We start from the raw sequence: 56,461 nt of genomic DNA on the forward strand, positions 1-56,461 counted from the left end.
GCCCGGGCGGAAGAGGCTGCACAGGCACAGCCGTGGCAGCAGCCACAAGGGCGCGCGCGTGCACGCGGCAGCCGCGCCTGGCGTGTAGCCAGCGCCGGCCTTGCTGCGGCGGCGCTGGTGCTCGGCATCTACGCTGCGCAGCTGCAGAGCCGGATTGATTCGCTGACGCAGCAAGCGGCTGGCTCATCAGCTGCACAGGAGCAGCTCGCGCAGGCACAGGCGCAGAATGAAGAGCTGCAGCAGCAGCTTGCGGCTGTACAGGAGCCATCGCGCTCCGTGCGCATGGGCGAAGCCGTGAAGCTTAGCCCTGCAGCACAGGACATCGTGGCGAATGGACTGGCGACCATCGTCATTGACGATAAGGGTACACATCTGGTTGTGCAGGCAGAGAACCTGCCTGATCTGGAAGGGAACGAAGCGTTTCAGGTATGGCTGATCAAAGGAGATACGCCTCAGAATGCCGGAACGTTCCTCAGCCATGATGGCACGGGTGCCGTGTACTACACGTTGGATTCGGCCAATGACTATGACACAGTTGCCATTACTTTGGAACCGGATGCGATGGGTGACCAACCTCGGGGGACGATGATTCTGGCTGCCAAGATTGAAGGTTAACTACAACAAGTGATGATATAAGGCTGTTTCCTGCGGGAAACAGTCTTTTTTGCCTTGGAGCATGACTACAAATGGAGATATGCACATAGTGTAATATGCCGGAGATGAATGATTGTGAAGATCATTAATTTTTTGACGCGGATTGACCGATAAAAAATAAAGGCAATACCCTGAATCTCCCCTTACATTGATCGGGAGAACTGGTTGCACATAGAGAGTGAGGGTTTTGGGTGGAGATATACCGTTCATTTATCTTTCGTCTGGTGCTCAATTATCTGGTAGGCTCACTCGCAGCCGTGTTTGTTGTTGGTACTGTGGTGATGGTCTCTACCCTGCAAATACCAAATATTGAATTTGCACGTTTGATTCTGGTTGTGTTCATTTCCCTTTTGTTTATGCTTGTTGCTGAAGGTATTGCCTTACGGATTCAGCTTAGACCGATCAGGCAATTTTTCGCTGGGGAGCATCACGAGCGGGCTGAATTGAGCAGGATGTATGAGGTTATCCATCATTTTCCCGTACGAACCATTTACCGTATCATGGGACCGCATTTACTTGGATTTTCATTGCCGGCTGCAGGGTTAACTCTATGGATGCTTACAGTGGGATGGTTGGACTTCCCGACAAACTATGTTGTCGTGGCAGCGGCTTGTGCTATTTTGATTGCCATCATGCATGCGTTAATTGAATATTTCCTGACGATTCGGGCGATTAGACCGCTTCTGATGGAGGCTCGCCGCCGCGGTAAACAGCAATATGGCACCGAGCCATCATTGGGAGGACGAGTACTCGTATCCATTCAGCGGAAATTTCAGCTGAGTACGGCCCTTATTGGACTATTTCCGCTATTTCTGTTTTTCCTGGCTACTTTTATCAGGCTTCAGTATATGGATCAGGAGTTTGCGAAAGAGTATATCCTGTGGGGAATCATCGTTGTTGTGTTGGGAGCTGGCTTTGCCTTGGTAGGCAGCTGGCTGCTGATCCGGGATGTCCGTGATCCTGTCGCAGAATTAACAAAAGAAATGAACCGAATTCAGGAAGGGGATCTGGGCAGAAGAGCGCCTGACCTGTATGCAGATGAATTTTCGGCTCTTATTTCCGGGTTTAATATGATGATTAATCGGCTGGAGATGAGGCAGGAGCGTAATCGGCAGCTGCTGCAGAGCTATTTTTCCACGCTGGCTGCTGCACTGGATGCGAGGGATAAGTATACGGCCGGACATTCCTTGCGGGTGGCCGAGTATTCACTCATGATCGGCAAACTGAGTGGTATGAGTGAGGAGCAAGCAGATTTGCTGTACAAATCCGCGCTTCTTCATGATATTGGAAAAATCGGAGTGCCTGATGAGGTTTTGCTCAAGGATGGGAAGCTGAGTGAGGAAGAATTCGCAATCATTCAGACCCACCCGGTACTGGGCGAGAGTATTTTATTACAGATTGAACCGATGGATGCAATGGCTGATTTTTTGCCGGGTGTGCGGTCTCATCATGAACGTTACGATGGAAAAGGGTATCCAGATGGCAAAGCAGGCCTCGAAATTCCGCTCTTCGGGCGGATTATTGCCGTTGCGGATGCCTTTGATGCCATGACCTCGGATCGTCCGTATCGAAACGGCATGAGTCATGAGAAAGCGCTATCTATTCTGGAAGAAGGAAAAGGGACCCAATGGGACCCTTATTTTGCAGGCTTGTTTATAGAAGAGTGGAGAAGGAAAGAGCATCTCCACGGTTCTTCGGAGCGAGGGGTCAGTTGATCCCCTCGGTCCACTTCGAATCTTTCCGGCGCCTCCGGTGTAAGGACAGTCCGGTGATAATGGTGAAGATGCACTCACCAAGGACGATTGCACCCAAAGCATCATAGATCACATGCTGCTTAATCAGCAGGGTGGACAGCACAATCAGCGCTGCGCCAGCGGCTACCAGCAGTTTGACATAACGGCGAATGCTCTGTACCGAGAGAACCGCCCGCATAACGAGATAGGAATGAAGTGCATGAATGCTTGGGAAACAATTATAAGGGCGATCCTGGCTATAGAGCCATCCCAGGACGGATGCGCCTAGGCCTGTACCTGTAATTTCTGGTCTAGGAACACTGGTCTGAAAGTTGAAATAAATCAGATAACAGATCCAGACACAGATGTTCATGGACAGCAGTACGCGATAATAGGTAAGTCTGTCTTTGGCACAGAGGTATGCCAATACACCGAACACAAACGGGTACCAGCCCAGATAAGGAAGGGACATTCCGGGTACGAAAGGAATGAGCCGATCGATCGGTGAGTTGAGCACGGCGAATCCGCGCTCAGGGCTGTTAAGAACATCATATAACAGTCCCATGACAGCCAGAGAAAGCATCAAGCTTAATGACAGCCAGTAGGATTTGCTTTTTAACGTTTGCACTACAACGTTTCTCCTTTCAATCCAAAACCGTCAAGGAAGTGGATCACAGCAATAAATTAAACAACACTATATTCTACTATGTTTCGAGCACAAATTGAATCCGGATTTGTGTATTTTTGTGTATTTTTTTGACGTGCCAGGAATGTCGAAGGCTGTATGGGCATGATATGATAGAAGTACATGCGGACAAATGGTGAGTCTACGAACGAAGTCGGGACAACAGGAGTGAGTGAATGCAATTTTCTAAGATGTTCGTATTAAATATGGGGATGCTCATCACCATAGCCTATCTGGCTAGTGTGTTCTATAAATACATTGTGATTGGTGCATCCTCCAGATTTAAACAATGGAGCTCTGTACTGGTTCTTATTTTCGCAGGTTGGATTAGTACGGTATTTGGCTTTCAGTTAACCGATGAAGTGATTTTTGACCTCCGGTTTGTTCCATTAATCATTGCTGTTCTGACTTTCAGGCAGTCCTATAGTTTAATTATTATTGGTGTCGGAATCGGCTTGACCCGTTTGACCTTTGGTATTAATGAAGCTACGCTCGCGGCTCTGGGGATCATGACCATCCTTGGTGTGGTATGTGCTGGGCTAAATATATGGATGAGACGCAGTGACTACAGACTCATTATCAAGGGAGTGCTAGTTATTGTCATCGTCAATGTCGTCAACAGCATCAGTATTGCCCTGCTTGGCGTCGTTCCTCCAACGTATTTTTTCTCCCATATTATGCCCTACACGCTTCCTACCGGTATTTTACTTAGTCTTATTTTTGCTTTTATCCTGCGGGATTTCCAGAATGAACAGAATCGGATTCTGCTTATCCAAAGTACCAACCGCTTATTGTCTGTGCAGAAGGAAGAGCTGCAGAGAGCCAAAATTGTACTGGAAGAGCGAGCCAAGCAGTTGATGCTGGCTTCACAGTACAAGTCCGAATTTCTTGCCAACATGTCGCATGAGCTGCGAACACCGCTGAACAGTGTGATTAACTTTGCGCAGATGATTAGTGAAAACAGCGATACGATGGACCAGGAGGATATCGCTCGGTTTGCAGCGATGATTGACCAATCGGGCCAGGAATTGCTTACGTTGATTAACGATATTCTAGATTTGTCAAAAGTGGAGGCTGGGCGGCTTGATATCGTTTATGAAGATATTAGTGTGGCGCAGCTCGTTGAAGATGTAATGAGTCACTTCAAGTTGGTTGCTGAGAAAAAAGGAATACAGCTGCTGATGGAGAAATCGCCTGACGCACCGGAGACCATGTGGTCTGACCCACAGCGTGTGCAGCAAATTTTGCGTAATCTAATGTCCAATGCCATCAAGTTTACGGATAAGGGAGTTGTACAATTGACGGTAAGCACTGAACAAGTGGACGAGCCTGAACGTTCGGGGAAATGGCTGGTTTTCTCGGTCAAAGACACGGGAATCGGCATTCCTGCAGATAAGCACCACTCCATTTTCGAAGCTTTCCAACAAGCGGATGGATCGATCAGCCGCAAATTTGGCGGCACAGGACTTGGCCTGTCCATCAGCCGGGATTTGGCGCGTTTGCTGGACGGTTCAATTCAGCTTGAAAGTATTGAAGGCGAGGGAAGTACCTTCCGGCTTTATCTTCCCTTAAACCATGAAAAAATGAGTTGACAACCATCTTGCTGTGAGTAGAATTTGTGGTGATAACTAGCATCGACCGGTAGTCACAGCCCGGTCTAAGGAGTGTATCCCCATACAGAAGATGGTCAAGGTTAACCCTCCCTCGTTTGCAGGCAAACGTCGCAAGGGTTCGACACAACGTATCAACTTATCGATCGCAACATGGGAGGGTGTACCGGCAATTATACTGCAAACCTTGCTGGGTGGACCATTCTTAACGGGATTTCTGCTGTACCTTGGGGCCGGGTCAAGACACATCGGTTTTGTACTCGCCATAACCACGTTTGTGAATATCGCCCAGATTGGAGCAGCCTTCTGGATGCAGCGTATTCGCAGCCGGAAACGCATGCTGCTGTTATTCGTTGGTCTACACCGCATACTGTGGAGCGCCACCGGATTAATACCCTTCCTCTTTCCCAAAGAGTGGTGGGTCGGCGTTTACATTGGAATGTATACGGTTGCGTTCATATCCAATACCATCGGGGGCATGATCTGGACCTCTCTGATTGGGGATATCGTACATGCCAAAGTGAGGGGACGTTATTTCGGCATACGGAATACAATCCTGAATGCACTTGGAAGCGTATGCTTGTTTGTGGGAGGTATCGTGTTGGACCGTTTTCCGGGCGAGACGGGCTTCCTGATTCTGTTTATTCCGGTATGGATCTGTGCGATAGCGAATATCGTTATCTATTTCTTTTATCCGGATGTTCCCTTTGAACGTTCGACCGAGACGGTTTTCTGGCGGATGCTGAAGAAGCCGTTTCAGGATCGGTCTTTTCTGAAGGCTGCCCTATTTCTGGCGGTTTGGTTATGGATTCAGACTCTGATCGTTCCGCTGTATTCGTATGTAATGCTTGACTTGCTTAACATTAATTATCAGATGGTTTCTCTCATTACGGTGGTACAGACCATCGTAATGATGGCCGGATTCTATATTTGGGGTAATCTGAACGCACGATTCAGCAACAAAACCTTATTATTTTGGACATTGCCAATCATCGCACTCTCTTGTCTGTCCTGGGGTTTGATGTCGTTTATGCCTGTTGTGATCGCGCTCTTTTTGTCTCATATCTTTCTTGGTATCGGTGTCGGAGGATTTAACCAGCTGGCCTTCAACTTTACGATCGGAGATACACCCAAAAGTGAAAGACCGATGTTCGTCGCCGTCTACTCAGCCTTAACGGGTGTAACGTCGTTCCTCGGACCGCTGATTGGCGGTTGGTTGTATGAGAAAATGGAAGAATGGCCGGAGACGCTGAATTGGATGGCTACCTATGGGTTTCAGGTCGGTATTGGTGTTACCATGCTGATTCTTGCTTTTACGCTCGGACGCCGGGTACTTCTGAGATCGTAATCACAGATGAAATGGAGGGATGAGTATGGAAATTAGCGGGCGAAAGGCCCTTGTGATCGGGGCTACAGGTCTGGTGGGCAGCCTGCTCGTCCATAACTTGCTTCGGCAACCGGAATATGGATTAGTTCGTATTCTGGTCAGAAAGCGACTGGACCTTGATCATCCCAAGCTTGAACAGTATGTGGTGGATTGGGATCAACTGGGAGACGCCAACAATTTGTTTTACCCTATGGATGACTTATACTGCTGTCTGGGCACGACGATCAAAAAAGCAGGCAGTCAGGAAAATTTCCGCAAGGTCGATCTTCACTATCCGATAGAGGCGGCCAAGCTTGCGAATGAGCAAGGGGTGTCCCAGATGCTGGTGATTTCCTCCATGGGGGCGAATGCGGCCTCGCGAGTATTTTATAGTCGAACCAAAGGGGAGATGGAGGAAGCTCTATCCTCGGTTGGTTTCCGCTCTTTGCATATCTTTAGACCCTCACTGATTTTGGGTGACCGCGGAGAAAAACGTGTTGGAGAACAGCTTGCCGCCTACCTGATGACGTTCATGGATCGCTGGATGAAGGGGAAAGCTGCCAAATACCGTGCGATACATGCTTCAACCATCGCCAGGGCTATGATTAATATTGCGCTTGTCAGGGCTAAAGGCAACCATGTCTACTCCAATGAAGTGATTCATGCACTTGGAACAGAGAATTCCTGAGATGTTTCTTGCCAAGAGGAGATCATGATATAATAAGCTTCAAAACTTGAGAACATGAAGGAGAACCAGCCCATGAAAAAACCAATTTCTACAGATCAGGCTCCAGGTGCTATCGGTCCATACAGCCAGGCTGTTGCTGCAGGCGATTTTGTCTACACATCGGGTCAGCTTGGCCTGAATCCCCAAACGGGAGAGTTCGGCGCAGATGTTCAGGAACAGACCCGCTTGTCCTTAAGTAACGTAAAAGCAATATTGGAAGCGGCAGGCACAAGCATGGATAAAGTCGTTAAAACGACCGTATTCCTGAAAGACATGAACGATTTTGTTCCTGTGAATGAGGTATACAGCACATTTTTCGAACAGCCTTACCCGGCACGCAGTGCGGTTGAAGTAGCTCGTTTGCCGAAGGATGCGCTTGTGGAGATCGAAGTTATCGCCCTGAAATAGAACGGGAACACCCTTTTCTGAGTGTTAGAATACATAAAAAGCCGATTCCGAATGAGTTGACCGGAATCGGCTTTTTTCAACGACGTTTACAATGGACTCTTTCCTCTTAATCACGGTCTTGGTTACGGGCGAAGAAGAGATATACGGCATAGATCGCAAGCACGATTGCAAGGATAATCGCCGTGTAATAGACGGAGGAAACATCCTTTTGCTTAAGTGCGATGGCAATATATGCCCAGGTAAAGACAAGTGGGTAGATGCTGTCACGATAAGGGAAGCTCACTAATACAGCCAGCACAAGACCTACAATCAGCATGATGATCGTCCAGGCAGGTTCGCTGATACCGAAACCATCCCAGCCAATTTTGTATAATAGAACAGCTGCATTAATAATGGTCGCGACACTAACCCATCCGAGATAGATGCTGAATGGCAGTTTAACCAGCCAAATCTCCGCTGTTGTTGGGAGGGTGATGGCACGCGTTTTGAGATACAGCATGATCAGGCACAGCAGAAGCAATACAATAATAAGCAGGGCGAGGCCTGTCTGAAGATTTTGAAAAGCGAAGATCCAGGCTACGTTAAAGACGCAGCTTGCCAGAAACCAGTAACCGAGCCGGGTGATGGAATCCCTTTTCCACGATGACGGAAGAAACTGATAGATCACGAAGCCTGCAAGCAGCAGATAGATCAATCCCCAGATGGAGAAGGCGTACCCTGAAGGTGTAAGCAGCACGGGATACATATCGGATACTTCCTTGTTGGTCCTCCCGCCGATGGGTAAAGAATTCGACAGGTAGTTTACAACGATAACTGCGATAAAGCCAATCGCATTTAACCATTTGTACGGATTGTTACGAGACATTGTACATCCTCCTTGGTTTACAAAAGAATAAATGAACCGCGGGTCAGTCTACAATGAATATACCCAATTCTTCCACATTCTAATAAGAGGCCGCAAAAAATTCACAGGATGCATGATGGATGAGCCGTATTTACTGCTCCCTGATCCATGCTCTGTCCAATGTACGCGTAATGAAAGAAGAATATGCCCCAAATAAGGAGGATGAAGTGTGCTTACAAGAGAGAGCATGGAGAAGCAGCAAACCTGGTTCTATATCATTGCACTGCTTATTGGTGCAGCCATTGGCCTGGGAAACGTTGGATGGGGATCGGCTTTGCATGACACTGTTTCACCCGTACTGGCCATTTTGCTATACAGTATGTTTACACAGATTCCTTTTTTGCAGTTGAAACAACCGTTATCCAACCTCAGGTTTATCGGCGCTGTTCTAACGGGCAATTTTGTCATTGTACCTATGATCGTATCGCTGCTAACGTGGATATTCCCGCAATCGCCTGCGGTTCTGATCGGCGTGTACCTGGTGCTGCTAACCCCGTGCATCGATTATGTCATTGTTTTTACCCAGCTTGGACGCGGGAATGAGAAGCTTATGCTGGCTGTAACGCCAATCTTGTTCGTGGTGCAAATGGTATTACTGCCTTTGTATTTGTGGTTACTGACCGGGGAAGAGGCAGCCCAGCTGATGAAAGTGGGGCCGTTCGTAGAAGCATTCCTGGTTCTCATTGTTATACCATTAATTCTGGCAATCCTTACTCAAGTGTTGTCGAGGGGGAGAGCGGTTGGTGAAAAGCTGATGGATGCAGCAGCCTGGCTGCCAGTTCCGATGATGGCACTAGCGTTAGTTGTGGTGGTCGCCTCGCAGATTGGCAAGGTGTACTCAGACTTTGCTATTGTCGTGAATGCCATACCTGTTTATGTATCTTTTTTGATATTGATGCCATTTCTATCCCGCTTGGTGGCGCTTTTGTTCCGATTGGACATCGGTGCCGGACGTGCGCTGATCTTCAGCTCGGCAACCCGCAATTCACTCGTCGTGCTGCCGCTGGCACTTGCACTCCCGGAAGAATGGGCTACAATAGCTGCTGCAGCCATCGTAACCCAAACCATTGTCGAATTAGCGGGAGAGTTAATCTACATTCGTTTGGTGCCTTCATTTTTCATTAAAGATAAATGAGATAATCATTTAGGTTGTGCTTCGCTACAAGGTGAGGTGGCTATATCGATCAAGCTCGTGGGTCACTAGGTATTCGCCTCCGTTAACGTTTTACGGTATTCTCCGGGGGTTAAGCCTTCCATCTTTTTAAACACTTTGCTGAAGTACTTCTCGTCCTGGTATCCAACCATTTCCGAAATTTTAACGATTCGAAGTGAAGGATTCTGGAGGAGCAGTTTGGCATTGTTAATTCGCAGTTTCCCCAGATATTCGGACCAGTTCAAACCGAACTGCTGTTTGAATTTGCGAGATATATACTCTCGGCTGAGATAGAACCGTGCCGCGATCTGCTGCAGGGACAGATCCTCTTGATAATGGGCATCTGTGTAGCGCGCAATATCGGTCATTGGATCAGAATGGGTATTAGGGTGAAAAGTAAGAGCTTTCCCCGCTGCCAGCAGTCGCTGTTCCAGCAGAGACCGAAGCAGGGGCAAGGACAGAAGCCCTTCGGAGTCCAGTGGTAATTCCGCAAAGGGGATGGACTGTTCCTCCACTGCATCCTCATCGCTTGCTGGCGGAGAGTCTACTGCATCATCAAGCCACCGCCCGAGGATCCATTCCATTTCTTCCATCCACTGAAGAACCTGTTCGGCGGAGATGATCTGAAGCTGCGTTATGGGCTCGATCCACTCTGCCACAGCCGTGGCTACACTGGAAGCACGCCCACTCATCGAGGCAAGCCGCATGGATTCTTCATAAGCATTTAAACGTAACCCTTTATTATTCCCTGAGGAAGTCTCTAGAGAATCGTGGTATCTTTGGGCGTTATGGAGCGTATTGCGCCTCCATAACCGGAGGCTGGCTTCCTGATAGGCAGCCGCGATTCCGGAAGGATAGGATTCGCACGCGGAGACACCAAAGTGAAGCCGGCGCTGGATGGTTTGCTGCAATCCATCGTTTATCTTCTCAAGCAAGGGGCGAAGAGCGGTACAACTTCCCCAGTGCAATAATACAATCTCATCAGGCTGATCCAAGTGGCGGAATGCTACGCCTTCCTCAGGTGTGGATAACATCTCGGCGCAAATATTCAGAACGGAGAATACAAGCAGATCGGGATGGCTGCGGTATTTGGCCAGACATTCTGCGTCCAGATGGGACAGGCTGGTGACAGCAATATTGCAATTTCCAGCCTTAACCGGAAGATTCAGTTCATCCCGAAGCCGCTGAATCTGAGCTTGACCATTGCCGCGTCCAGCGACAAGCTCTGTCAGCAGCCTGTCATGATAATGGGGTCGCATGCGGTTGACCACAATGGACTGGCGTGCTGCCTGCAAACGGGCGGATTCTTCTTCCTGCCAGGCGCTCACGGCTTTGGATAGGGAAGCATTCAGCTCATCCGCTTCCACGGGCTTGAGCAGATAATCCATGCCCCCGTACCGAATCGCATGCCGGACAAGCTCAAAATCGTCATACCCACTGATAACCAGTACCTTGCTCTGCGGAGCGTGAATCGCTATCCATTCCAGCAGGGCCATGCCATCCTGACCGGGCATGCGCATGTCACTAAGAACAATCTCCGGTTGGTGGGCAGAGATCGCTGCTGCCGCTTCATGGCCGTCTGCGGCTTCTAGGAGGGTATCTATCCCCAGGTTATCCCAATGCCCAAGCAGCCGGATCGCGTCGCGGACGTGCTTTTCATCATCAACAATAAGTGCTTTCATGCTGTTCACTCCCCCGCGTAAATGTTGAGCTTAATCATGACACCGTGTGGTTCCAGGTTGCTGATCTCCAGCGTAGCCGTATGCTCCGGCGGCGAGTTCAGTTGTAGCCTGCGCATTACATTCCGTAGGCCGATGGATTCCGATAGGTCGGAATCCTGAGCGGCAAGTCCGGAAGAGGTGTGAATCAGACTTAGCCATCCCTGAATCTCGGTCAACTTCTCCTCTGGTATGGGTGGTCCGTTATTCTCCAGTTGAATTTCAATCCAGTGGTCAGATGTCCTGCGACTGCTTATACGAATGAATCCTTTACCTGGCTGAACATCCGCCCCATGCTTGAAATAATTCTCAATCAACGGCTGCAAGGTCATTCTCGGCAGTTCGGTGCGTAACGTATCTTCGGCAAAATCAAGCTGTACCTCAAGGCGGTCGCCAAACCGCTCCTGTTGAAGTTCCAGATACAACCTTGCATGCTCGGCTTCCTCCCGCAAGGTGACACGAGTTTGGTCCCGCATGCTGTAGCGCAGCATTTTGGAGAGGGAAGAGAGGAGCACGTACACCCGCTGCCCTTGATGCTGGAGGGCGAGTGTGCCTATGGATTGCAATGTATTGTATAGAAAATGTGGATGGATCTGCGCCTGCAATGCTTTGAGCTGGTTGGTTTTGTTGGCAATCTCCAGTCGGTATTCTCGCAAAATCAGATTGTTCACCGTATCCATCATATCCCGGAAATGACGCGCAAGTACTCCAATCTCATCCTGGCTCTTAAGCCGAATGTCCACATGCAGACGTCCCGCCTGAATCTGATTCATATACCGCATTAATTGCTTGAGTGGTCCTGTAATGCGGATCGAGATGAACAGGGTAGCCACGATAACGAGTAGAAGCGCAGCAATGGCAATCATGGCATTATTCCATGTCAGTGTGGTAGCCCTGGCATATAGCGTCTCATTCGGAATTTGTTTGATGATTGTCCAGTCGGCAAAGGTGCTGCCCATTTGTTGATAGACATACATGGAATGCTCTTGTTCAAAATGTCCTGCAGCGGTGCTGCTTGTTCCCGTTCCGGTCCGTGCTGCATCAAGCTCCCTGGATGCCTCCTGCCTTAATTGATCTGTTCCACTGACTTCAGAGCGACCTTGGTATATGATCTGATTCTGACCATCCACGACATAGATTTGTTCCTTCTCCGGATCGTACAGCCTGCTGCAGATGGCCGCAATGGTATCCATGTTCAGGTCTATGGCGAGCACGCCCAGGCGCTCGGTTGACGGAACATCCTTGATTACACGATGTAATGTAATTACTGTCCGTGCAGGATCATCGGCGGAAGCTGCCTTGAAGCCGTAAGTATGACTCATATGTGCCGATTCTACCCATATATCGGGGCTCTCACCACCTGTTTTTCCATGGAGCGCGTCGGAATAGGCCTGTTTGCGTTCCTCCCGCTTTGGAAAAGGGCTCATAATTAAGGTGGATTGATTGGCGGCAAACGAGTGCAAATAGAGCTGGAACACATCCGGTACAGCTGAGCGAATGGTCTGCAGCGTTGTATACACCTCGGCAACAGCGCGATAATCCCCAGGGATTTTTGCCAGATTACGCAGGAAATTAGGGTCGCTGTATACGGCTAGTGATGCTCGGGCCACATTATCCACATAGTTGTTGAGGTTGGTGGATGCCTGATAGATAAGACGTTTGTTCTCGGCAACGGCCTGCTCGCGCAGGGCTGTTTTGGTCTGGATGAATGTCATGCTGATGGAAGCCAGCAGGGGAAGTGTGGTGGCTATGAGCATGAAAGCGATTAACTTGGTGCGAATGCTGTAGTATTTTGACATTGGGACACCCCTTCTGGTTGCAGGATAAGAGAGGACAATATTTTACACCCAACTGTTCACGAGGGTCAGTGTTTCCAACCGGAATATTGGGGTTTAATAGAAAAAGAGACCAATTCCATCCATCTATAGAAGGGGAGAACGATATGAAGCATCGCAAATCTTCGCAGCTGTTACAGCAGCTGGTGTTCGTGGGTCCCTCCATCGTGTTCTTTATTCTCATCATCGTGGTCCCTTTCCTGCTGGGAATGTATTACTCCTTTACAGATTGGAACGGGGTGTCAGAGAATATCAATTGGGTAGGGTTCGACAACTTTATTCATATTTTTGCGAATGATCCCAAGTTCCAAACAGCGTTCTGGTTCACGGTACGTTTTACGGTGGTCGGTGTAGTATTAACCAATATCATCGGTTTTTTCCTGGCGTACTTCCTGACCAAACCGCTTAAGACGAGAAACATTCTGCGCACGATCTTTTTTATGCCTAACGTGATTGGTGGACTGTTGCTCGGCTTTATCTGGCAGTTCATATTTGTGAAAGGGTTTTCAGCAGTTGGCGACGTGACCGGCTGGTCCTTCTTCAACCTCCCTTGGCTGGGAGACGAGCCGACCGCCTTCTGGGGAATCGTCATTGTATTTGTCTGGCAGACCGCAGGCTATCTGATGGTCATCTACATCTCGTCCCTGACCAATGTGTCGCCGGATCTGCTGGAAGCTGCTGAAATTGATGGAGCAAGCCGCTGGCAGGTACTGCGGAGCATCATTCTACCGCTCATTATGCCTGGGGTAACGATCTGTCTGTTCCTGGCGATCTCCTGGTCATTCAAAATGTTTGATCTCAATCTGTCACTGACCAAAGGTGGACCGTTTGGATCAACGGAGTCCGTTGCACTCAACATTTACAACGAGGCATTCGTGAACAACCGTTACGGCATTGGTACGGCAAAAGCACTCATTTTCTTCGTAATCGTTGCGATCATTACAATGATTCAAGTCCGTCTGACGAAGAGCAAGGAGGTAGAGGCATAGATGGAAACTACGAAAAACTACCGCTTTAGTACGATCATAACCGAGATCATCATGGTACTGATTGGACTGCTGTTCCTGGTTCCGTTCTACTTCCTGTTTGTCAATTCGGTCAAAACATTTGGTGACCTGCTTACCAATTCGGCAGCATGGCCTGAAGTCTTTCAATGGGGCAACTATGCAAACGCCTGGGAGAAAATCAAATTCCCTTCGGCACTGATGAACTCGCTTATCGTTACAGTGGTCAGCAACCTGCTGCTTGTACTGATCAGCTCCATGGCTGCATACCGGATGGTCCGCAGTGATACCCGCTTCAACCGAATTCTGTTCGGCATGTTCATTGCCGCCATGGTGATTCCGTTTCAGTCTATCATGATTCCGCTCGTTACGGTAACCAGTAATCTTGGGCTGATCGACAGTCTGGGCGGATTAATCATCTGTTATCTCGGATTTGGTGCACCCATGTCGGTGTTCCTGTTCCACGGGTTCGTTAAATCGGTCCCGGTTGAGATTGAAGAAGCCGCCCGGGTGGATGGCAGCTCCGTATACGGGGTGTTCTTCCGGATTGTGTTCCCGCTGATGAAGCCGATGTATGTCACGGTCATTATCCTGAACACACTCTGGATCTGGAATGATTATCTGCTTCCGTCCCTCATCTTGCAAAGCTCCAACCTGCGTACGATCCCGATTGCGACCTTTGCGCTGTTCGGTCAATATACGAAGCAATGGGATCTGGCACTGCCTGCCCTGGTGCTGGGCATCATGCCAATCATTATCTTCTTCCTGCTGATGCAGAAGTACATTATTCAGGGCATTACCGCTGGATCAGTTAAGGGGTAGGTGCGAGAGTAGGTCGCTCCGGGATCATGTTGCGCCTTCGATCGCTGTTGCTCCCCGGTGGCCAGGATGAATTGAGACAAGGAAGCCACCGGGTATCAAAGGCGAACGCTCCGCTTCTCCGTAGCATCATGCTCCCTCCGCTCCACCTCGCATGGAGGTAGGAGGAGAAGGCGCCCGCATGGCTTGGGCACCTTCTCGGAGGCAAGCGTAAGTAAGAAAAGCTAGAAAGACAAGGGTCGAGAAGAGAAGATTATGAAATGAAGAGTAAGGAAGCTGCCAAACAGAAACTACTTTAGGGAGAGTGTATGTATGAAAAGAATGACAAAGTTGACGTTGCTCATGCTAATTGCTTTTTCGGTAATGCTCGCAGGTTGTGGCAACGGGGACAAAAGCGGCAGTCCGGTCAATACGGATGCTCAAACGGGCGGAGGAGACGCTGCTGCAGGGGACAAAACCATCAAAATCTTTCAATTCAAAGTCGAAATTGCGGAAGCGCTTAACCGCCTTAAGGCAGAGTATGAATCCTCGCATCCAGGCATCAAGCTGGACATTCAGACGGTTGGTGGCGGCAGTGACTACGGTGCAGCACTGAAAGCCAAGTTTGCTGCAGGCGAACAACCGGACATTTTCAACGTGGGCGGATACCGCGAATTGGACACTTGGCTTGAGTATCTGGAAGACCTGTCAGGTGAAGCTTGGACAAAGGACGTGCTTGAAGTAGCCAAAGAGCCAATGACCAAAGACGGTAAACTCTATGGACAGCCGCTGGCACTGGAAGGATACGGATTCATTTATAACAAAGACCTTTTTGAAAAGGCAGGCATTACTGGAATTCCAACAACATTGGAACAGTTGGATCAGGCAGCTCAGAAACTTCAGGCAGCCGGCATTACACCGTTTTCGAACGGATATCAGGAGTGGTGGGTGCTCGGTAACCATAACGTAAACGTTGCATTTGCGAATCAGGCAGATCCGGTAAAATTCATTCAAGGCCTTAACGAAGGTACAGAGAAAATCCCGGGTAACCAAGTGTTCACAGACTGGATGAACCTGCTCGATTTAACGCTGAAATACAGCAACAAAAACCCGCTTACTACCGACTACAATACACAGGTAACCCTGTTTGCAAGCGGGGAAGCAGCGATGATGCAGCAAGGGAACTGGACTCAAGTGCAGATTGATGGAATCAATCCCGACCTGAATCTCGGTATTCTGCCAATGCCAATTACGAATGAACCGAATGACAAATTGTTTGTAGGCGTACCTAACTATTGGGTTGTAAACAAAAACTCGCAAGTGAAGCCGGAAGCGAAGGAATTCCTGGAATGGCTCGTAACATCCGATATTGGGAAACAGTACATGACCAAAGAGTTCAAATTTATCCCGGCGTTTAGCTCCATTCAGGCCTCGGAAGAGGATCTGGGCGATCTGGCGACAGAGATCATGAAGTACAGTCAGGAAAACAAAACGTTAAGCTGGAACTTCAACCGCTTCCCGGAAGGCGTTCCACAGGAATACGGCAGCACCATCCAGGCATATGTTGCAGGCAAATCGGATAAAGCGGGATTACTTGATGCCCTGCAGCAAAACTGGGACAGTCTGAAAAAGTAAAAATCCCGAAATGACGTTTATACGTAAGGTGAAGCAAGGATATGGGCCAGTATCACCAAATGTTATCCACAGAAAACTCTATCCACAGGCCCTCTAATCCTATTCGGCAATCTTAATTACAATGATTCATTCAATAGGTCAGCCAGAATATCGTTCTGGTTGGCCTATTTTTTATTTTGAGAACCATCCCGAAAGGATAACATGGCTATCTGTATTTCGATTGTGGATAACAACAATGATTATGATGCGTTAAACTAAAACTCTAACCCAGCACTGAATACTATATGTGGATATCATTTGTGCATAAGTGTCTACATATGGATGAGAGCTGTGTATAAGTCATGGCTCGTGTCCTATTCTGCAAAAAGAAAACTTGCAACGAAGTGTTTAGTACTATATAGTTCTAAATATGATAAATCAAACATCAAGCTCAGGTTCTGCCAAACCGAGAAGTGCCAATCCGGTCAACCGGACCAAGGCGGTCGAAGTGGCAGCGCAGTTATTTTTGCGTCAGGGATACAGCTATGTCAGCATGGATGAAGTTGTGCGGGCGAGCGGGGTGTCCAAGTCCAATATTTATTATCATTTTAAAAATAAGGAGGAACTGCTTCAGGCAGTGGTACAACACTGGATTGCCCAGTATGAGTCACAAGTCTATATATTGCTCAGTCAGCGGGAAAGAAGCGTCGAAGAGCGCGTTAACTCATTTATAGCCACGTTATCGGCAGGCATTGAAGGACGCAATTTCGAAGGCAGTTGTCCTTTTATAACGCTCTATATGCAGACACCCGCAAGTGCCCCCGACGTGAAGGCCAGTATCTCCCGATTCTTCCGGGAATTGCAGCCTATGATCGAGAAGCTGTTTCAGCAGGGAGTGGACAGTGGAGAATTCCGTAAAGGCATGGATGCAGGGGCGGTTTCTTCGCTGTTTGTCGCAGCATTAGAAGGATCTCTGGTTCTGGCTGAGACTGCACGGGATACCGGGATTATAGAACAATCCGCACGTACATTTTGTCAGATGCTTCGTTAAGCGAAGCTCTTTTTTTGGATTTAATTAGTACTAATTAGTTCTAATTAGGAGGAGAGAATAATGAACGTGAATTCTACATACTTAAAAGCAACTGACCAGGTACATACCCATAAGGTGGGCTCAATGGCTGCATCCATTATTTTTATGACAGGTAGCACCGGATTTATTGGCAAGGAAGCAGTAAAGCAGCTGGTGGATGAAAATCTGCAATTGCTACTGCTTGTCCGTTCAGAATCCAAAGCCAGGCAGGGCCTGACTTCATATGGAGTATCGGATTTCAGCAGAATCACGTTTGTACAAGGAGACTTATCGGTGGAGGGACTTGGTCTTACTGCAGCAGATCGTAGGCGCGTGCTGGAAGCAAACGTCATTATTCATGCTGGAGGAACGATGGACGTCACCTTGGAGCGTAAAGTGGCGGAACAGATATTCATGAATGGAGCACGAGAGGTTGCCGGGCTGGCTGAAGAGATTCAGCAGATAAAAGGTCTGAGGCATTTCATTCACGTCGTTGGATTCATGAGTCCCTATGGCCTGCGTAATGAGAAAGGTGAAGACATACCCACTGGCAAGGTGGCCCCGAATGAAAGTGCATATGAAGAAATGAAGTTCCACGCCGATCTGTACCTTCGTGAGCATGCTGTAAAGAATCAGTATCCATTGTCCGTTGTAAACCCAAGCACAGTCGTTGGACCGCGCCCCACAGGTGAGACTGAGCAAACAGGCGGTATCGGGCTGCTCATCCAGGCGATGCAAAAAAGACTTATGCCGATTGTACCTGGAGGTTCGTCTTATTGGTTACCGTTAGTGGAGAATGATGTGGTTGGGCGGACTCTGGTCTTCCTGACCAAAGAGGCGTTCCCAAAAGGCGGGACCTATCCGCTTCTGGCACTCAAGGAAACCAGTCCCAATATGAAGGAACTTCTTCATCTTCTTGCGAAGCAGCTGGACGTGCCGAAGCCCAAATGGACTGTACCCTTATCCTGGATGCAATTCGCAATGAGATCAGGAGGGGCGCGGATCAGCGGTGTCCCTGCGGAATCGATTTCCTTTATTACAGACAGAATATGGCATGTGGAAGAGACGGAAGATTTATTTAAACGTATGGGTCAAACATGGCCCGATATCCGGGAGCAGCTTCCGTCCGTTACGGCGGATCTGGATTATCGCCTGAGCCTTCAACCTTACGAAAATCTGTCTTCTGGTTGGATCCGAACCCGGATAGGGAATTTGGCAGCGCTTGGCTGGAAGGGCGAAGGTGAACCGTGGCTAATTGTGCATGGAATGCTGAATTGTGCGGATGAAATGCTTCCTTTGGGAGAGCAGCTCCATCAGCTGACTGGAAACCCGGTTTGGCTTGTCGACCTGGCAGGGTTCGGACGTTCGGCTGTGCACCAAGGAGAGGAGGCTTTTGACGGCCAGGTGGATGAACTGCTTACAGTCATTGGCGAGTTTGAAGGCCCGATGAAGCTGGTAGGCCATTCCATAGGTGCTGCGATTGCATCCGCGGCGTTGCAGCGCAGCGGACGAACGGATATCCGCCTTGGCTTGCTTCAGCCCGTTGCTCACAATACGAATCCAAACATGCTGCGGTGGATTTCCCGCTTGCCCAGAGGAATAATGCGTACCCTCCTCAGCCGAAGGTCGGAAAAAAGCTGGCGGCACATGTTAAATCCACACAGCACTCAAGCGGAAGGAAGCATTACGGCATCTGCACTGGCTGGAAGAATCAGGTCCAGTCTGCAGTCCCCCCGAATAGCGGGAGCACATGCCGACTTGCTACGATGGGTTTACTCCGGCAAAATAAAAGGCAGCACCTCCACTTCTGGGGGGAGCACGTGGAATCGGGCAGACATCGCCAATAGTACATTGGTGGTATGGGCTTGCGGAGATACGGAATATCACTACCCTGAGGAGTTGAATCCACAGTGTAAACGAATTGACGTCCCTTATGGACACTACTTTCCGGTCTTCCAATACCAGGAAACGGCAGCAACTCTCGCCAAATGGGCGGAACCGAAATATTGATTTCAAATTTCAGTCCGAGGTGGGAATGTGCATGATTCCCCTACAGATTGTCTAAAGACCTCATCAAGCCTTTAGAATTACAAAGGGTTTTACCAATGACAGGAGAGATTAGTGAAATGAATCAGCAGCGTGTGGAAATCAGTAAAAATGTATTAACCGAATGTCTGGGGCTACGTGAGGGAGAGAATCTCGTGGTTGTGGCAGACGATGCCAAAAGGGAACTCGCAGAATCCATTTATGAAGCGGGGAAAGCACTTGGGGCGGAATCCGTGCTGTTAATTATGGCAGAACGCAGCAGATCCGGGGAAGAACCGCCTGCACCAATTGCACAAGCCATGATTCAAGCTGATGTAGCCGTATGTGTGACAAGATACTCCTTAACCCATACACAGGCCCGGAAACAGGCCGCTGCATCAGGTACACGTGTCGCAACCATGCCTGGCATGACAGAGGATATGTTCATGAATGGTGCCATTACAGCGGAATATCCGCAAGTGAAGGCACTGACCGAGAAGGTTACCGCTTTATTAACTGAGGGCAGCCAGGTCCGGATTGAAAAGGAAGGGCACAGTCTGTCCTTTTCCATCAAGGGTCGAAGCGGAGTACCCAGCACTGGAATGTATCTGAACCCTGGTGAATCCGGGAATTTGCCTTCAGGAGAGGCCTACATTGCGCCGGTTGAAGGGATAGGTGCGGGCAGTATTGTCGTAGACGGATCTGTTGCAGGAATTGGAGCACTCCGTGAACCAATGACTTTGAAGGTAGAAGAAGGGCGGCTAGTTTCGGCTGAGGGTCCGGATGGACAGCAGCTGCTGTCGATGCTTGGCGAAGGGGGTGGCCGTTATCTCGGTGAATTTGGTATTGGCACCAATAATAAGGCGCGAATTACGGGAGTCGTTCTGGAAGATGAGAAGGTGTATGGAACGATCCACGTTGCCTTTGGCAGTAACAACACCTTCGGAGGGACGATTGCGGCAGGAGTGCATATCGATGCAGTAGTACAGAAACCTGATGTCTATATTGATGACAAGTTGATTATGAGACAAGGGGAACTGGTTAATTAATTGGATAAAGACTGCTGCAATCCACAGTGTGTCCACAATGAGGGATAAATGAAGTAGGTGTTTAAGGTTTTACGTGAGATTTACAAACAAGTACACAACATGTCCACATCAAATTGTTGTATATCCACATACTTATGCCCATTTATCCACAAACTGTGTGCAATATGTGCACAACTTATCCACAAACAGGGTATAACTTAGACTTTTTCGTGTGAATTTCACTCTCTTTAACCAATCTGGATAGTTATCCACAGTGTCACGTGCAAAAAAGACCAGAGATTTGGCATATAGCCAATCTCTGGTCTTTTTAATGTAGTTTACATTCGTTAGTTTACTTTTAGCGATCTTATTTATCTTCCGTATTGAAACGACTGACTGGGCATTATTTTTCATGGCAAGCAGGGCTTGATTGTTTTAAGAGCAAAGAAATAGGCGAGAGCCGCCAAAATCAGTGAAGCTCTAAATATTTCGTGGAAAATAGCCGATACACCAAGTAACCTTTAAAAGTGAGAGGGTATGGGGACAACTATGAATGAGGAAGCTCAAGTTCAATACATTAATTTTACGGTTGGAGATCAGTTTTTCGCGCTTCGCATTGAGGAAGTACATGAAATTATCAGAATGATTCCCGTGACAACTGTTCCGTTCGGCAGTCCGGAGATCAGAGGCTTTGGGTCTTTGTACGGCAAGGTGGTTTCCGTCGTTAGTCTGCGGGTTCTGCTGGGCATGCCGGATAAAGATGACGATGCTTCTACGCGTATTATTGTCGTGCCGTATAAAGGAGGATATGTGCCTCTGATTGTGGACACGGTGGATTCTGTGGTGACCTACGATCGGTTTGAAGAACCTGCGGAAGAGCATAAGCGTTTCATGACTGGGGTATTCAAAGAGATTGGACATGCCCCGGATCATACGGCGGGAATTTTAAACCTGGAAGTATTGTTGGGCATGCTGACAAGTTTAGGTGAATAAATCGTTTGGTGTCATTTTAGCAGCAGGTGAGTACCTGCACAAAATCCTAATGTTCCTAATCCCATTCAGGGGAGAAGGAACATTTTTTTTATGCGGATTGAAGTGATCAGGAGCGTATCAGGAGCGTACCGGGAGATGAATAAAGCAATTTTTGTGCGTAAAGGTTTTTAAATCCGGACATTTTCGTATATGATGGAGAGTAACAATGCGAAGGGATGACGGGAGACTGTAATGATGCAATCGCTGTATGGAGTATGGCTTGGTGACGTATTTTTTTGTTTTTCCGGTGAAACATCGGAGCCGCGTGTGGATGCGTGGACCCACGTGGTAAGGAGGCTGAATTTTGGCGACGGAGGTCGTCTGTTTCAGCCTGCCGCTCTTCGCCTAGCGGAGCTGCGCTGGCCCAATCCGATGCGTAATGCTGCGGAAGCCAAGGGTACGAAGCGGCGCCAATTGCTTGGACGGACGCTGGAAGGGCTTGCGATCTCGCCCAAAGATACATTTAAACTGCTGCTCCATTGGGATGACAGCATATTGAAGGCCGCAGGGATTCAGGCAGGTGAGGAGATTCGCTACTGGATAAAAGCAGCACAGTTCACACAGGAGCTGCTGCTGCGCGGAGAGATTGCTCCTTCTGCCGAATTTGCTGCCAAGACTGGGGCGCGGCGACGGACGGGACAAGAAACGCTGACAGGGGTATGGCGACCTCGTCTGACTCAGGAAGCAGATGTGGAACGTTTCCGCGAACTGGCGGAAGCCATGCCGCCAATCGGTTTGTCTGCACCAGGTGCATACGCTTCCTCCGAGCCGGAATCGCGGGAGGAGGCAGGTGCTGCTGTCCTGTTTTCATTCATGAGCGGCATGATTCATGCTGTCGTGACAGGAGAACTGGAAGGGATGGACAGTGACTTGTCAAGATACCGCACCCCGTTTCGGCGCGGATCTTCTCCTGCAGCCGAACTGTGGTGGAACAGCCTGATCTCGATGTTCCGTCCCGTGACTGTACAGGGGCCGACGGAGGAAATGGCAGAGCTGATCGAGACATTGCGAGAAGCAGGGGGCACAGGGATGCCCGTAATCGGCAGTGAGGAAACTGCCCCTGCCGAAGGCGAACTGAAGCTGGTGCTTCGGCTTGAACCGCCTCTTGGCGAGCATGAAACGTTGTGGGGCATCACCTTTTGGGCAGATAGTGCACAGGAGGCTGGTCTGAGATTGCCTGCACGAACCATTTGGGCTCATCCGGATCGGGACCTGGATCGGGGGAAGGTGCGCTACGTATCCGCAGCAGAGCAGCTGCTCATGGCCCTCGGTCAGGCCAGTGAATTGGCACCTGAACTGGAGATAGCACTGCTTCAACCCCGCCCGGAAGGGATAAAATTGGAGCAGCAGTCCTTTTTTGAGTTTTTGACTCACGCGGTGCCGCGTTTGCAGAAGGCAGGAATAACCGTACTTATGCCATCCCGCTGGAGTCGTGCGGGCAGGCGTAGAGCGGGGCTGCGTTTGCAGATGCTCAATCGTGGCACGGAACGGGCGCCTGGCGCTCCGAATGCACTGGGGATGGAACAACTGGTTGCCTTCAAGGCAGAACCGATGCTGGACGGCAAACCTGTTACAGCGGAGGAGCTCGCTGCGTTAGCCGAAGCTTCGGTGCCTTATGTGATGTTCCGGGGCGAATGGATCGAAGTTGATACGAAGGAGATTCGCCAGGTTCTGCGTTATATGAAAAAAGAAGAAGAACAATATATGCCGTTATCCGAATGGCTTCATCTGGCTGCGGAGGAAGGCGAGGATGCAGCCTGGAAGGGATTATCCGTCTTTGGTGCGGAATCCGAAGGTCTGCTCTCCTTCCTGCTGGACGGTCAGGTGCTTCGCAGTATCGAACCGCGGCAAGTGCCCGCAGAGCTGCACGGGGAACTCCGGCCATATCAGGAGCGCGGCTATCAATGGTTGTCTGCGATGCGTGAGCTTGGCTTCGGAGTTTGCCTCGCGGATGATATGGGTCTCGGGAAGACGATTCAGGTGATCACGTGCCTGCTGGACCTGAAACATGAGGAACAGCAGGCAGCGGCGGAAGAATCACGTGAAAATGAAATGTATGGTTCAGGTAATCCATTGGAGCCTGGCGAGATTGTACCTGCAGAGGCCGTCAACTTGCCGGCACTCATCGTCTGTCCCACTTCTCTTCTTGGCAACTGGCAGCGTGAGCTCAAACGATTCGCACCAAATCTGTCTCTGTACATCCATCATGGGGGACAGCGGCTTCATGGCAGTGCATTTCAGGCTGAGGCACAGGCGCATGATATCGTGCTGACGACCTATCATCTGGCTGGCCGGGACGGACCTGACCTTGCCTCATTGCACTGGTCAACCGTGGTCCTTGATGAAGCGCAGTATATCAAAAACTATCGCACCAAGCAGGCTCAGAGCGTGATGCGATTATCGGCACCTCACCGGATTGCGATGACCGGTACACCGGTCGAAAACCGTTTGAGCGAGCTGTGGTCCATTTTCCAATTCCTCAATCCTGGTTACCTCGGAACGGCTTCATCGTTCCGCCAGCGATACACCGGAATGGGGACATCCGAAGAAAACAGCACATCCCTGCGGGAGCTTCACCGGCTTGTTTCGCCGTTCATGCTGCGCAGGCTCAAAAGTGATCCGGACATCCGTAAGGATCTGCCGGAGAAGCTGGAGCTGAAATCATACTGCTCGCTGACACCGGAACAGACGATTCTGTATCAACGTGTGGTGGATGACCTAATGGGTGGACTTGACGGCAGAAACGGCATTGCCCGCAAAGGGATTGTATTATCATCGCTCACCAAACTGAAGCAAATCTGCGACCATCCGGTACTTGCAGACAGCAGCCGCAAGGATCATGCGAAAGTCGAGGCATCTGGCAAAATGGAACGTTTGCTGGAATTGGTTGATGCGATCCGTGATAACGGAGAATCGGCACTCATTTTCACTCAATATGTGGCAATGGGCGAGCTGTTGGTATCGCGCCTTACGCAGCGTTATGAGGAAGAACCATATTTCCTGCATGGCGGCGTGTCCAAGGCACAGAGAGACGAGATGGTGGAGACATTCCAAAAGGGCGAGGGCCCATCACTATTCGTTCTATCCCTCCGGGCAGGTGGGGTAGGTCTGAATCTGACGCGTGCCAGCCATGTCATACACTATGATCGCTGGTGGAATCCCGCGGTGGAGAATCAGGCAACGGACCGGGTGTTCCGAATTGGGCAGAATCGCAACGTGCAGGTTCACAAATTGATCTGCCAGGGTACGCTGGAGGAACGCATAGATGAGCTAATCGAGAGCAAGAAGGCACTTTCCGAACAGGTGGTTGGTTCCGGTGAGAACTGGCTGACCGAAATGTCGGATGATGAATTGCGCGGACTGATCTCGCTTCAGGGTGAGACGTGGTTATAAGCTTGACAAGTATATTGGTGGGCGATCATATGAGAAGGGGGAAGGTTATGAGCGAAAAGTGGAATGTGGAGCTGCATATGTCCCCCGGTGGATGGACAGCAGGGGTAAGTGAGGCTGCTGAAGCGCTTCAGAACGCATCAGCAGCCGCGGAGCAGGCAGGAACAGCCGCCAGCCTGTTCACGGTAACAGGTAAGCTGCCGCAGCTCAGCGAAGAAGCTCGCGAGGCCGTGCTGGTCCAGCTGCGCAAACGGCCGCTGGCCCTGTACGCGCTGCTGCGCGGCGGCCCAGCCCCGGCCGAGCTCGCGGGGCTGCTGCCCGAAGCGCTGGCCGCTGCGGCATGCACCTGCGGCCGCGCAGACTGCGCGCATGCTGCGGCTGCGGAGCACGCCATCGCTGCGCGTTTCGCGGCCGAGCCGCTGCTGGAGCTCGCGCACGCCGGCCTGCCGCGCGAAGCGCTGCTTGCCGGCGTGCTTGGATCATGGGCAGAGGAACTGGCCCATGATCCAAGCAGCGCGGGCCGCGCCGCGGAAACGGCGGGCCGCCCGCAGGCGCGGGGCGGCGAAGGCGGCGCTGCCGTCGGCGAGTGGATCGCCGAGGCTGCCGCAGACGGCGCCATGCACCAGCCAGGCCCCGGCTTCGGCGCGGTGCAGGTGCAGCTGGCGCAGCCGGGCAAGCCCCCGGCAACGCCGGAACTAGCCGCGCTGCTGCCGGGAGTACCCGTGGCAGCAGGTCTAACCATGATCCGCGAGCGTGTAGCTGCGCGGATCTGGCAGGCTGTCCAGAAGAAGAAGGACAGCCCGGCAACCAAATCATAACAGGCATGAGGCGGGGGAGATCTTGATCACCCTCGCTTATTTGTCTGTGTGAGATGGCCTTATGGCGAGCAGGATTGGAAAGGATATCAACCCTGACTTTAATCTGGATCTGCTGATTAAACGTTGGGATGATGCCCGAAATGTCCGAAAAACAGCCGTATAAGCCGTGCACCCTTCTTCACATGAAGGTTATACCCTGCCAGTGAGCCTTGGAGCGGTGGAGCTTCACTGTAATTTGATGTATACTGTCGCAGGGGATGAAATGCCCCGGAGCATATTTTATTTTTATCATGATTATATTGCGATAGGAGTTTTTTTAGATGAAATCACGAACAGGAAGACAGCGCCATATCGTGGTATTGCTGTCCTCGCTTATGATATGCGGAGCATTGCTGTCCGCCTGCCAGGATGGCTCGGGATCAGAGGAAAGTCAGGATCTGAACGCAGCAGGCAATACGCAGCAGGAAACGGACGGAACGACCGTTCATTTAACCGAGGAAACAGGGGATGACGGCGACAAGACAAACGGCAGCGAGACAGATCAGCCATCATCTGGTGAGAACGGGGATTCCGGCAATGCTTCTGCGGATGAAGAGCAGGACTCTTCAGATGCTGGCAATGGGACAGCTGCGGGTGACCCTCTGATGGAGAAGCGAAGCATCAGTGCGATGCAAAATACGATTGACAGTCAATCCGTTGTTACCAATGCAGAGTCCATGACGGTTATCGTGAACAAGCAGCGCAGCCTGCCGGAAGGCTATGAGCCAGACGATTTGGTAGAGCCGAATGTGCCATTTTCCTTCGATGGTCCTCACGAGAAGCGCCACATGCGGAAGGAAGCTGCAGAAGCGCTGGAGAAGCTGTTTGCAGGAGCTGAGGCGGACGGCATCGAGCTGCGCGCGGTGTCTGGATACCGTTCATATGAACGCCAGGTTTCCATCTATAACAACAATGTGCAGACCAAAGGACAAGAATATACAGATCGTGTGAGCTCTAAGCCGGGCAGAAGTGAACATCAGACGGGTCTTGCGATCGACGTATCCAGCCCGAGTGTAGGTAATGCCCTGGAAGAAGTGTTTGGCACCTCGAAAGAAGGCGAGTGGCTGGCAGAACATGCTGCAGACTATGGCTTCGTTATCCGCTATCTTAAGGGTGAGGAAGACATTACGGGTTACGTCTACGAGCCTTGGCACATCCGATACGTCGGAACCGACCTGGCACCCGATATTGCGAAAAGCGGATTGACCCTTGAAGAATACTTTGATGAGGCCGATATTAAACTGTAAGTCGGACGTACAGCATACTTAGATTTGTACATGAATGCCTTAATAAAACAAAAGTCCTGTAAACGTGGCTGGTCGCATAGCGGCTGGTTACGTACACGGGACTTTTTTCGTGCATTTATAACTTCAGATTACCTAATTTTTGGTATTCAGATTAAGCCCGGCCTGTTATAATGCAGAGATTATCGAGGAAAATGACAAGCAGAGTGAGGGAGGACACAATGAGTAAACAGCAGGTATTTACCGGTTCACCATGGGAACCGCTTGTGGGTTATTGCCGGGCCATCCGGGTAGGAAACCGGATAGAGGTGGCAGGAACGACAGCCATGCAGGACGGCGTTGTAGTGGGAGCGGGTGATCCATATGCTCAGACCAGATTTGTTTTGCAGACGATTGAGAAGGCGCTCAATGAACTGGGTGCAGACTTGTCGGACGTGATTAGAACCCGCATGTTCGTGACGGATATCTCCCGCTGGGAGGAAGTAGGCAAGGCCCATGGTGAATTCTTTGGCCAGATCCAGCCTGTAGCCACCATGGTTGAGGTAAGTGCACTCATTGATCCGCTGTTAATGGTTGAGATTGAAGCGGAAGCCATAATTGAAAGTGATCCAGAGGCCGAATAAACAAAGGCTACATAGCGAGAACGGAAAAATAACCTTATCCCATGTCTGTAAAAGAACAGACCGGGTAAGGTTATTTTTCAATTGGAACGTTATAGGTTTAATCGGTCTAATTTAATAAACCTGTGACAACTCCTGCTTATTGAAACGGTACAATCTCTGCACCCGAAGTATCCACGACCACTTTCCAGGCATTCCCGATCGGAGGCAGACTGCGAGTTAGCATCGGACTATAGAATCCAATGACTTTTGCGTCTTTCGTCAGTTCCTCTGCTTTGATGGCCTCACCTTTTTGATTGACCAGCTTGGTATCTTCCGAAATGTTGAGGATGACATGGTCAGGCGATGTTTCGGTCAGGCGGGAGCCAGAGATCTCGATCTGGGTCCCTTGATCCTTGGTAGTTGTTACATTTTCAATGGTACCCGAAGTACCCAGAACATCTTCCGATTTCGTAACGGATTCCTTAGTAACGGTATCCACAACAGTCACTTCGTAGGTCGGTGTTTGCGGTGGAAGGCTCATGGTCATGATTGGTGCGTGTACAGCTTCTACAGTCATGCCAATGGTCAGATCGGTAAGTGAAATCTCCTTGCCGTCAGCAGATTTGATAACGGTATCCTCACCCAGATTAAGCACCAGACCTTCAGTGCCTGTGCCACCAATATGAATGGAAGGATATTTGGTATCCGGGTTAATTCCTGTAATGACGCCGCGCTCAGTAACGTTTTTCACGTCCTCTTCACTGGAAATCGTAACTTGATTGCCAGTTGTTGTTACCTGGGTATGTAGCACCTGTTCTGCAAATGAAGCTGGTACGAACAACTTGCCATCGGTGATTTGAGGTGCTGTTCCCAAGGTAATCAGCATTTTATTAAACGAATATTGGTCTTTGTCTGCCATAACTAGTGTCCAGAAGTTTCCTTTGGTTAGCTCGGCCGACTTATTCTCCTTATTCCATTTCAGCTCAATGCCGAGTGCATCCGTAAGATCGCGCAGTGCGATCATGGCTTCCTTGCTGTCTTTGTTCCAATAGCCATCCGTGATCGCTGTGCCGTTGACAGTTACGTTTACGGATTTAGACAATGCACTATCTACAGCTACGGAGGTTGGACTGCTGGACTGGGTAGTATCCAGTGTCGCAGCGTATGCCGCTCCTCCACTTAGGGCCATGGACAGGACCATTAGGGCACTTACTTTTTTCATGTTGTTGTTCATTGTTGATCTTCCCTTCTAATCTTAGATAGTTCGCGGTAAACTCCTAATTAGGGCCGCGTTCATTCTTATAGACGGAACAAACCGTCCAAGTGTTGCAGCTGAACGATGAGTCATGTAAATGGCGTGTCAGATTATTATTTGTCCAATGTGAGAATTTCCGGGTTACAGGCAGCGGGATACGGTTAATTTCAGATGAGTGGTACACCTTTGCTCTGTTCTGTTCGCTTGGAAGTTTGAAAAAAACGCCATAACATTCAATGAGGAGAGGAATGGATCAGATGAGTGATATGTTGGTAACGCTCTATAATTTGCCGGAGCAGGAGAGTGGATTGAAAAGACTGGAGCAGTCCTCAATCGTAATCCGAAGAGCCATTGCCCCGGAGAAACAGCTTGTGCTGGATTGGGTTAGATCGCATTTTAGCCAGCCTTGGGTGGATGAGTGTGATGTCTCCTTTGCACGCCAGCCCATATCCTGTTATATTGCCCTCGAACACGGAAAAATAATAGGCTTCGCCTGTTATGAAGCGACATGCCGCAACTTCTTCGGTCCAACAGGAGTGAGCCAGGAGGCGCGGGGCAAAGGTGTAGGTACAGCTCTATTGCTGGCTTGCATGCACGCCATGAAGGCAGATGGATATGGCTATGCGATCATTGGATCGGCAGGACCAGTAGATTTTTATGCCCGGACGCTGGGTGCCGTGAAGATCGAAAATTCTACACCGGGTATTTACAGAGGCATGCTGCGGGCAGACTAGAGAGATCATGAAGCTTCCGGAAAAAGGAAGGGAGGACGAAGATGAGTACAAGTAAAATGCTGCACATCGGAATGATCGGCACCGGATCCATCTCGGATCTGCATATGAGGTGTTATGCCAAAAACGAGAACGCTGTCATTTATGCCATCTGTGATCTGAATGAACAGCGCGCAACAGCCGCAGCACAGAAATATGATGCACAGTCGGTCTATACCGATTACAGGGAAATGCTAAAGGACCCTCATGTGGATGCAGTCAGCATCTGTACATGGAACAATACACATGCCGAATTTGCCATTGCAGCCCTGGAGGCGGGCAAGCATGTGCTGCTGGAGAAGCCTGTGGCAACGAATGTGGAAGATGCATTACGAATTGAGGAGGCCGTGAAAAAAAGCGGCTGTACCTTCATCGTTGGATTTGTGCGGCGCTACGACAACAATATGCAGATGCTGCGGAAATTTATCGATGCAGGGGAGTTTGGTCAATTGTATTATGCCAAGGCATCCATACTTCGCCGTCTGGGCAATCCCGGAGGCTGGTTCGCGGACAAGAACCGCTCTGGTGGAGGTCCTCTGATTGATCTGGGCGTACATATCATCGACCAATGCTGGTATCTCATGGGCCGGCCGAAACCTGTTACGGTAAGTGGGAACACCTATCGGAAGCTGGGTAATCGTGCTCATATCGAAGACCTTTCTTTCTACAAGGCAGCGGATTACAGTTCTGCCGTGAATAACGTAGAAGATATGGCTAACGCACTGATTCGCTTCGAGAATGGAGCTTCGCTTGCTGTGGATGTAAGCTTTACTTTGCATGCTCGCGGGGAGGAGTCCTATGTCAAATTGTACGGTGAACGCGGCGGCTTCGAGCTCGAACCTGAGACATTGATTGTTACGGAAAAACACAACACCATCATGAATATCGAGCCGCAGACAGATCATACGGGGCTGCATATTCATAGTGCATTCCAGAATCAGATTGATCACTTTGTGGACTGCTGCTTAAATGGGACCGGACCAATCAGCCCGATTGCAGACGGGGTAGCTTCTACCAAGATGTTATGCGCAATCTATGAATCTGCTGAGAAAGGGCAGGAGATTCGTCTGGATTAATTTGATCGCAGCGTTTCATGGAGGGTTCCGACCACACAAAAGCATGCGGGTCCGCATTGTGCGGCATCGCATGCTTTTGACTGTGTCATTTGTTCATTGGAGAGTTCTCATACCCGGGGTCATCGTAATCTGTATCCTGCAGCCTTGGCAGCACATTCATGCTCTCAATCGCTTGCCGGGTATCAGGAGTTCCGTGGTCGTACAGGAAGCTGTACAGCAAGGTCATGCCATCCGAAAACTGTTCGGTTGCTTCGTCGTGATCTGCTGATTTGTAGGGTACAGGCGCGCGCTGCAGCGTATAGGCATCGTCGTCCTCCAGCACTTTCATCAAGTCTTTCAGCCGATTTAACTGTTCATCATCCACCACGACTTCAAATGGTGCTGATTCATTCTGAGTCTGTTCAATGAGGTTATGGGTTACGGATACAAAATAATGCTTTTTACTGTCCTGCATAATCCAACCTCCATTCTAAAATGGAAAAAAGACGCTTCTACTGTTAATAAACAGCAGTAAGCGCCCTGAAACGAGGATAGCCGTTCAACCGTGTCTATTCATAAGACTGCTCAATCACGATTCCCCATCCATTCCCTTTGCCCTCCAACCGCCCCTGTTCGAAAAAATCAATCCCCTCTACAGTAATGCAAACGGCAACCTGTTCAGGTTCATGGGTTACGGGGGTGGCAGCAATGAACCCTTTGTCCAACAGATAAGTGATGGCCCTGTGTTTCTCGATGTGATCTTGCTGATAGAATCTTTCTTTAGGTGCAATATAAGCAGGGTTTTCTGTGAACCAGATATCATAAAGCTCATGTAAAATATCATAGCGCTCTTGGATACGCTCTCTAATTGCCATCTCCAATTCCATAAGACACCTCTTTCGTTTCGATTAATCAGTATCATTTAACTTAAGTGTATATAGTAACAACACGGATTGAATCAAGATTGTTTCCATCCAGAAATTTATCTTGTCATCATGACATAAAAAAGCCTATCCACCAATAAACCATGGTGGATAGGCTTTGCTGCCAATCTGGCATTTTATCTAGATTTCATGCCGCTTAAGTAGCAGCTTATCGCCCTGTCCGTCCAGTTACAGGCACCTCGCGTGTTCCAGCTTCCATGGAACCTGAACACAGGGGGCATGGCGGCGGTCCGGCTGCAGCCCGTTTAGCTGTTTTTGCAGTAGGTACGGCGGGTTTCTGACGTAGCCATGCCTTACAGGTAGATGAACTGCATTTCCAGATCGCCACCGTCTCTGTGCGTTCAGAACGTCCTGAGGGCGATGATCCTGAACCGGGAGAAGATGAGGCAACCTGGCTTCCCTGACGAACACCTGTCGTGCTGAAGGCCTTATGGTTGCGAATTTGTCCGCTGCCACGACGTTCACTGAGGCGATCCTCGTCACGTTCGTTGTGAACGTCATGGTCACGATCGCTGTAGCTGATTGCACGACGATGTACCACATCCCGGCCCTCGGCACGAGTACCAGAGCGGGGAGATTGTCCACTTCCTTTGCCATACGAAGCTGAATGACCTGTTCGGCTATCGTCGCGCTCTTTACGTTTGTCTGGAACCTCAAGCCCGAAGGCTTCGAGCAAAAAGCGGGATACGTCTGCCGGTTTCCCGTGATGACTGGCCGGTGAAGTGACGTATAAGTACTTTTTCGCCCTTGTAATCGCAACATAAGCGAGCCGTCGTTCTTCTTCCAGAGCCATATCCAGCTCCGTATCGGTCTGTTGAACTGCAAGAGCTGCCTTTTGATCTTCAGGGATATCCTGCCGCAGGGCTGTACTGTGAGGCACAATGCCCTCGCTGGCACCGATCCAGTATACACATGGGAATTCAAGTCCCTTGGCCCGGTGGATGGTCATCAGCTGCACTGCATCGCTGTCCTGGGAGCGGCGCAGGGATTCCATTTCACGGTGTCTGCGGGAGAGCTCATCGGCAAACTCTATAAACGCTTCTACCGTTTCGAACTTTTTGGCTGCGGCTTCGAATTCGTCCAGTGTCTCCAGCATCGTTTCCTTGTAGTGGGTGAAGATGCTCGGATCGCCGCTTTCCATATATTTGTCGTAAAACTGGCGGCGCATCTCCTGGATGGCGATGACCGGTTTCATTTTGTGCAGCGACTTGATCAGCTTGATGCGTTCCTTGACCTGTTCCTGCTGGAAGGTCTTGAGCTTGTCCCATTTGGCCAGATGGATCAGTGGATACTTTTTGGCTTGCTGCTGTTCGCTGCGCTGAATCCACTCGAGCCCGGCATCACGGGATACGTAGAGCGGTCCAAGTGCACTTGGGAGAGCATCCACAGCGCGTGGATTCAGGGAGAGGCGCATATGATCCATCAGGGGCCTGATGAGGGACTGGTCGTAGAATACCGGGGAAGCCCCATGCTGAACAAACGGCACATCTTTTAATACCAGCTGCTCAAATACGGCCCGGCTGCTGCTGGCTGTTCGGTGCAGGATCGCAATATCGCGATAAGTGTGCAATCCTTCCTCAACCTGCTGACAGATCTGGTTCACGACCCAGGCTGCTTCCTCCTCTGCGTTCGAAGGCGTGGCGAAGCGTGGTGCGTCTCCGCGATGACCGGCTGCACGCAGCCGCTTATCCCGTCTCCGCTTGTTGCGGGCGACAAGTTCACTGCCAAGTCCAAGGATGCGTGCATCACTGCGGTAATTGATATCCAGCGTCACGATGCGTGCCCCGGGGTAAACTTTATCGAATTCAAGAATAGATTCCTGGCGTGCTCCATTGAACGTATAGATCGTCTGGTCATCGTCACCCACAACCATCAGGTTGCGATGGGCTGAAGCGAGCTTTTGCACAATTTCATACTGCAGTTTATTTGTATCCTGGAACTCATCGACCATAATGTACTGAAAACGCTGCTGAAGCGGCTTCAGCACGGCGGGGTCACGAAGCAGGGCTGCAGCCCGCAGCAAGATATCGTCGAAATCCATCTTGTTACGCTCTCGTTTCCAGTTCTCGTAACCGAGGAGGACCCGTTTGGCATCACGTTCCTCCTGCGATTTCTCGGGAAGGTCGGTCGTTTCGGAGCCCTGCATCTTCCAGGCAGACAGCATGGACAGCAGACTTTCGGGTTGGAAGGCCTCACTCATGCCGTATTGCCGCAGAAGCATTTTGATCACGGTATGCTGGGCACGTGGTTCCCCAAAGATTTCTTCCTGGACGCCGTAATGACGCAGCAGTGTCAGGGCGAAGGAATGGAATGTGCGAGCCTGTACCGCTCGTGCAGCTGCAGGACGAATACCTGGCAGTGATGCGATCCGGTCTTTCATCTCGGCAGCAGCCTTGTTGGTAAATGTCACGAGCAGGATACTGCCCGCATGAACGCCGCTGACTTCCATGAGATAACCGGCTCTGGCCGCCAGTACGGTCGTTTTCCCGCACCCGGCTCCGGCGAGTGTAAGCAGGGGACCTTTGCCGTGACGGACGGCTGATATTTGTGGCCCGTTCAGACGGATGCCTGCCTCTTCCAGTGAGCGGAAATAAGGCGCATCCTGATGGTCATCGCCCACGAGCTGCCGGCTGGTCTCCAGCGGAGCAGACGGGGACTGGGGCAGGGATGCCGCCGGAGTGACACCGAGCGGACGGGCGTAGAACGTTGAGTTCGGACTTAACATGTTTCATCCACCTCTGTATGCATTCAGGGATAGGACTATCCCGCTTAAAAGTAAACCATTTGCCCTTTTCACAATCACAATGTAAATTGGTATGATAGAGTTAGTCGCCTACATCGGCGGTTATGTCGGGCCAAAGCTTCATTATACCCGAACGTATGGTCCTGACGAAAGCCCCCGAATTCATCCAGCATCGGCAGAAAACGGGCACTCACGGGCGTATGCGCAACTTTTTGGCATGATATCGTATAAGTTATATACTATGAAAATTGAAAATTAAAGAACAAATTGCAGTTGAACCCGAAGAGTTCAACGTCTGACGGGACAGAGGAGGAGATGTCATGAAATTGCTTCAACGAATCAAGAACGGAGCGAACAAAGCAACGGAGCGTGCACAGCATGCTGTTGAGATTGGGAAATTAAACAATCAAATCGTGGGCTTGCAGCAGGAGCAGGAAGTCCATTTTACAGATATGGGTCGCATCTTCTATGAGGGCTACCGTGCACAGGATATGACGCGCGCCGAAAAAGAAATGGTTGATCTGTCACATCTGTGCGATGAACTGCAGGATGAGATTGATGGTTTGCGCAGCAAAATTGCCGAACTCAAAAATGAGCGGTTATGCGAATGCGGCCACGTTGCTTCACTGGATGCCAACTTCTGTCCGAAATGTGGACGTAAACTGGGTGAATTCAGATCCACTCCAACAACTTCAGGTCCGGCATCTGTGCGGCAAGAAGCGGCTGTGGCTCAAAGTGCGGAACGCCCTTTCTATGAGGAAACGACAACAATGCAAGACGAAGTGGATGAAACTGAACCCTATCATACGGTAATCCCGTCCATCGCAGATCTGGAGACCGAATCCGAATTCAACAGTGCCGAATTCACGCAGGAGGAGAAGGAGGCGTTTGATGCAGAATGGGAACGCCGCCGGGAAGAAGAGATGCTGCGCGAACGGGAAAGGCAGCAGGAACTCGATGAACGTATCCGTTACTGGAAAGAGAATAATCCGATCGTCAACACAGTTGACGTACAGACTGAAGTACCACGGGAGATGGTGAAATGCCAGATTTGTGCATCCGAGCTGCCTAAAGGCTCCAAATGGTGCCCACGCTGTGGTGCGGAACAGATCTGATGCAGTAGGACCACTGCCGCAGTAAGATAGGGCAGTGTGGTTGCTGACAGCATGGGGGGACGGGAATATGGACCAACTGCTGCATCATCTGAATCATCTTGGGTTTACCGAGATGGAATCCAAAATTATGGTGGAACTCGCGCGCCAAGGGTCAGCCTCCGGCTATGAGGTTGCGAAGCGCCTGGGCGTGTCCCGTTCCAATGTGTATTCCACCTTGCAGCGGCTCTCTCAGCGCGGATTTCTGCGCTGCAGTGCCGGAGAACCTGCGAAGTACAGTGTGCTGAAGCCTGAGGAGATGACTCAAATGATCTCCGGGCAGATGCGTGCTTCTCTTGAGTATGTACAGAGCAGCATGCCACAGCATGAACCTGAGAAGCCGGTCTTTTACAATATCGAAGGTGACAAAAACGTATTCGATAACCTTAGCCGTGAACTGGCTGATGCCAAGCATGAAATTGTCGTGGACATTTGGCGTGAGGAAGCCGAATTGCTGCATGATCTCCTGAAAAAGGCAGAGGATCGGGGAGTTAGGCTGTTATGGTCATGTGATGGTGGCGAGGGAATATTGGATCAGCCTGCACCATGGCCTGGGAATCCTCTGTATGGTAAAGGAAACGGGAGAAAGTTCTCCATTGTCGTTGATCGGCGTTGGTGCATGCTGGGGATGCGCGGGGAATCCTGTGCAACTCAGGCGGTTGTAACAGAACATCCCGTCATGACAGGATTGCTGCTCAATCATTTTGCACAGGAATTGGTACTGTACGAGCTGGAGCAGGATATGGGTGAGGAGCTGGAGTCCCGCTATGGACGCCGCTTTGAACAGCTGTCCGCACGTTATTGGTCTGTTCCTGCGGCAGGAGATCAGGGCTGAGCAAAGGATGCTGGGGATCTCACCTGGTTCGCTGGAACAGAGTAAACATCCGGACACTCGAAGACTAAAACAGAGCAGGCGCTGCCATGAAGGCAGACGTCTGTTTTGTGTTTTGAAGTAAGTCAGTGATGTTCATCACGGCACCGCTGTCCTGTTGAGTTAGAGTTAAGGTATGAAGTCATATCAATTTTGAGAAACTGGAGTTATAAGTACAGGACTCAATTTTGAGTAAAGAATGAATCAGGCTTTGGGCACGTGATATAGAGCTTCGAGTACGCCGGTGTAATACTCTGTCCCATGGGGCACGAACTCCGAAGCATGGATTGTGCGAGTATGACGTTCCGGAGTGGGAGATGAAGTATTCAGGGTAGAAGTCTGTTCCGCATTTACTCCAGTGGCCTGAATCGTATCCGTTTCACCACGAAACAAGGCAAGCAGATCTTGCAGAGGTGCTTCATATAGGCTGTGCACTTCACTGGCCTGCAGGGTGTAAGCCTCGAGCGGCTGGTTGAGACATAGGCCGTATACCGAGCTGAATTCCCGGTCCATAAATGGTACACCTCGAACCTCGCCTTGCAGCTGCTGCTTGGCAGTGAGCAGGTAAGACAGGGATTCAAATGGAGCATGGACGCCCAGTTCTTCCTCCAGTTCACGACTTGCCTCCTCAAGCTGCTCACCCGCAGTGAGATGTCCCGCTGCTGTAATGTCGTAACAACCCGGGAAGGTATCCTTGATATCACGGCGACGCTGAAAAAGAACCATCCGCTGATGACCGTCGTCACGCACGATCCAGCAGTGGAATGATCGGTGCCAATAGCCTTTGGCATGCACCACGCTACGGAGCTCTGTGCCGATCCAATTTTGCTGATCATCATAAATGTCGAAACGTTCTGGGGTCATGATACGTATCTCCTTATATAGCAAGTTTTAAAGTTCAAAATTTCACAAAGTATGTTTTTAAATGAAAGGGGAACGAACGTATGGAATGCATTGTACACTTTCAGGTTATTTATCCGCAACCACAGGAACGTAAAAGTCTAAGAGGACTTATTTTTGTCGGGCAAGGTCAGGAACCGGCTAACAACCAGCTGACGACCATGTTTAAGGATATGGGATTCAATGTACGCCTTGAAGATGAAGCGCAATTGCTGTTCAAACCCGTAGATGCTTCGGCCAACTTTGAATATATTCGGGTAACCGAACTCGATACCGGGGAAGAAGTATACAAGGAAGATAAGGATCTGAAGTCGATTCTGGAGCATTTGCTGCCACGCCGATTCTAGTCTAGTCCGTAAGGAATGTAATACGAGAGGATAAGTTTCTGCAGCCTTCATTTGCTCTTGGTCATAATAAAAAAAGGCCCCACCTCTAAGGTGAGACCTTTCATGTCGGAGCGGTTTCCTTACATAAAAAGGGTCTAAACAGGAGTAAACCTGTTGATTATGCGGGAGCGCCGCTGCCTTCTGCCTCCAGCTCTGAAGTACAGTGTGAACAGCGGGTCGCTGCAGCCGGTATTTCGGATAGACAGTACTTGCAAGCCTTGGTTGTTTTTTTCGGCTCGGGCTTTTTGTGCTCTTTGCTTTTAATATAATTGACGCCCTTGACGAGCATGAAAATGCAAAATGCAACAATGAGGAAATCAATGAGGATGTTGATAAATTGCCCGTAGGCGATGACTGTAGCGCCTGCCTCATTGGCTTGAGCCAATGTTGTAATTTCCTGACCGCTTGCAGTAGTCATATCCCGATCGAGATTAATGATTTTCTGACTGAAATCAATGCCTCCAAGCAGCTTTCCGACAGGGGGCATGATGATATCATTCACGAGGGATGTGACGATTTTACCAAAAGCAGCCCCGATGATGACACCGACTGCCAGGTCAATCACGTTGCCGCGTACGGCGAATTCCTTAAATTCCTTAAGTATGCCTTTCATCTCTGCAATCTCCTTTAATCAATAAATTCATAGTTTAGGCCGCGCATCCGTTATCATATTGTACAAAAAAAACACGCTCCAATCACCCCCTGTCTACAGATTAAGACATGTTTTCACAATTTCCATGAAAATACTTCTTTATTTCACGCCGCCAATTCGGTATACTTCTAACATTGTCAGTTACGTTTACACTTTTATATTCAGGTTCGCGATCATATATTGTAACGAATCTTGGAGCCAAAAATGAATTAAATATGCCGTTACTCGTATATGTGCAGGAATAGGCCTGCATGTCTCTACCCGATCACCGGAATGATCGGACTACGGGAAAGATCTGCATGATCGCTATGATTGGGCAACCTTATACAGGCAATGACTGAAGTTTTAAGCCTAGGGGTTACCATATTCGGATGTCCATTATATCCATGCGTACATGCAGCATTCAATACGGCTTGTCCTGATAAGTACAAGTCCGTCTTTTCCCGTCTCCGGTTTTTCCGCAGCGTGTGAAAAGGCGGGCTTTTTGCTTTTTTACCATCGGAGATGGACATGCTGGCTGGCTGTATAGAGGGCACACAGGGGGAAGAATCACGATGCAATTGTTAAAAGACAAAGTGAGACAGGAAGGAATCGTCCTGTCCGAGCAAGTACTCAAAGTGGATTCATTCCTGAATCACCAGATGGACCCGGTTCTCATGAAGGAAGTAGGCAAGGAATTCATCCGCCGGTTCGACGGAGAGAACATTACGCGGGTGCTTACCATTGAATCGTCCGGGATTGCGCCGGGCATCATGACTGCACTGGAACTGAATGTGCCGCTGATTTTTGCACGGAAGCAGAAGTCGCTCACACTCACAGAAGACATTCTGGTTGAGAAGGTGTACTCATTCACCAAGCAGGAAACGAATGAAATTACGGTAGCCAAGAAGTTCATGCAACCTGGCGATCGTGTGCTGATCATTGATGATTTTCTGGCGAATGGTGAGGCGGCCTTTGGTCTGGCGCGCATCGTTGAGCAGGTCGGAGCTGAAGTGGTCGGTATCGGAATTGTCATAGAGAAGGCATTCCAGCCGGGAGGCCGCTTGCTGCAAGAAGCTGGATACCGCGTGGAATCGCTGGTTCGCATTGGGGCCCTGTCGGATGGACAGGTCACATTTGCGGATGAGGAGGGCTCGAACTAATATGGCACGCGAGCGAATTTTCCAGCGGCACCGGCATCCTATCAAAACGTTCTCGCTTGGTCTGCAGCATGTCCTTGCGATGTATGCGGGCGCGGTAGTTGTACCACTTATCGTTAGTAATGCATTGGGCTTCACTCAGGAACAGCTGACGTATCTGATTGCCATTGACCTGCTGGCTTGCGGTGTGGCAACGCTGCTGCAGGTATGGGGTAATCGTTATTTTGGGGTGGGACTGCCGGTTATGCTCGGCTGTGCATTCCAGGCGGTATCTCCAATGATCTTGATTGGTCTGAACAGCGGGGTGTCTGCCATTTACGGGGCGGTCATCGCGTCAGGGATTTTTGTAGTGTTGTTCTCGGGGCTATTCGGTAAACTGATCCGCCTGTTTCCGCCGGTTGTGACAGGTTCAGTCGTGACCATTATTGGTCTGACACTGATTCCTGTAGCATTCAGAGACCTGGGAGGCGGTCAGGGAGCGGAAGACTTCGGAAGCGGGACGAATCTATTACTCGGCTTCGGCGTATTGGTGTTTATTATTCTTATGACTCGTTTCACGACAGGATTTATCCGTTCAATCGCCGTTCTGGTCGGTCTTCTTGCCGGTACGGTAGCAGCCGGATTTATGGGGGAGGTTAATTTTGCCCCGATTCGTGAAGCAAGCTGGTTCCATGTGGTGAAGCCATTTTACTTTGGTACGCCAACGTTTGAGATTGTTCCCATTCTGACGATGATCCTGGTGGCCATTGTGAGCGTAGCTGAATCGACAGGTGTATTTATGGCTCTAGGCAAAATTTTGGACAAGGATTTGTCTTCCAAGGATTTGGCCCGGGGGTATCGAGCGGAAGGGCTCGCAATCGTACTTGGAGGGATTTTTAACTCGTTCCCATATACCACCTATTCACAAAATGTAGGGCTTGTACAGATGACCCGTGTTAAAACTCGGGATGTTATCGTGGTAGCAGGCGGACTGCTGGTCGTGATCGGATTCGTACCGAAAATTGCTGCACTCGCACAGCTTGTACCTGGTTCTGTGCTGGGCGGAGCGATGGTGGCGCTGTTCGGGATGGTTGTTTCATCCGGTATTCGCATTATTGGCAGCCAGGTCGATCTGAATCGGCATGAGAACCTGTTTATCATTGCTTGTTCCGTAGGCATGGGCTTGGGTGTCACGGTTGTGCCTGAGCTGTTCGCGGGTGCACCGGACTGGGCACAGATTATGCTGGGTAACGGAATCATTGCCGGCAGCTTTACCGCCATCTTTATGAATTTGCTGTTTAATGGCCTCGGTACGAAGGCGACAGCTGCAAAAATGGCTGAGAAGCAGGCAGATGCGATTCTTGGAGAGACGGAGAAATCAGCATAATTATGTAGATGTGGTGAGGTGGTATCCGGAATGGATGCTATGTTAACTCACAAAATGAATAAGTTACGTGATGAATGAATGAAGTTAATGGCATGATTAATTCACGGAATAAATGTTATATCACCTTAACATCCGGATCGCTGCACGAGAGCAGTGATTCGGATGTTTTTGTTTTAGTTTAGGAGTAAATGCTACAGATGTCTCATCTGTTTCTCTGCAAAATCCCCTACCCAAGGCAGTTTCAGCCATTTTCCCTGCAAGCTGGTGACGACCATGATAATCCAAACGACTACGCCCAGCAGTGATAACAAGGATGCGACGAGAGGGCCGAATAGAGGCAGAAATGCCGACAAAACATGGCCGATCATAATAATGCCAAAGACCGTAACGGATTGAAGAGCGTGAAACAGTACAAACCGGCTGCGTTTCTCCACTGCCAGGAAGACGATTCCACCTACAAAGGTAAACAGATAACAGAGCATGCCGGCGATATTCTCATCCAGACCGCTTGAGGATTTCATGGGGGACATCCGGTCCAGCCTCCTTTGTCCTTTTTTTATACGTTATGAAGAAGGTGGACAGAACTGAACCGGGTTTAATAACGAATATTTCGAGATATAGTATAAGACACGGGAAACTTATGAGCTCCATAGGAGGAAAAGCACGTTAGACCTTGCAATCGACATATATGGAAAACAAGGGCGCACCAGCCATAAGGTAATGGCGTGATGTGCCCCGGTCATGTTTGCGAAATATTCAACAGGCTTAAACGAATCTAAAGATCTTTTCGTTGAAAGTTTCTGCGTGGAGAAGTAACTTTGCCAATTTTATCGGTATCGTTCTCTTTGGGTACCAGACGTTCGTCCGTGCGGCCTTCGTGATGATTCTCAAACATGAACTCTGTCAGCTTCCATTCCGATTTGCCCAGAACCGGATCAGCCGGGAAATGTTGACCACGGTGCAGATGTTCCTCGCGACCCGCTTCATTGATGTAAACTCCGTCGACTTCCACCTTTTCATGCGAAAGGGGCAGCATATCCTGTTCTTTGCGGTCCATGAAACAGCGCCTCCTTTGATACCAGTAATTTAACTGTATGAGTTGTCCGTGATAATATCCCCCGAATAGTTCCGTGTTATGCTGGATAGAATTAATTCCGTACAGAAGGGACATATTCATAAAATATGATTCGGGATTAAACTTTTTGGGCGTAAAAACCGTTATAAATAATAAGCAAAATCGTCAAGTCGTAACATACTCCCGAATATGCTACAATAAGATTATGATTCAATCTGAATCATATCGGGTATTTATAGTGTCAGGTACTTGCTTTCAGCGAGGTTCCCGACCTAAAGCTTGCTTTAAGCCGCGCACACAACTTCATGGATGGCATTTAAGACTTATTCGGCGTTCTCTAAACGGAGCATTCACTTTCAACGTTTTGGGAGGGAATTACAATGGCAACGAAAGGTCACAATGAGGTCAAAGAAAGTTTGAGGGAAATGACTCGGATTTTCCGTCCTAAGGATCCAAAAAAATTCGTGAAGGAGTACGTGAGAAAATACCGGATTACGGGTGGATATGAGGAAGAATTGACTTCTGTGGTCGAGCACGAGCTTGTCAAGATGGATTCTTCCGTGTCCTGAAACACATCATTGAATTATACTGTTCCGATATGAATAGAACCGTCTCCCGGGCGATATGCTCCGGCAGACGGTTTTTTTTGCTGTCCTGAGATTTACTTGTGAAATGAAAGGACATGAAGCATTGCGTCACTTTTGGGCTGTGTGGCATTTCTTCTGCATATACATGGAAGTACACATAGGCAGGAAGGATGAATGCATGTGGACCCTATTTTGAAAACGAGAGAAGAGATTGGCTACATGCGGGAAGCAGGCCGGATTCTGCGAAGCTGCCACGAGCATATTGAACAATGGCTTACCCCTGGCATAACCACAGGTGAGATCGACAGACGGGTAGAGGCATTTCTGGCCGAACGAGGGGCTACTCCGGAGCAAAAGGGATATAAGGGCTATCCGTATGCGACTTGTGCTTCAGTGAATGAAGTGGTCTGTCACGGCTTCCCGGATGAACGGGAATTGGCTGCAGGGGATGTTGTGACCATTGATATGGTGGTAAACAAGGATGGCTGGCTTGCTGACTCGGCATGGACTTACGGAATTGGCGAACAACGCAGATCCATTCGCAAGCTGATGAAACGCACAGAAAGGGCCCTCCACCGGGCTATAGCACAGGCTGTACCAGGAAATACGCTGGGGGATATCGGCAACGCGATTGAACGGACTGCGAGATTGTACCGCTATGGCATTGTTAAGCCGCTCATTGGTCATGGGATTGGGCAGTATATTCATGAACCACCCAATGTACTGCCTTATGGTAAACGCAGGACCGGCATGATGCTTACGGAAGGCATGGTTATTACAATTGAGCCCATATTTACGAGAGGCAGTTCTGGAGCCGTGTTCTGGGATGAAGATGGATGGACTGTCCGGACGGTCGACGGAACATGGGGAGTTCAGTATGAACATACAATTGCGATAACCCGAGATGGACCGCTTATACTAACCGATGGAACGTAAGTCCTTTGATAGGCTGGTAAGGTTTGTTCAAATGATCGTTTAGGAGTGAAGCCAACATGCAGGGTCAGACGCCAAAGCCAGTTCATCGATGTGAATAGAACAGAGTGTAGGATTTGGCCCTGTAGAAGCTGGGAAAAAAGAAAGCTGAGAAAAGCTCTTATTCTTTTGCATAATACTGCATGTTTTTCACGTGAGAAAAGTCACTGAAAATTCACGATAAATCGCCGAAATATGGCAAATATTTTCAAATTAAGAGGTTTACATTTATAACTGAAATCGTTTGCAAACTAAGTTGTAGTGCGGTTTTTATACATAAGTGAACAATTTGTGAACATGTGTCCAAAGATTGACAAAATCATACCCTCAACTTATATTTAATAAGTGATTGAACCATATAGAATGAATTGGAAGAATGCGCAGACATGCCCTTTGGAGGAAATGAAGGGGGTTCTGGAAGCGTTATTTTTGGAAGCGTTCTGTATGACGGACAGGATTATGCGGATCGGGCTGAAGTGACCTTATCAGGCTAAACTTCGAACGATAACGGTAATCTACGAAAATGTTAAAAAAGTGGGGTAGATCAATGATGAAACAGTGGCAGGTTGCAAAGCGAATTCTCCCCTTGCTGGCGGTGTTCTCTTTGCTGCTATCCGCATGCGGGCGGGAAGACTTGTCGGTAATGAAACCTCAGGGTCCTGTGGCACAAGGCCAATATGATCTGATGAAGCTGTCCATTGCGATTATGATCGTAGTGCTCATCATTGTATTTGCCATTGCTGCGTATGTGCTGATCCGGTTTCGCAGACGTGCCGGGCAGAATGAAGTTCCCGAACAGGTTGAAGGCAATTTCAAGCTGGAAGTGATTTGGACAGCCATTCCGCTATTGCTGGTTATTGTACTGGCTGTACCGACAGTTCAGACGATCTTTGCCCAAGGCGAAGATTTGTCCAAGGACAAAAATGCAATTCAGGTCAAAGTTACCTCACATCAGTATTGGTGGGAATTCACTTATCCTCAATATGATGTTACCACCTCTCAAGATCTTATCATCCCGACCGGCAAAAAAATCGCATTCGAATTGAAAACCGCGGACGTGCTTCACTCCTTCTGGGTGCCGTCACTTGCGGGCAAAATGGACACAAACCCGGATGGAACAGTGAACAGATTTAGTTTCTCAGCACCTAATGAAGGCGTTTACCGCGGGAAATGTGCGGAGCTATGCGGAAGGTCGCATGCCTTTATGGAATTCAAAGTAAAAGCAGTCAGCCAGGAATCCTTTGACAGATGGGTCAATGAGATGAAGGCACCGGCAGTGCTGCCGGAAGATACACAGCTTGCTGAAAAGTTCAAAACGAACTGCCTGTCTTGCCACGCCGTTGGCGATCAGGGCGGACCTGTTGCCCCGAATCTCACAGGAATCGGCGGCAAGGAAGCTGTCGCAGGTATTTTGCTGAACCAGCGTGAGGGACAGGAAGAAGGTAATCCGGTGCTGGATAACATGAAAGAATGGCTCCATGATCCACAATCCGTGAAGCCAGGCAATACGATGCCGAATCCAAAAGATCTTGGACTTACGGATGAAGAAATCGACGGAATTGCCGAATATCTAGCCAACTACAAATTGGACTATGAATAGAACAGCAAGGACGAAGAAGGGGGTACACTACCTTGGCTCATGCTCATAGCGTCAAGCGGTACAGGGGCTTGATGGATTGGATCACCACCGTCGATCACAAAAAGATTGCCATTTTGTATTTAATAGCAGGTGGATTGTTCTTCGGAATCGGCGGGATTGAAGCCATTTTAATCCGGATTCAGCTGATGAAACCGATGAATGATTTTGTATCGGCTCAGGTCTTCAACGAATTGATTACGATGCACGGAACAACGATGATCTTCCTTGGTGTCATGCCAATCATATTTGCCATCATGAATGCTGTTGTCCCTTTGCAGATTGGTGCACGGGACGTCGCCTTTCCATTTATTAATGCACTAGGGTTCTGGACGTTCCTGTTTGGCGGACTGCTGCTCAACCTGAGCTGGATCATGGGCGGGGCGCCTGATGCAGGCTGGACGTCGTACACGCCGCTCTCCAGTAGTGAGTACAGCGGGACCCATGGTGTGGATTTCTATACGATCGGTCTACAGATAGCTGGTCTCGGAACACTTATCGGCGGCATTAACTTTCTCGCCACGATCATTACGATGCGTGCACCCGGCATGTCCTACATGCGGATGCCGATGTTTACATGGACAACATTTATTACTTCAGCCATTATCCTTTTTGCATTCCCTGCCATTACGGTGGGATTAGTACTGTTGACGTTTGACCGTATTCTGGGAGCCAACTTCTTCGATGTCGCAAATGGTGGTAACCCGGTACTCTGGCAGCACATTTTCTGGATCTTCGGACATCCGGAAGTATACATACTCATCTTGCCGGCGTTTGGGATTATCTCGGAAGTTATTCCGACCTTTGCACGTAAAAGATTGTTTGGTTACAGTTCCATGGTGTTTGCAACCATCCTGATTGCCTTCCTGGGATTCATGGTATGGGCACACCACATGTTTACAACGGGTCTCGGCAATGTGGCCAACGCACTCTTTTCAATCTCCACTATGCTAATTGCCGTACCGACAGGGATCAAAATCTTTAACTGGCTCTTCACGATGTGGGGTGGACAGATCCGCTTTACGGCTGCGAACCTGTTTGCTGTAGGATTCGTTCCAACCTTCGTCATGGGCGGTGTCACAGGTGTCATGCTCGCATCTGCACCAGCTGATTTCCAGTTCCATGATACGTACTTTGTCGTAGCCCATTTCCACTACGTAATCGTTGGTGGCTTGGTTCTTGGACTGTTCTCGGGCCTGCATTACTGGTGGCCGAAGATGTTCGGTCGCATTTTGAGCGAAACACTTGGGAAATGGACATTCTGGACATTCATGATCGGATTCCAATTAACGTTCTTCGTGCAGCATTTCTTGGGCCTCATGGGGATGCAGCGCCGGATCGTTACATACTTGCCGAATCAGGACTTTGACCTGCTTAACCTGGTCAGCTCCGTTGGAGCATTCCTGATGGGTGTTGGGGTGATCATGTTCCTCGTGAACATCGTCATTACAACGAAAAAACCGGTGAATGCACCAAATGATCCGTGGGAAGATGGCCGTACGTTGGAATGGTCCATCCCGTCTCCACCGCCGGAATATAACTTCAAGCAGACTCCGCTTGTTCGCGGAATCGATGCATATTGGAAGGAAAAGATGGCAGGACATACGGAGATGACTCCTGCTGAACCGGTAGGTTCGATTCATATGCCATCTGCAACACCGCTGCCGTTTATCATGTCTGTCGGTATTTTCATTGCCGGACTGGGCCTGATGTTCAGCAAAGACGATTTTGGCAATGCCTTTATGAACGGACTTTTCAATAATTATATTGTGGTTATTATCGGCCTTCTGATTACATTCGGAGCGATGGCAATGCGTTCACTTTATGATGACCATGGCTGGCATATCGAGCCCGAGGATCAGGATGAGAAGGGGGTTAGAACATGACAACTTCACATGCCGAACCGGTAAGTGGCCAATTGCCGCATGAACCGGAGAAAGCAACGCTGGAGGGACGCAACAAGCTCATTGGCTTCTGGTTGTTCCTTGGCGGCGAGACGGTATTGTTCGGTACACTCTTCGCAACCTTCCTGGCTCTTCGTGGCCAGACGAATGAAGGGCCATCAGCGAATGAACTGTTCCATCTGCCGCTTGTGGCAGCAGCGACCTTCATACTCCTCGTCAGCAGTCTGACTAGTGTATTTGCGATCCAGGCCATGCATCGGGGTAACCGCAGTGCATTGGCACTTTGGCTCGGAATTACGGTAGTGCTGGGCCTAGGATTCCTTGGTATTGAAATTTATGAGTTCTATGAATATGTGGTGCACAAAGAGTTCGGGATGACCACCAGTGCATTCAGCTCCGCTTTTTACACGCTGGTTGGATTCCATGGAGCCCACGTTGCATTCGGTATTCTGTGGATCGGACTTATTATCGGGCAGCTGTTCAGAAAAGGATTAACGGTCGTAACTGCACCAAAGGTATACGTCTCCGCAATGTACTGGCACTTTATTGACGTGGTCTGGGTGTTTATCTTTACGGTCGTCTACCTGCTCGGAAAGGTGGGTTAACACATGTCGGTACAGGATAAGAGTGATCAACAACCTGTGAAACATCGTCACCGGACAGAAGGACCGCAGAAGCATGTCGTTGTGTTTATATTCTCCATCATCCTGACACTCATTGCGTTTGCAGCCGTTAAGGCAGGGGGCGTCAATACATCCTTTACCATCATTCTTTTGGTGGTTATGGCCATTCTTCAGGTGTTTGTCCAGCTGGGATACTGGATGCACATGAAGGATAAAGGCCATCTGATGCCCATCCTGTTTATGGCTTTCGGATTTTTTGTAGCATTCACGTGCATCATCATGGCACTCTATTGGGTTTGGTGGTAAATGAGATGGCGGCGGCGCAGTGCCGCCGTCTTTTCCCCTTTTAGGCGATGGAATGAAAAAGATGTTTTAAGGCTACAACCAAATCAGGTCACCGGGAGGTTTCCCGTATGCTCGGGTTGCAATACTTCAGTTTCAACGATTTATGGAGTCCCTTCATTCTTGCGTTATTTTTACTCATTGTAGCTGTGTATCTGTTTGTCGTAGGTCCGTTAAGTGAAAGGGTTACTGATGCAGAACCTGCTAACGCTGCACAGAAAATCATGTTTATTACAGGTCTGGCTGTGTTCTATCTTGCCCAGGCTGGACCATTTAATTTGCTGGGGCACGTCATGTTCAGCTTTCACATGGTAAGCATGGCTCTGTCTTATCTGGTTGCTCCACCTTTATTGATGAAAGGGCTGCCTCTCTGGGTGTGGCGAAAGATCATTCAGTGGCTGCCAGCGCGGCAGTTATCCTTTTTAGCTCATCCGATTGTCGCGGCATTACTCTTTAACGGTTTATTTTCGCTGTATCATCTGCCCGTTGTCCATGACTATGTCATGCTGAATTTTACGGTTCACCGACTGTATTACTTGGTTCTATTTATTACCTCTATGCTCATGTGGTGGACACTTCTTAATCCGCTGCCGGAGGCAAGACAGGCTTCAGGACTGTCGAAGATTGGATTTATTTTTCTTAATATGGTGCTGTTAACACCAGCTTGCGGCTTGATCATTTTTGCGTCCGAGCCATTATATGCAACGTATAGCAATCCTGCGGTATGGGCGGAAGCGATGAGATATTGCGTTTCAGGAGACTCCTCGGCATTATTGCGTACATTCGGAGGTCCAGGTTTCTTTAACTTCCTGTCTTCTGCCAAAGAGGATCAGCAGGTGGGGGGGATTGTAATGAAGTTTATTCAGGAGGGCATCTTCGTATCCATGCTGGCATATGTTTTCTTTCAATGGTACCGCAAGGAAAAACGCGAAGATGATGATGATCCGTATCCTGTAGAACGTTCAGGTGGACCGCTTAATCCTGCGAAATAAGCCTTAGTTATGTTCAGACAAGAGGGGGAACACACGATGGATATGCATTTTTTGCTACCTACGATCAGTACTTCTTTCATTGTGATTAGCGCTTTACTGGTTGGGATCGGTTGGGTGTTAATCGTTCGCGGCAAAAAGGAGGCTCATCAATCCATGATGATAGCGGGAGCTGTCGCGGCTCTGCTATTCTTTATCATCTACATGTCCCGAACGATATTTGTAGGAAATACCGCTTGGGGCGGTGATCCGGAGATGGAGATCTTCTATCGAATCTTTCTGATCTTTCATATTATTCTCGCCACAGCAGCTGCTGTATTCGGTATATCTACTCTGGTGCTGGGATTCAAGAAGAAATTTGCTACACATCGTCGCTGGGGACGGTTTACATCCATGATCTGGTTCAGCAGCGCACTGACAGGCGTCATCGTATATGTACTGTTATATCTCCTTTATCCTGGCGGGCATACACGCCCTGTATGGGAAGTCATCCTCGGGGTGTAGAACAGTAAACAGATTCTTTGAAAATATGAAAATGGATGAATGGATTCGTCCAATCGTCCATACCTTCTCTCTCATCCTTACATAGAATGAGATCGAGAGGGGGAAACAACAAGTGAAAAAAACAGTCCAAGTCAGTCAAACGTATCCACGTCTCACGGTGTATTCAGAAGAGAACTACAGAGGGAGAAGTCGGATTTACCGTGGTAACACGGGTCTGCGCAATCTGGATAACATTCTGGATGGGGTAGAGAGCCTGCGCTTTTTCTCGACAAGTTCCAATGCAACGCTGGTTGTGTTTACGAGACCAAACTTTCAGGGTGGATTCCGCGTTTATCGTGGCAATACCAATCTGAGAGATCTGGATGATCTGATTCGCGGAAATGATGTAGAATCCCTGATCTCCACCAATCAACGGCTTACACTAGCTGAAATTCGTGCCATCCGCAGTAATCGCAGTTTACCGAGCGGCTACAATTTGGTGTAAAAGGTTGACCTCTTCTGCATACAGGTGCCGGAAAATTGAAAGAGTTGATTCCGTTTTGTGTTCGCACAATATCGGAGTCAGCTCTCTTTTTTTTGCCTGTACGCCTTTAGTTCGAAGTAGTTGTTAAACGAACATCGTGGTAACTGCCCTAAGCCTGCCTTTCATACTGCATCACTTCAGTGTCCAAGGGAATGAATTCCTGCTAAATTCCTGATTCAGGAAAAAAAGGGTTGACGGTATGAAGTGGGGGTCTGTATACTGTGTATATTGATATATACAGTAAACACAGTGAACACAGCTTGCATAGTAAATGTGTGAGATGGAAAGGCAGGCAATGTTATGAATGATTGGAAGCAGGCTTGGTGGCTAACCCGCAGCGAATGGAGCAAGGATCGGTTTCAATGGTTATGGTCTGCAATGTTTATGATCTATGTTGGAGCTATGGGTGGGGTCATGTTATATGGACAGAGGGAGGAAAGTGCGCTTAACACGATTTCCGATTCCTACTTCTTGCTTATGATTCCATTTCAGGGATTTATCTTCTCGAGACGCTCTTTCCGCTACATACAGGAAGATTCGTATACACAGATGCTGACCTACTATCGCAGACTTCCGATCTCGGCGGAGACCGTCATGTGGGGACGCATTCAGCAGGCTTTGCTGGCCTTCATCTTTAATGGCATATTCTACTATGGCGCGTTGTATGTCTCGGTGATGCATCTGGAAGGGTTTCGATGGGATCAGTATCTAGCCTTTGCCCTAACGTGTACAGGGTACGGGATACTGATTACAGGATTCTATATCTTTGGGGAATTTCTACACACAGGCAAGAAGTATTTGTTAATCAGCATGCTGTTTATACCCGTAATTGTCCTCATTGCACTCTTCATTCGAATCATGGGTGGCAACGGATTGCGATATGCCGTAGAAATCAGCAAAACCTGGGGGTTGTTATCACCATTTATGTGGGGCTCGCTAATATTGGGATTTGCGGTGTTATGGTTGCTTAGTCGCTTAACACTAAGGAAGTTATCGAAGCGGGATTTAAGTTAATGGAAAGTCAAATATAGAACGACATCGAGGATGACCGGCACTATCGTGCAAGTGAACTGAAGTGTACGCGAGGGTGAGGTGCAGGACTTGAATATACCGATTCAAATTAATGAAAACAGTGCTGAACCTTTATATCACCAAATTGAAAACCAGCTAAGATCTTTAATTATAACGGGTCAATTGGGGGAGGGAACGCATTTGCCATCCATTCGCGAATTTGCAGGTTCGTTGAATTGCAGCGTGATTACTGTTCGCCGGGTTTACCAGGACTTGGAGAATGAAGGCTTGCTTCGAACGAAGCAGGGTACGGGGACGTTTGTAGCCAAGGTTGACGCAGGAGATCGAGAGAACTACAAATTGACAGCAGCAAGAGAAGCGTTGCAGGCAGCCGTGCAGTCCGGTAAATCCGTTGGATGCAGCGAAGAGGAAATGGCAGGATTGTTTCAAGAGATTTTGCAGTCGATCTACTATCCGAAATAAGGGGTGACCAAACATGGAACCAATTGCGGTTCAGCTAAACGGTGTATCCAAAATGCGCAAGCGTAGAATCATTGGCCCTATTGATCTCGTCATTCCCGAGGGATACGTGGTCGCCATATTGGGCCATAACGGTTCGGGAAAAAGCACGCTGCTGAATATGCTTCAGCGGGTTGTACTACCGGATTCCGGTCAGATCATGTGGTTCGGACAGCACCACGAAGGTGAGCTTCCTACAGAGCTGAGAGAGCATATTGGTTTTGTTGCAGACGGTGGAGGTTCGGAAGAAGACCATATAACCGCTGTTGAAGCAGCCAGATTCCGGGCACATTGGTACACCCGTTGGGATGCGAAGCTTTTCAACCAGCTAATGGATGATATGGATGTTCCCTATGATGTGAAACTGAAGAAGTTGTCCAAAGGAGAACGGCGCAAATTCGAAATAGCGGCAGCACTTGCTGCACGGCCGAGATTGCTCCTGCTGGATGAACCTTCATCTGGGCTTGATCCATTTGCCTGGAAGGTCATGGTTGAGCAGTTCCGCAATTTCATGGCGGAAGGGGATACCACCATTTTAATAGCAACACATATAGCAGATGAAGTGAAGCGTCTGGCGGATTACATCGTACTGATGCACCGGGGCCAATCTCTTGGAATGGCGGAAAAAGATGTCGTGCTCGATCAATGGAGAGAAATCTGGTACGAAGGCGATCTAAGACCTGAGAGTATACCGGGGGCTGTTGAGTCGAAGCAGGAGGCTGGAGCCATACGGGTGATTACGACCCGGGTAGTTGAAGCACAGGAGAGGCTGGAGCTTGCGGGTAACCGCATCATGAAAATCCGAAACCTGGAGCTGGACGAAGTGCTGCAATATTGGATTGCAGGGTACGCTCCGACAATGTGGAGATAAACGAAGGAGGATGATAGATGATGAACAGATTGGAACTGAAGCAGGTAGTCAAGCAATATGCAGATAAGACGGCTGTTAACGGTGTTACGCTTAATGTGGAAGAAGGGGAAATCTATGGATTGCTGGGTGCCAATGGTGCGGGTAAAACAACAACGATGCGCATGGTACTTGGTCTGATTCATCCCGATGGTGGAGAGATTCGATATAACGGCAAGCCTTATAGTACCGAGCTGCAGCAGATTATGGGGTATCTTCCGGAAGAACGTGGACTGTATCCCAAGGTGAAGGTCAGTGACCAGATCAATTATTTGGCCCGCCTTCGCGGCATGAATGGCAAGGATGCAGACAAAAGCCTAAGATACTGGCTTGATCGATTCGAGGTCCCTGAGTATTACGACAAAAAGATCGAGGAGTTATCGAAGGGTAACCAGCAAAAGATGGGCTTTATCGCTGCGGTGGTGCACCGTCCTCAGATACTTATTCTTGACGAGGCGTTCAGCGGCTTAGATCCAGTAAACGTAGAATTGCTCAAATCCACTGTTAAGGAATTGCGTGATGAAGGAACGGCTATTCTGTTCTCGACACATCGCATGGAGCATGTTGAAGAGCTTTGTCGTCAGATAACAATTCTACATCGCTCCAACACCGTAGTTCAGGGAGAGATCAAGGAGATCAAGAACCGCTATCCGCGTGAACAGGTTTTCCTGAATACCACTGGCAATGTGGATGGTTTGGATCAATTGGCCGGTGTAAATAAGGTGGAGCGGAACGAGCGTGGATATCTTATTCATATTGCACAGGTTGAGGCTGCCCAGGAGATATTGAAGCATGCAATGAATCAGACGACTGTAGAGCATTTTGAGATCAAAGAACCAACGCTTAACCAAATCTTTATTCGTGAGGTGGGTGAGTCGAATGAATAAAATGGGAACGATCATCGGATTTACATTCAAAAACAAAGTCAAAACGAAATCATTTGTAGTTACGACCATTGTACTTGCACTTTTAATTTCAATTGGACTTAATGTACCCTATTTCATTACCTTGTTTAACGGTGGATCAATCGGCGGTGGAGCTGCAGGGAGCAACCCTGTAAACATTGGGCTTCTGAGTGCGGGACAGCCAGAAGTATCGGAGAAGCTGGAGAAGTTCTCGTCTGCACAAGGAGATCAAGCGTATCGATTCATTGCTGATGGTACTAAAGATGAAGCTGCGCTGAAAGCAGATGCAGAATCCGGACTTACTGACGGGTATCTGAAGTTTGAAGCGGCCCAAGGACAGGAGTTCCCACAGCCGATCCTGTATTCAACAGAAGAGGTGTCCCCTCAGATTATTGCTTCTATAGAAGCTGCGCTGCAAAGTGTGAAGCTGGATGTCGTCGTGAAGGACGTACTCACGGCTGAGCAAAAGGAATTGATTAATACTCCTGTTAAGGTGAGTGAGCAAAGCTTGAGTGCTGAAGAAGCAGGAGCTGATGCAGGGTCAGAGAATGGCATGAGCCCGATTAACTACATTGTGGTATACCTGCTGATCATCCTCCTGTTCACATCTACTATGATGACAGGTAATATGATCGCATCCGAAATCACAGCGGAGAAGAGTTCCCGCATTATGGAGATTTTGATTACCAGCGTGTCTCCACTGAGTCAGATGTTTGGTAAAATCATCGGAATATTTATGGTAGGTATGCTTCAGATCGGTATCTTCGGTGCGGTGATCGCAGGGAATGTGCTGCTTCCTCACAACCGTGATGTCCTGAGTGATTTTAGTTTGAACCTGAGTGATGTAAATATTGCCGTTATTGTATACGGATTAATCTTCTACATCCTTGGTTACTTCCTGTATGCGGTGATGTTTGCTGCGATTGGTTCGATGGTTAGCCGTACAGAAGAACTGGGTCAAGCGGTGCTGCCGATTACGATGCTTTCGTTGGTTTCCTTCTATATTGCAATCTTTAGTATCGCAACACCGAACATTCTGCTATTAAAAGTTGCTAGTTTCATACCGTTTACCTCACCTACAGCCATCTTGGTACGAATCGGGGCAGGGGTTGCTCCAACATGGGAGATACTAGTGTCTTTGGCCATTCTGGTCGTATCGATCTTTGTCTTCGGCTGGCTGGCTGCCAAAATCTATCGCACGGGTGTGTTGATGTATGGTAAGCGTCCAACCTTCAAGGAATTGTTCAAGGCAATGAAAGCTTACAAAATTTAAATTAATACGATGAATAAATAAAAATAAATTCTATTCTTCAATCAATTCTTTCTTTCTTCTGTTCACTAGGCTGCTACTGCTTTAGAAGAGAAATGTTCCAACTTCACAATAAATCATTGGAGGCGTTGAGTATGATCAAAAGCATTAATTCAAAATCATTCATGATGTTAAGTGTTGGTGCAGCCGTAATTTTGCTAGGATCGCTAGTAAGTGCAGAAGGGTCTTCCATAAAGGATGCTGTGCAGGGATTTCTGATGGGTGCTGGAGCTGTTATTGCTGTTGCAGGGCTGTGGATGGCTGGAAGTAAGAAGTAATTATCAAAAGGGAGAAGGGGACTATCTCAGGAAAAAGGTGGAACCCTTCTCAGTCTATTATCGTAATAATGATGGATGTTCATTCTTTGAACGAATAGATTTGCCCTACTATATATCTAAAGGAGAATACATAATATGAAAAACTGGAAACGCATGCTCTTGTCACTCACCGTCTCGGTTGGTTTGCTCGCTTCAGCGGCACCGGCCATGGCTGCACCTCAAGTAACTTCCGTTAAAGTCAATGACCAGGCAGTAAAGTACACTGTAGGGGCACCAATGAATAACAAGGGAACAACATTGGTTCCGCTTCGCTCCACACTTGATGCAATGGATGTGAAGCTGACGACTGCGACAGATGATACAATTACGGCTGTGGTGGACGGCAAAACGATTACACTCAAAAGCAAGCTTACACGTATTAATGGCGTAACCTATGCACCGATTCGTATTGTTGGGGACGCTACAGGTTATGAAGTAAACTGGGATGCGAAGACACGTACCGTTTTGCTTGTCTCCAAGGAAGCGGAAACAGCTGCACAAACAGGTGGCCGCGGCTTCATGTGGGAAGTGGAGAGCAACGGGAACACAGTATATCTGGTAGGCTCCATGCATATTGCTGACGATAGCTTCTACCCATTGCGCGAGGAATTTGAAGAAGCTTTTGCTGAAGCGGATTACCTGGGCGTCGAGATCGACATCAGCAAAGCGGCTGATGAGGCACAACAGAAGTTGATTCTGGATCTGGGATCTTACCAGGATGGAACAACGCTGAAGGATCATGTTTCAAGCGAGACTTATACCAAACTGGGGGATATCCTGAAGAAAAACGGATTGGAGCCTAATGCGCTGGACGCATTCAAGCCTTGGGTCGCTGAAAGTACACTTGCTAGCCTGAAGTCGGCTACGGCTGGATATGAAGCTTCGGCGGGTGTGGATTTGTATTTCATTCAAAAGGCCATTGAGAGTAAACTGCCCATTATCGAGCTAGAATCGTACGAGTCTCAACTGGGTATGTTTAACGGCTTCTCCAAAGAGCTGCAAGAAGAAACATTGAAAGCAACATTAGACAACTTCGATGTTCTTGATGATAGTGTGAACCAAATGGCTGAGATGTGGAAAACGGGTAATGATAAGCAGTTGCTTGATCTGACCAATAACTTCTCTGATAACGAGGAGTACAACAAAGCAATGCTGATCGACCGTAACATTGGCATGGCTGACAAGATTGATGGATACCTGAAGAGTGATAAGAAAGAGGAGTACTTTATCGTTGTAGGTGCTGCCCACTACCTGGGTGAGCACGGCATCGTGAAGCTGCTTGAAGATAAAGGTTATACTGTAGAACGTAAGTAACATTAATATCATTACTAGATACAACCCTCTCACTTCTGAGTAGAAGCGGGAGGGTTGTTATCTTATATATAGAAGAAAGACAAGATATATGGATGGCTGATATATACTCGTGTCCAAGTTGTTAGAAAATGTAGAACGTTGAATAATGACATCGTGATATCTAATATAGAAATTATTTTTATAAAACACTTTACAAGATATTGTGATATATGATATATTATTTTTCCGGCCAAGAAAACACAAGAAACACGGTGCGGTAAGCGAACTGAAAAACTTCGAAAGAAACTTAAAAAAGTGCTTGCTAAATTGGTTGGAACATGATAATATATAAGAGTT

The 56,461-nt window shown here is 48.9% G+C and carries 53 protein-coding genes and 1 riboswitch; of the genes, 41 read left to right on the forward strand and 12 right to left on the reverse strand.

Annotation, left to right across the window (positions count from 1 at the left end; all coding sequences use genetic code 11):
- Both CHI14_RS23520 and CHI14_RS23525 read left to right on the forward strand, forming a co-directional pair.
- On the forward strand, positions 1-615 hold a 615-nt coding region (locus tag CHI14_RS23520), incomplete at its 5' end, for an anti-sigma factor (protein ID WP_141236725.1).
- Between the two features lie 230 nt (positions 616-845).
- Entirely contained in the window at positions 846-2,369 is a 1,524-nt protein-coding gene (locus CHI14_RS23525) for an HD domain-containing phosphohydrolase (protein ID WP_095291820.1), read from the forward strand.
- On the opposite strand, the gene CHI14_RS23530 is transcribed toward CHI14_RS23525, so the two are convergent.
- Positions 2,362-3,015 carry a phosphatase PAP2 family protein gene (locus tag CHI14_RS23530; protein WP_095291822.1) on the reverse strand — a complete coding sequence of 218 codons (654 nt, stop codon included), beginning with the start codon at positions 3,013-3,015 and terminating at the stop codon, positions 2,362-2,364. The genes CHI14_RS23525 and CHI14_RS23530 overlap by 8 nt on opposite strands.
- A gap of 233 nt (positions 3,016-3,248) precedes the next feature.
- Here CHI14_RS23530 and CHI14_RS23535 point away from each other — a divergent pair, with 233 nt between their 5' ends.
- The 4 genes from CHI14_RS23535 to CHI14_RS23550 all read left to right on the forward strand — a co-directional run bounded on the left by CHI14_RS23535 (position 3,249) and on the right by CHI14_RS23550 (position 7,183).
- A complete protein-coding gene (locus tag CHI14_RS23535; protein ID WP_095291825.1) occupies positions 3,249-4,664 on the forward strand; it encodes an ATP-binding protein in 1,416 nt (471 codons plus the stop codon).
- A 91-nt stretch (positions 4,665-4,755) separates the two neighbouring features.
- Entirely contained in the window at positions 4,756-6,030 is a 1,275-nt protein-coding gene (locus tag CHI14_RS23540) for an MFS transporter (protein ID WP_095291827.1), read from the forward strand.
- Positions 6,031-6,049: 19 nt separating this feature from the next.
- Positions 6,050-6,736, forward strand: a complete 687-nt coding sequence (locus tag CHI14_RS23545; RefSeq protein WP_249281220.1) for an oxidoreductase — start codon at positions 6,050-6,052, stop codon at positions 6,734-6,736.
- Between the two features lie 72 nt (positions 6,737-6,808).
- On the forward strand, positions 6,809-7,183 hold the full coding sequence (locus tag CHI14_RS23550) for a RidA family protein (RefSeq protein ID WP_095291831.1): 375 nt from the start codon (positions 6,809-6,811) through the stop codon (positions 7,181-7,183).
- A 106-nt stretch (positions 7,184-7,289) separates the two neighbouring features.
- On the opposite strand, the gene CHI14_RS23555 is transcribed toward CHI14_RS23550, so the two are convergent.
- A complete protein-coding gene (locus CHI14_RS23555) occupies positions 7,290-8,048 on the reverse strand; it encodes a tryptophan-rich sensory protein (RefSeq protein ID WP_095291833.1) in 759 nt (252 codons plus the stop codon).
- A 226-nt stretch (positions 8,049-8,274) separates the two neighbouring features.
- Here CHI14_RS23555 and CHI14_RS23560 point away from each other — a divergent pair, with 226 nt between their 5' ends.
- Positions 8,275-9,222: an arsenic resistance protein gene (locus CHI14_RS23560; RefSeq protein ID WP_170948255.1), complete on the forward strand. Its 948-nt coding sequence runs from the start codon at positions 8,275-8,277 to the stop codon at positions 9,220-9,222.
- Between the two features lie 65 nt (positions 9,223-9,287).
- Here CHI14_RS23560 and CHI14_RS23565 read toward each other — a convergent pair whose 3' ends face one another.
- Together CHI14_RS23565 and CHI14_RS23570 are read right to left on the reverse strand one after the other, a co-directional pair.
- Positions 9,288-10,922, reverse strand: coding sequence for a response regulator (locus CHI14_RS23565; protein ID WP_095291837.1), 1,635 nt, complete (start codon positions 10,920-10,922; stop codon positions 9,288-9,290).
- Positions 10,923-10,927: 5 nt separating this feature from the next.
- Entirely contained in the window at positions 10,928-12,757 is a 1,830-nt protein-coding gene (locus tag CHI14_RS23570) for a cache domain-containing sensor histidine kinase (RefSeq protein WP_095291839.1), read from the reverse strand.
- A gap of 143 nt (positions 12,758-12,900) precedes the next feature.
- Here CHI14_RS23570 and CHI14_RS23575 point away from each other — a divergent pair, with 143 nt between their 5' ends.
- The 11 genes from CHI14_RS23575 to CHI14_RS23625 all read left to right on the forward strand — a co-directional run bounded on the left by CHI14_RS23575 (position 12,901) and on the right by CHI14_RS23625 (position 27,477).
- A complete protein-coding gene (locus CHI14_RS23575; RefSeq protein WP_095291842.1) occupies positions 12,901-13,782 on the forward strand; it encodes a carbohydrate ABC transporter permease in 882 nt (293 codons plus the stop codon).
- The gene (locus CHI14_RS23580; protein WP_095291844.1) at positions 13,783-14,619 is read left to right on the forward strand and encodes a carbohydrate ABC transporter permease; all 837 of its coding nucleotides are present in this window, start codon (positions 13,783-13,785) and stop codon (positions 14,617-14,619) included.
- Positions 14,620-14,928: 309 nt separating this feature from the next.
- Positions 14,929-16,230, forward strand: coding sequence for an ABC transporter substrate-binding protein (locus tag CHI14_RS23585; protein ID WP_095291846.1), 1,302 nt, complete (start codon positions 14,929-14,931; stop codon positions 16,228-16,230).
- Between the two features lie 409 nt (positions 16,231-16,639).
- On the forward strand, positions 16,640-17,260 hold the full coding sequence (locus CHI14_RS23590; protein ID WP_095291848.1) for a TetR/AcrR family transcriptional regulator: 621 nt from the start codon (positions 16,640-16,642) through the stop codon (positions 17,258-17,260).
- 60 nt (positions 17,261-17,320) lie between these two features.
- Entirely contained in the window at positions 17,321-19,288 is a 1,968-nt protein-coding gene (locus CHI14_RS23595; protein WP_095291850.1) for an alpha/beta fold hydrolase, read from the forward strand.
- A gap of 116 nt (positions 19,289-19,404) precedes the next feature.
- On the forward strand, positions 19,405-20,352 hold the full coding sequence (locus tag CHI14_RS23600; protein ID WP_095291852.1) for an aminopeptidase: 948 nt from the start codon (positions 19,405-19,407) through the stop codon (positions 20,350-20,352).
- Between the two features lie 528 nt (positions 20,353-20,880).
- The gene (locus CHI14_RS23605; protein WP_170948253.1) at positions 20,881-21,324 is read left to right on the forward strand and encodes a chemotaxis protein CheW; all 444 of its coding nucleotides are present in this window, start codon (positions 20,881-20,883) and stop codon (positions 21,322-21,324) included.
- Between the two features lie 231 nt (positions 21,325-21,555).
- Entirely contained in the window at positions 21,556-24,756 is a 3,201-nt protein-coding gene (locus CHI14_RS23610; protein ID WP_095291856.1) for a DEAD/DEAH box helicase, read from the forward strand.
- 47 nt (positions 24,757-24,803) lie between these two features.
- On the forward strand, positions 24,804-25,571 hold the full coding sequence (locus CHI14_RS23615; RefSeq protein WP_095291858.1) for a hypothetical protein: 768 nt from the start codon (positions 24,804-24,806) through the stop codon (positions 25,569-25,571).
- A gap of 320 nt (positions 25,572-25,891) precedes the next feature.
- Entirely contained in the window at positions 25,892-26,857 is a 966-nt protein-coding gene (locus CHI14_RS23620) for a M15 family metallopeptidase (RefSeq protein WP_095291861.1), read from the forward strand.
- Positions 26,858-27,075: 218 nt separating this feature from the next.
- A complete protein-coding gene (locus tag CHI14_RS23625; protein WP_095291863.1) occupies positions 27,076-27,477 on the forward strand; it encodes a RidA family protein in 402 nt (133 codons plus the stop codon).
- A gap of 136 nt (positions 27,478-27,613) precedes the next feature.
- Here the strand turns inward: CHI14_RS23625 and CHI14_RS23630 are convergent, their stop codons facing one another.
- The gene (locus CHI14_RS23630; RefSeq protein ID WP_170948254.1) at positions 27,614-28,678 is read right to left on the reverse strand and encodes a copper amine oxidase N-terminal domain-containing protein; all 1,065 of its coding nucleotides are present in this window, start codon (positions 28,676-28,678) and stop codon (positions 27,614-27,616) included.
- 290 nt (positions 28,679-28,968) lie between these two features.
- Here CHI14_RS23630 and CHI14_RS23635 point away from each other — a divergent pair, with 290 nt between their 5' ends.
- Both CHI14_RS23635 and CHI14_RS23640 read left to right on the forward strand, forming a co-directional pair.
- Positions 28,969-29,445, forward strand: coding sequence for a GNAT family N-acetyltransferase (locus CHI14_RS23635; protein WP_095291909.1), 477 nt, complete (start codon positions 28,969-28,971; stop codon positions 29,443-29,445).
- A gap of 41 nt (positions 29,446-29,486) precedes the next feature.
- Complete coding sequence (locus CHI14_RS23640; RefSeq protein ID WP_095291865.1) at positions 29,487-30,557, forward strand: Gfo/Idh/MocA family protein; 1,071 nt, start codon at positions 29,487-29,489, stop codon at positions 30,555-30,557.
- A gap of 85 nt (positions 30,558-30,642) precedes the next feature.
- On the opposite strand, the gene CHI14_RS23645 is transcribed toward CHI14_RS23640, so the two are convergent.
- The 3 genes from CHI14_RS23645 to CHI14_RS23655 all read right to left on the reverse strand — a co-directional run bounded on the left by CHI14_RS23645 (position 30,643) and on the right by CHI14_RS23655 (position 34,205).
- Positions 30,643-31,011, reverse strand: coding sequence for a hypothetical protein (locus CHI14_RS23645; RefSeq protein ID WP_095291866.1), 369 nt, complete (start codon positions 31,009-31,011; stop codon positions 30,643-30,645).
- A gap of 94 nt (positions 31,012-31,105) precedes the next feature.
- A complete protein-coding gene (locus CHI14_RS23650; protein ID WP_095291868.1) occupies positions 31,106-31,423 on the reverse strand; it encodes a hypothetical protein in 318 nt (105 codons plus the stop codon).
- A gap of 205 nt (positions 31,424-31,628) precedes the next feature.
- The gene (locus CHI14_RS23655; protein WP_095291869.1) at positions 31,629-34,205 is read right to left on the reverse strand and encodes a UvrD-helicase domain-containing protein; all 2,577 of its coding nucleotides are present in this window, start codon (positions 34,203-34,205) and stop codon (positions 31,629-31,631) included.
- A gap of 338 nt (positions 34,206-34,543) precedes the next feature.
- Here CHI14_RS23655 and CHI14_RS23660 point away from each other — a divergent pair, with 338 nt between their 5' ends.
- Together CHI14_RS23660 and CHI14_RS23665 are read left to right on the forward strand one after the other, a co-directional pair.
- Positions 34,544-35,338: a zinc ribbon domain-containing protein gene (locus tag CHI14_RS23660; protein ID WP_095291872.1), complete on the forward strand. Its 795-nt coding sequence runs from the start codon at positions 34,544-34,546 to the stop codon at positions 35,336-35,338.
- 67 nt (positions 35,339-35,405) lie between these two features.
- Positions 35,406-36,209, forward strand: a complete 804-nt coding sequence (locus CHI14_RS23665) for a TrmB family transcriptional regulator (protein ID WP_095291875.1) — start codon at positions 35,406-35,408, stop codon at positions 36,207-36,209.
- A 240-nt stretch (positions 36,210-36,449) separates the two neighbouring features.
- On the opposite strand, the gene CHI14_RS23670 is transcribed toward CHI14_RS23665, so the two are convergent.
- Positions 36,450-37,109 (reverse strand): NUDIX hydrolase, encoded by a 660-nt coding sequence (locus CHI14_RS23670; protein ID WP_095291877.1) that lies wholly within the window; start codon positions 37,107-37,109, stop codon positions 36,450-36,452.
- A gap of 80 nt (positions 37,110-37,189) precedes the next feature.
- On the opposite strand from CHI14_RS23670, the gene CHI14_RS23675 reads away from it, so the two are divergent.
- Positions 37,190-37,492 (forward strand): hypothetical protein, encoded by a 303-nt coding sequence (locus tag CHI14_RS23675; RefSeq protein WP_095291879.1) that lies wholly within the window; start codon positions 37,190-37,192, stop codon positions 37,490-37,492.
- A gap of 157 nt (positions 37,493-37,649) precedes the next feature.
- On the opposite strand, the gene mscL is transcribed toward CHI14_RS23675, so the two are convergent.
- Positions 37,650-38,144: a large conductance mechanosensitive channel protein MscL gene (gene mscL, locus CHI14_RS23680; protein WP_095291881.1), complete on the reverse strand. Its 495-nt coding sequence runs from the start codon at positions 38,142-38,144 to the stop codon at positions 37,650-37,652.
- 244 nt (positions 38,145-38,388) lie between these two features.
- Positions 38,389-38,488: riboswitch (purine riboswitch) on the forward strand.
- A gap of 249 nt (positions 38,489-38,737) precedes the next feature.
- On the opposite strand from mscL, the gene CHI14_RS23685 reads away from it, so the two are divergent.
- Both CHI14_RS23685 and CHI14_RS23690 read left to right on the forward strand, forming a co-directional pair.
- The gene (locus tag CHI14_RS23685) at positions 38,738-39,325 is read left to right on the forward strand and encodes a xanthine phosphoribosyltransferase (RefSeq protein ID WP_095291883.1); all 588 of its coding nucleotides are present in this window, start codon (positions 38,738-38,740) and stop codon (positions 39,323-39,325) included.
- Between the two features lies 1 nt (position 39,326).
- A complete protein-coding gene (locus CHI14_RS23690) occupies positions 39,327-40,688 on the forward strand; it encodes a nucleobase:cation symporter-2 family protein (RefSeq protein ID WP_095291884.1) in 1,362 nt (453 codons plus the stop codon).
- 191 nt (positions 40,689-40,879) lie between these two features.
- Here the strand turns inward: CHI14_RS23690 and CHI14_RS23695 are convergent, their stop codons facing one another.
- Together CHI14_RS23695 and CHI14_RS23700 are read right to left on the reverse strand one after the other, a co-directional pair.
- On the reverse strand, positions 40,880-41,218 hold the full coding sequence (locus CHI14_RS23695) for a DUF4870 domain-containing protein (protein ID WP_095291885.1): 339 nt from the start codon (positions 41,216-41,218) through the stop codon (positions 40,880-40,882).
- Between the two features lie 245 nt (positions 41,219-41,463).
- The gene (locus CHI14_RS23700) at positions 41,464-41,745 is read right to left on the reverse strand and encodes a transposase (protein ID WP_095291887.1); all 282 of its coding nucleotides are present in this window, start codon (positions 41,743-41,745) and stop codon (positions 41,464-41,466) included.
- A 398-nt stretch (positions 41,746-42,143) separates the two neighbouring features.
- On the opposite strand from CHI14_RS23700, the gene CHI14_RS23705 reads away from it, so the two are divergent.
- The 16 genes from CHI14_RS23705 to CHI14_RS23780 all read left to right on the forward strand — a co-directional run bounded on the left by CHI14_RS23705 (position 42,144) and on the right by CHI14_RS23780 (position 56,125).
- A complete protein-coding gene (locus CHI14_RS23705; RefSeq protein ID WP_017690840.1) occupies positions 42,144-42,332 on the forward strand; it encodes a hypothetical protein in 189 nt (62 codons plus the stop codon).
- A gap of 192 nt (positions 42,333-42,524) precedes the next feature.
- Positions 42,525-43,286, forward strand: a complete 762-nt coding sequence (gene map / locus CHI14_RS23710; protein ID WP_095291888.1) for a type I methionyl aminopeptidase — start codon at positions 42,525-42,527, stop codon at positions 43,284-43,286.
- A 583-nt stretch (positions 43,287-43,869) separates the two neighbouring features.
- Positions 43,870-44,922 (forward strand): cytochrome c oxidase subunit II, encoded by a 1,053-nt coding sequence (gene coxB / locus CHI14_RS23715; RefSeq protein ID WP_095291889.1) that lies wholly within the window; start codon positions 43,870-43,872, stop codon positions 44,920-44,922.
- Between the two features lie 71 nt (positions 44,923-44,993).
- Positions 44,994-46,844: a cytochrome c oxidase subunit I gene (gene ctaD, locus CHI14_RS23720; RefSeq protein WP_481856451.1), complete on the forward strand. Its 1,851-nt coding sequence runs from the start codon at positions 44,994-44,996 to the stop codon at positions 46,842-46,844.
- Positions 46,841-47,467, forward strand: a complete 627-nt coding sequence (locus tag CHI14_RS23725) for a cytochrome (ubi)quinol oxidase subunit III (RefSeq protein WP_095291892.1) — start codon at positions 46,841-46,843, stop codon at positions 47,465-47,467. Before ctaD ends, CHI14_RS23725 begins: the two co-directional genes overlap by 4 nt.
- A 3-nt stretch (positions 47,468-47,470) precedes the next feature.
- A complete protein-coding gene (locus CHI14_RS23730) occupies positions 47,471-47,791 on the forward strand; it encodes a cytochrome C oxidase subunit IV family protein (protein ID WP_095291893.1) in 321 nt (106 codons plus the stop codon).
- 107 nt (positions 47,792-47,898) lie between these two features.
- A complete protein-coding gene (ctaG, locus tag CHI14_RS23735; protein ID WP_095291895.1) occupies positions 47,899-48,819 on the forward strand; it encodes a cytochrome c oxidase assembly factor CtaG in 921 nt (306 codons plus the stop codon).
- A 36-nt stretch (positions 48,820-48,855) separates the two neighbouring features.
- A complete protein-coding gene (locus tag CHI14_RS23740; protein ID WP_095291897.1) occupies positions 48,856-49,320 on the forward strand; it encodes a DUF420 domain-containing protein in 465 nt (154 codons plus the stop codon).
- A gap of 112 nt (positions 49,321-49,432) precedes the next feature.
- Positions 49,433-49,804, forward strand: coding sequence for a hypothetical protein (locus CHI14_RS23745; protein WP_095291899.1), 372 nt, complete (start codon positions 49,433-49,435; stop codon positions 49,802-49,804).
- Between the two features lie 339 nt (positions 49,805-50,143).
- On the forward strand, positions 50,144-50,857 hold the full coding sequence (locus CHI14_RS23750) for a hypothetical protein (protein ID WP_095291901.1): 714 nt from the start codon (positions 50,144-50,146) through the stop codon (positions 50,855-50,857).
- An 87-nt stretch (positions 50,858-50,944) separates the two neighbouring features.
- Positions 50,945-51,337 (forward strand): GntR family transcriptional regulator, encoded by a 393-nt coding sequence (locus tag CHI14_RS23755; protein WP_095291902.1) that lies wholly within the window; start codon positions 50,945-50,947, stop codon positions 51,335-51,337.
- Positions 51,338-51,350: 13 nt separating this feature from the next.
- Positions 51,351-52,244, forward strand: a complete 894-nt coding sequence (locus CHI14_RS23760) for an ATP-binding cassette domain-containing protein (protein WP_095291904.1) — start codon at positions 51,351-51,353, stop codon at positions 52,242-52,244.
- 20 nt (positions 52,245-52,264) lie between these two features.
- Positions 52,265-53,167 carry an ABC transporter ATP-binding protein gene (locus CHI14_RS23765; RefSeq protein WP_095291910.1) on the forward strand — a complete coding sequence of 301 codons (903 nt, stop codon included), beginning with the start codon at positions 52,265-52,267 and terminating at the stop codon, positions 53,165-53,167.
- Entirely contained in the window at positions 53,160-54,458 is a 1,299-nt protein-coding gene (locus tag CHI14_RS23770; protein WP_095291905.1) for an ABC transporter permease, read from the forward strand. Before CHI14_RS23765 ends, CHI14_RS23770 begins: the two co-directional genes overlap by 8 nt.
- 131 nt (positions 54,459-54,589) lie before the next feature.
- Positions 54,590-54,772: a hypothetical protein gene (locus tag CHI14_RS23775; protein WP_095291906.1), complete on the forward strand. Its 183-nt coding sequence runs from the start codon at positions 54,590-54,592 to the stop codon at positions 54,770-54,772.
- Between the two features lie 135 nt (positions 54,773-54,907).
- Entirely contained in the window at positions 54,908-56,125 is a 1,218-nt protein-coding gene (locus CHI14_RS23780; protein WP_095291908.1) for a TraB/GumN family protein, read from the forward strand.
- Positions 56,126-56,461 lie beyond the last annotated feature (336 nt).

This window comes from Paenibacillus sp. 7516 (assembly GCF_002272715.1).
Classification (GTDB): Bacteria; Bacillota; Bacilli; order Paenibacillales; family Paenibacillaceae; genus Paenibacillus; species Paenibacillus illinoisensis_A.

Bases quoted from the DNA above. Each gene is read 5' to 3' on its own strand.
- CHI14_RS23535 (WP_095291825.1), top strand. From the start codon at position 3,249: ATGCAATTTTCTAAGATGTTCGTATTAAATATGGGGATGCTCATCACC.
- CHI14_RS23540 (WP_095291827.1), top strand. From the start codon at position 4,756: ATGGTCAAGGTTAACCCTCCCTCGTTTGCAGGCAAACGTCGCAAGGGT.
- CHI14_RS23545 (WP_249281220.1), top strand. From the start codon at position 6,050: ATGAGTATGGAAATTAGCGGGCGAAAGGCCCTTGTGATCGGGGCTACA.
- CHI14_RS23550 (WP_095291831.1), top strand. From the start codon at position 6,809: ATGAAAAAACCAATTTCTACAGATCAGGCTCCAGGTGCTATCGGTCCA.
- CHI14_RS23555 (WP_095291833.1), bottom strand. From the start codon at position 8,048: ATGTCTCGTAACAATCCGTACAAATGGTTAAATGCGATTGGCTTTATC.
- CHI14_RS23560 (WP_170948255.1), top strand. From the start codon at position 8,275: ATGGAGAAGCAGCAAACCTGGTTCTATATCATTGCACTGCTTATTGGT.
- CHI14_RS23565 (WP_095291837.1), bottom strand. From the start codon at position 10,922: ATGAAAGCACTTATTGTTGATGATGAAAAGCACGTCCGCGACGCGATC.
- CHI14_RS23570 (WP_095291839.1), bottom strand. From the start codon at position 12,757: ATGTCAAAATACTACAGCATTCGCACCAAGTTAATCGCTTTCATGCTC.
- CHI14_RS23575 (WP_095291842.1), top strand. From the start codon at position 12,901: ATGAAGCATCGCAAATCTTCGCAGCTGTTACAGCAGCTGGTGTTCGTG.
- CHI14_RS23580 (WP_095291844.1), top strand. From the start codon at position 13,783: ATGGAAACTACGAAAAACTACCGCTTTAGTACGATCATAACCGAGATC.
- CHI14_RS23585 (WP_095291846.1), top strand. From the start codon at position 14,929: ATGAAAAGAATGACAAAGTTGACGTTGCTCATGCTAATTGCTTTTTCG.
- CHI14_RS23590 (WP_095291848.1), top strand. From the start codon at position 16,640: ATGATAAATCAAACATCAAGCTCAGGTTCTGCCAAACCGAGAAGTGCC.
- CHI14_RS23595 (WP_095291850.1), top strand. From the start codon at position 17,321: ATGAACGTGAATTCTACATACTTAAAAGCAACTGACCAGGTACATACC.
- CHI14_RS23600 (WP_095291852.1), top strand. From the start codon at position 19,405: ATGAATCAGCAGCGTGTGGAAATCAGTAAAAATGTATTAACCGAATGT.
- CHI14_RS23605 (WP_170948253.1), top strand. From the start codon at position 20,881: ATGAATGAGGAAGCTCAAGTTCAATACATTAATTTTACGGTTGGAGAT.
- CHI14_RS23610 (WP_095291856.1), top strand. From the start codon at position 21,556: ATGATGCAATCGCTGTATGGAGTATGGCTTGGTGACGTATTTTTTTGT.
- CHI14_RS23615 (WP_095291858.1), top strand. From the start codon at position 24,804: ATGAGCGAAAAGTGGAATGTGGAGCTGCATATGTCCCCCGGTGGATGG.
- CHI14_RS23620 (WP_095291861.1), top strand. From the start codon at position 25,892: ATGAAATCACGAACAGGAAGACAGCGCCATATCGTGGTATTGCTGTCC.
- CHI14_RS23625 (WP_095291863.1), top strand. From the start codon at position 27,076: ATGAGTAAACAGCAGGTATTTACCGGTTCACCATGGGAACCGCTTGTG.
- CHI14_RS23630 (WP_170948254.1), bottom strand. From the start codon at position 28,678: ATGAAAAAAGTAAGTGCCCTAATGGTCCTGTCCATGGCCCTAAGTGGA.
- CHI14_RS23635 (WP_095291909.1), top strand. From the start codon at position 28,969: ATGAGTGATATGTTGGTAACGCTCTATAATTTGCCGGAGCAGGAGAGT.
- CHI14_RS23640 (WP_095291865.1), top strand. From the start codon at position 29,487: ATGAGTACAAGTAAAATGCTGCACATCGGAATGATCGGCACCGGATCC.
- CHI14_RS23645 (WP_095291866.1), bottom strand. From the start codon at position 31,011: ATGCAGGACAGTAAAAAGCATTATTTTGTATCCGTAACCCATAACCTC.
- CHI14_RS23650 (WP_095291868.1), bottom strand. From the start codon at position 31,423: ATGGAATTGGAGATGGCAATTAGAGAGCGTATCCAAGAGCGCTATGAT.
- CHI14_RS23655 (WP_095291869.1), bottom strand. From the start codon at position 34,205: ATGTTAAGTCCGAACTCAACGTTCTACGCCCGTCCGCTCGGTGTCACT.
- CHI14_RS23660 (WP_095291872.1), top strand. From the start codon at position 34,544: ATGAAATTGCTTCAACGAATCAAGAACGGAGCGAACAAAGCAACGGAG.
- CHI14_RS23665 (WP_095291875.1), top strand. From the start codon at position 35,406: ATGGACCAACTGCTGCATCATCTGAATCATCTTGGGTTTACCGAGATG.
- CHI14_RS23670 (WP_095291877.1), bottom strand. From the start codon at position 37,109: ATGACCCCAGAACGTTTCGACATTTATGATGATCAGCAAAATTGGATC.
- CHI14_RS23675 (WP_095291879.1), top strand. From the start codon at position 37,190: ATGGAATGCATTGTACACTTTCAGGTTATTTATCCGCAACCACAGGAA.
- mscL (WP_095291881.1), bottom strand. From the start codon at position 38,144: ATGAAAGGCATACTTAAGGAATTTAAGGAATTCGCCGTACGCGGCAAC.
- CHI14_RS23685 (WP_095291883.1), top strand. From the start codon at position 38,738: ATGCAATTGTTAAAAGACAAAGTGAGACAGGAAGGAATCGTCCTGTCC.
- CHI14_RS23690 (WP_095291884.1), top strand. From the start codon at position 39,327: ATGGCACGCGAGCGAATTTTCCAGCGGCACCGGCATCCTATCAAAACG.
- CHI14_RS23695 (WP_095291885.1), bottom strand. From the start codon at position 41,218: ATGTCCCCCATGAAATCCTCAAGCGGTCTGGATGAGAATATCGCCGGC.
- CHI14_RS23700 (WP_095291887.1), bottom strand. From the start codon at position 41,745: ATGGACCGCAAAGAACAGGATATGCTGCCCCTTTCGCATGAAAAGGTG.
- CHI14_RS23705 (WP_017690840.1), top strand. From the start codon at position 42,144: ATGGCAACGAAAGGTCACAATGAGGTCAAAGAAAGTTTGAGGGAAATG.
- map (WP_095291888.1), top strand. From the start codon at position 42,525: ATGCATGTGGACCCTATTTTGAAAACGAGAGAAGAGATTGGCTACATG.
- coxB (WP_095291889.1), top strand. From the start codon at position 43,870: ATGATGAAACAGTGGCAGGTTGCAAAGCGAATTCTCCCCTTGCTGGCG.
- ctaD (WP_481856451.1), top strand. From the start codon at position 44,994: ATGGATTGGATCACCACCGTCGATCACAAAAAGATTGCCATTTTGTAT.
- CHI14_RS23725 (WP_095291892.1), top strand. From the start codon at position 46,841: ATGACAACTTCACATGCCGAACCGGTAAGTGGCCAATTGCCGCATGAA.
- CHI14_RS23730 (WP_095291893.1), top strand. From the start codon at position 47,471: ATGTCGGTACAGGATAAGAGTGATCAACAACCTGTGAAACATCGTCAC.
- ctaG (WP_095291895.1), top strand. From the start codon at position 47,899: ATGCTCGGGTTGCAATACTTCAGTTTCAACGATTTATGGAGTCCCTTC.
- CHI14_RS23740 (WP_095291897.1), top strand. From the start codon at position 48,856: ATGGATATGCATTTTTTGCTACCTACGATCAGTACTTCTTTCATTGTG.
- CHI14_RS23750 (WP_095291901.1), top strand. From the start codon at position 50,144: ATGAATGATTGGAAGCAGGCTTGGTGGCTAACCCGCAGCGAATGGAGC.
- CHI14_RS23760 (WP_095291904.1), top strand. From the start codon at position 51,351: ATGGAACCAATTGCGGTTCAGCTAAACGGTGTATCCAAAATGCGCAAG.
- CHI14_RS23765 (WP_095291910.1), top strand. From the start codon at position 52,265: ATGAACAGATTGGAACTGAAGCAGGTAGTCAAGCAATATGCAGATAAG.
- CHI14_RS23770 (WP_095291905.1), top strand. From the start codon at position 53,160: ATGAATAAAATGGGAACGATCATCGGATTTACATTCAAAAACAAAGTC.
- CHI14_RS23775 (WP_095291906.1), top strand. From the start codon at position 54,590: ATGATCAAAAGCATTAATTCAAAATCATTCATGATGTTAAGTGTTGGT.
- CHI14_RS23780 (WP_095291908.1), top strand. From the start codon at position 54,908: ATGAAAAACTGGAAACGCATGCTCTTGTCACTCACCGTCTCGGTTGGT.